Annotated in this window: 52 protein-coding genes and 1 pseudogene; 29 read left to right on the plus strand and 24 right to left on the minus strand. The window is 75.3% G+C overall.

The window, feature by feature from the left end:
* The 5 genes and pseudogenes from DQ238_RS23395 to DQ238_RS19585 form a co-directional block, all read left to right on the plus strand.
* Positions 1–105 (plus strand): annotated as a pseudogene (locus tag DQ238_RS23395) (IS5/IS1182 family transposase); the annotation flags it as partial.
* A gap of 35 nt (positions 106–140) precedes the next feature.
* Positions 141–668, plus strand: a complete 528-nt coding sequence (locus tag DQ238_RS19570) for an IclR family transcriptional regulator (RefSeq protein ID WP_199506472.1) — start codon at positions 141–143, stop codon at positions 666–668.
* Between the two features lie 86 nt (positions 669–754).
* Entirely contained in the window at positions 755–1,201 is a 447-nt protein-coding gene (locus DQ238_RS23400; protein ID WP_199506466.1) for an alpha/beta hydrolase fold domain-containing protein, read from the plus strand.
* Positions 1,198–2,394, plus strand: coding sequence for a glycoside hydrolase family 1 protein (locus tag DQ238_RS23945; protein WP_113782924.1), 1,197 nt, complete (start codon positions 1,198–1,200; stop codon positions 2,392–2,394). The genes DQ238_RS23400 and DQ238_RS23945 overlap by 4 nt, the downstream gene beginning before the upstream one ends.
* 52 nt (positions 2,395–2,446) lie before the next feature.
* On the plus strand, positions 2,447–4,165 hold the full coding sequence (locus tag DQ238_RS19585; RefSeq protein ID WP_199506467.1) for an IlvD/Edd family dehydratase: 1,719 nt from the start codon (positions 2,447–2,449) through the stop codon (positions 4,163–4,165).
* 11 nt (positions 4,166–4,176) lie between these two features.
* Here the strand turns inward: DQ238_RS19585 and DQ238_RS19590 are convergent, their stop codons facing one another.
* The gene (locus DQ238_RS19590) at positions 4,177–4,938 is read right to left on the minus strand and encodes a dihydrodipicolinate synthase family protein (RefSeq protein WP_158550851.1); all 762 of its coding nucleotides are present in this window, start codon (positions 4,936–4,938) and stop codon (positions 4,177–4,179) included.
* A 114-nt stretch (positions 4,939–5,052) separates the two neighbouring features.
* Here DQ238_RS19590 and DQ238_RS19595 point away from each other — a divergent pair, with 114 nt between their 5' ends.
* From DQ238_RS19595 to DQ238_RS19615, 5 genes are all read left to right on the plus strand, one after another.
* Positions 5,053–5,607 (plus strand): quercetin 2,3-dioxygenase, encoded by a 555-nt coding sequence (locus DQ238_RS19595; protein WP_113782959.1) that lies wholly within the window; start codon positions 5,053–5,055, stop codon positions 5,605–5,607.
* Between the two features lie 149 nt (positions 5,608–5,756).
* The gene (locus DQ238_RS19600; RefSeq protein WP_113782926.1) at positions 5,757–6,674 is read left to right on the plus strand and encodes an alpha/beta hydrolase; all 918 of its coding nucleotides are present in this window, start codon (positions 5,757–5,759) and stop codon (positions 6,672–6,674) included.
* Positions 6,671–7,525 carry a fumarylacetoacetate hydrolase family protein gene (locus DQ238_RS19605; protein WP_113782927.1) on the plus strand — a complete coding sequence of 285 codons (855 nt, stop codon included), beginning with the start codon at positions 6,671–6,673 and terminating at the stop codon, positions 7,523–7,525. Before DQ238_RS19600 ends, DQ238_RS19605 begins: the two co-directional genes overlap by 4 nt.
* A gap of 4 nt (positions 7,526–7,529) precedes the next feature.
* Positions 7,530–8,780, plus strand: coding sequence for a DUF3500 domain-containing protein (locus DQ238_RS19610; RefSeq protein ID WP_113782928.1), 1,251 nt, complete (start codon positions 7,530–7,532; stop codon positions 8,778–8,780).
* A 149-nt stretch (positions 8,781–8,929) separates the two neighbouring features.
* A complete protein-coding gene (locus tag DQ238_RS19615; RefSeq protein WP_113782929.1) occupies positions 8,930–10,564 on the plus strand; it encodes an FAD-dependent monooxygenase in 1,635 nt (544 codons plus the stop codon).
* Between the two features lie 69 nt (positions 10,565–10,633).
* Here DQ238_RS19615 and DQ238_RS19620 read toward each other — a convergent pair whose 3' ends face one another.
* Positions 10,634–11,305, minus strand: coding sequence for an HAD-IA family hydrolase (locus DQ238_RS19620; RefSeq protein ID WP_199506468.1), 672 nt, complete (start codon positions 11,303–11,305; stop codon positions 10,634–10,636).
* A gap of 174 nt (positions 11,306–11,479) precedes the next feature.
* Between DQ238_RS19620 and DQ238_RS22920 the strand changes: the two genes are divergently transcribed.
* Positions 11,480–11,758 carry a hypothetical protein gene (locus tag DQ238_RS22920; RefSeq protein WP_158550853.1) on the plus strand — a complete coding sequence of 93 codons (279 nt, stop codon included), beginning with the start codon at positions 11,480–11,482 and terminating at the stop codon, positions 11,756–11,758.
* A gap of 408 nt (positions 11,759–12,166) precedes the next feature.
* On the plus strand, positions 12,167–12,736 hold the full coding sequence (locus DQ238_RS19630; protein WP_113782961.1) for a hypothetical protein: 570 nt from the start codon (positions 12,167–12,169) through the stop codon (positions 12,734–12,736).
* On the opposite strand, the gene DQ238_RS19635 is transcribed toward DQ238_RS19630, so the two are convergent.
* The 3 genes from DQ238_RS19635 to rhaI all read right to left on the minus strand — a co-directional run bounded on the left by DQ238_RS19635 (position 12,733) and on the right by rhaI (position 17,489).
* Entirely contained in the window at positions 12,733–14,208 is a 1,476-nt protein-coding gene (locus DQ238_RS19635) for a rhamnulokinase family protein (protein WP_233496119.1), read from the minus strand. The genes DQ238_RS19630 and DQ238_RS19635 overlap by 4 nt on opposite strands.
* 11 nt (positions 14,209–14,219) lie before the next feature.
* Positions 14,220–16,256, minus strand: coding sequence for a bifunctional aldolase/short-chain dehydrogenase (locus DQ238_RS19640; protein ID WP_113782932.1), 2,037 nt, complete (start codon positions 16,254–16,256; stop codon positions 14,220–14,222).
* A gap of 69 nt (positions 16,257–16,325) precedes the next feature.
* Positions 16,326–17,489 (minus strand): L-rhamnose isomerase, encoded by a 1,164-nt coding sequence (gene rhaI / locus DQ238_RS19645; RefSeq protein WP_113782933.1) that lies wholly within the window; start codon positions 17,487–17,489, stop codon positions 16,326–16,328.
* Positions 17,490–17,835: 346 nt separating this feature from the next.
* Here rhaI and DQ238_RS19650 point away from each other — a divergent pair, with 346 nt between their 5' ends.
* The 7 genes from DQ238_RS19650 to DQ238_RS19680 all read left to right on the plus strand — a co-directional run bounded on the left by DQ238_RS19650 (position 17,836) and on the right by DQ238_RS19680 (position 25,107).
* Positions 17,836–18,156, plus strand: coding sequence for an L-rhamnose mutarotase (locus DQ238_RS19650; RefSeq protein ID WP_233496120.1), 321 nt, complete (start codon positions 17,836–17,838; stop codon positions 18,154–18,156).
* A 110-nt stretch (positions 18,157–18,266) separates the two neighbouring features.
* Positions 18,267–19,583 carry an MFS transporter gene (locus tag DQ238_RS19655; RefSeq protein ID WP_113782935.1) on the plus strand — a complete coding sequence of 439 codons (1,317 nt, stop codon included), beginning with the start codon at positions 18,267–18,269 and terminating at the stop codon, positions 19,581–19,583.
* A 124-nt stretch (positions 19,584–19,707) separates the two neighbouring features.
* Entirely contained in the window at positions 19,708–20,751 is a 1,044-nt protein-coding gene (locus DQ238_RS19660) for a LacI family DNA-binding transcriptional regulator (RefSeq protein ID WP_199506469.1), read from the plus strand.
* Positions 20,748–21,548, plus strand: coding sequence for a (Fe-S)-binding protein (locus DQ238_RS19665; protein ID WP_113782936.1), 801 nt, complete (start codon positions 20,748–20,750; stop codon positions 21,546–21,548). Before DQ238_RS19660 ends, DQ238_RS19665 begins: the two co-directional genes overlap by 4 nt.
* On the plus strand, positions 21,545–23,062 hold the full coding sequence (locus DQ238_RS19670; protein WP_199506470.1) for a LutB/LldF family L-lactate oxidation iron-sulfur protein: 1,518 nt from the start codon (positions 21,545–21,547) through the stop codon (positions 23,060–23,062). Before DQ238_RS19665 ends, DQ238_RS19670 begins: the two co-directional genes overlap by 4 nt.
* Positions 23,059–23,685 carry an LUD domain-containing protein gene (locus DQ238_RS19675; RefSeq protein ID WP_113782964.1) on the plus strand — a complete coding sequence of 209 codons (627 nt, stop codon included), beginning with the start codon at positions 23,059–23,061 and terminating at the stop codon, positions 23,683–23,685. The genes DQ238_RS19670 and DQ238_RS19675 overlap by 4 nt, the downstream gene beginning before the upstream one ends.
* A gap of 126 nt (positions 23,686–23,811) precedes the next feature.
* A complete protein-coding gene (locus tag DQ238_RS19680) occupies positions 23,812–25,107 on the plus strand; it encodes a multidrug effflux MFS transporter (protein WP_113782937.1) in 1,296 nt (431 codons plus the stop codon).
* 157 nt (positions 25,108–25,264) lie between these two features.
* Here DQ238_RS19680 and DQ238_RS19685 read toward each other — a convergent pair whose 3' ends face one another.
* Both DQ238_RS19685 and DQ238_RS19690 read right to left on the minus strand, forming a co-directional pair.
* On the minus strand, positions 25,265–25,951 hold the full coding sequence (locus tag DQ238_RS19685; RefSeq protein WP_113782938.1) for a response regulator: 687 nt from the start codon (positions 25,949–25,951) through the stop codon (positions 25,265–25,267).
* Positions 25,948–27,576 (minus strand): sensor histidine kinase, encoded by a 1,629-nt coding sequence (locus DQ238_RS19690; protein WP_113782939.1) that lies wholly within the window; start codon positions 27,574–27,576, stop codon positions 25,948–25,950. Before DQ238_RS19690 ends, DQ238_RS19685 begins: the two co-directional genes overlap by 4 nt.
* A 171-nt stretch (positions 27,577–27,747) precedes the next feature.
* On the opposite strand from DQ238_RS19690, the gene DQ238_RS19695 reads away from it, so the two are divergent.
* A complete protein-coding gene (locus DQ238_RS19695) occupies positions 27,748–29,166 on the plus strand; it encodes a cation:dicarboxylate symporter family transporter (protein ID WP_113782965.1) in 1,419 nt (472 codons plus the stop codon).
* A 311-nt stretch (positions 29,167–29,477) separates the two neighbouring features.
* A complete protein-coding gene (gene malQ / locus DQ238_RS19700; protein WP_113782940.1) occupies positions 29,478–31,331 on the plus strand; it encodes a 4-alpha-glucanotransferase in 1,854 nt (617 codons plus the stop codon).
* 5 nt (positions 31,332–31,336) lie between these two features.
* Here malQ and DQ238_RS19705 read toward each other — a convergent pair whose 3' ends face one another.
* Positions 31,337–33,145, minus strand: coding sequence for an ExeM/NucH family extracellular endonuclease (locus tag DQ238_RS19705; protein ID WP_113782941.1), 1,809 nt, complete (start codon positions 33,143–33,145; stop codon positions 31,337–31,339).
* A 307-nt stretch (positions 33,146–33,452) separates the two neighbouring features.
* Between DQ238_RS19705 and DQ238_RS23950 the strand changes: the two genes are divergently transcribed.
* From DQ238_RS23950 to DQ238_RS19725, 4 genes are all read left to right on the plus strand, one after another.
* Positions 33,453–33,617 carry a hypothetical protein gene (locus DQ238_RS23950; protein ID WP_233496121.1) on the plus strand — a complete coding sequence of 55 codons (165 nt, stop codon included), beginning with the start codon at positions 33,453–33,455 and terminating at the stop codon, positions 33,615–33,617.
* A 72-nt stretch (positions 33,618–33,689) separates the two neighbouring features.
* Positions 33,690–33,890, plus strand: a complete 201-nt coding sequence (locus DQ238_RS19715) for a hypothetical protein (RefSeq protein ID WP_113782942.1) — start codon at positions 33,690–33,692, stop codon at positions 33,888–33,890.
* A gap of 186 nt (positions 33,891–34,076) precedes the next feature.
* A complete protein-coding gene (locus DQ238_RS22925; RefSeq protein WP_158550855.1) occupies positions 34,077–34,535 on the plus strand; it encodes a hypothetical protein in 459 nt (152 codons plus the stop codon).
* Positions 34,523–35,323, plus strand: coding sequence for a DUF998 domain-containing protein (locus DQ238_RS19725; RefSeq protein ID WP_113782944.1), 801 nt, complete (start codon positions 34,523–34,525; stop codon positions 35,321–35,323). The genes DQ238_RS22925 and DQ238_RS19725 overlap by 13 nt, the downstream gene beginning before the upstream one ends.
* Positions 35,324–35,473: 150 nt before the next feature.
* Here DQ238_RS19725 and DQ238_RS19730 read toward each other — a convergent pair whose 3' ends face one another.
* Positions 35,474–36,484, minus strand: coding sequence for a nitroreductase (locus DQ238_RS19730; RefSeq protein ID WP_147263144.1), 1,011 nt, complete (start codon positions 36,482–36,484; stop codon positions 35,474–35,476).
* A gap of 130 nt (positions 36,485–36,614) precedes the next feature.
* Between DQ238_RS19730 and DQ238_RS19735 the strand changes: the two genes are divergently transcribed.
* Both DQ238_RS19735 and DQ238_RS19740 read left to right on the plus strand, forming a co-directional pair.
* Positions 36,615–37,085: a pyridoxamine 5'-phosphate oxidase family protein gene (locus tag DQ238_RS19735; RefSeq protein ID WP_158550857.1), complete on the plus strand. Its 471-nt coding sequence runs from the start codon at positions 36,615–36,617 to the stop codon at positions 37,083–37,085.
* A gap of 47 nt (positions 37,086–37,132) precedes the next feature.
* Positions 37,133–38,017 carry a universal stress protein gene (locus DQ238_RS19740; RefSeq protein WP_113782947.1) on the plus strand — a complete coding sequence of 295 codons (885 nt, stop codon included), beginning with the start codon at positions 37,133–37,135 and terminating at the stop codon, positions 38,015–38,017.
* 51 nt (positions 38,018–38,068) lie between these two features.
* Here DQ238_RS19740 and DQ238_RS19745 read toward each other — a convergent pair whose 3' ends face one another.
* The 3 genes from DQ238_RS19745 to DQ238_RS19755 all read right to left on the minus strand — a co-directional run bounded on the left by DQ238_RS19745 (position 38,069) and on the right by DQ238_RS19755 (position 41,096).
* Positions 38,069–39,286 carry an amidohydrolase family protein gene (locus DQ238_RS19745; protein WP_233496122.1) on the minus strand — a complete coding sequence of 406 codons (1,218 nt, stop codon included), beginning with the start codon at positions 39,284–39,286 and terminating at the stop codon, positions 38,069–38,071.
* Entirely contained in the window at positions 39,283–40,203 is a 921-nt protein-coding gene (locus DQ238_RS19750; protein WP_113782948.1) for a DMT family transporter, read from the minus strand. The genes DQ238_RS19745 and DQ238_RS19750 overlap by 4 nt, the downstream gene beginning before the upstream one ends.
* A gap of 146 nt (positions 40,204–40,349) precedes the next feature.
* On the minus strand, positions 40,350–41,096 hold the full coding sequence (locus DQ238_RS19755; protein ID WP_113782949.1) for an SDR family oxidoreductase: 747 nt from the start codon (positions 41,094–41,096) through the stop codon (positions 40,350–40,352).
* 95 nt (positions 41,097–41,191) lie between these two features.
* Between DQ238_RS19755 and DQ238_RS19760 the strand changes: the two genes are divergently transcribed.
* Positions 41,192–42,901, plus strand: coding sequence for a UDP-N-acetylglucosamine 1-carboxyvinyltransferase (locus DQ238_RS19760; protein WP_233496123.1), 1,710 nt, complete (start codon positions 41,192–41,194; stop codon positions 42,899–42,901).
* A gap of 86 nt (positions 42,902–42,987) precedes the next feature.
* Here the strand turns inward: DQ238_RS19760 and DQ238_RS19765 are convergent, their stop codons facing one another.
* From DQ238_RS19765 to DQ238_RS19780, 5 genes are all read right to left on the minus strand, one after another.
* Complete coding sequence (locus DQ238_RS19765) at positions 42,988–43,746, minus strand: SDR family NAD(P)-dependent oxidoreductase (RefSeq protein WP_113782950.1); 759 nt, start codon at positions 43,744–43,746, stop codon at positions 42,988–42,990.
* Positions 43,747–43,831: 85 nt separating this feature from the next.
* Positions 43,832–44,020: a hypothetical protein gene (locus DQ238_RS19770; protein ID WP_113782951.1), complete on the minus strand. Its 189-nt coding sequence runs from the start codon at positions 44,018–44,020 to the stop codon at positions 43,832–43,834.
* Between the two features lie 213 nt (positions 44,021–44,233).
* Entirely contained in the window at positions 44,234–44,992 is a 759-nt protein-coding gene (locus DQ238_RS19775) for a DUF5995 family protein (RefSeq protein WP_113782969.1), read from the minus strand.
* A 48-nt stretch (positions 44,993–45,040) separates the two neighbouring features.
* Positions 45,041–45,166, minus strand: a complete 126-nt coding sequence (locus DQ238_RS24170) for a hypothetical protein (RefSeq protein ID WP_255418077.1) — start codon at positions 45,164–45,166, stop codon at positions 45,041–45,043.
* A gap of 323 nt (positions 45,167–45,489) precedes the next feature.
* Positions 45,490–47,343, minus strand: coding sequence for a PucR family transcriptional regulator (locus DQ238_RS19780; protein ID WP_233496124.1), 1,854 nt, complete (start codon positions 47,341–47,343; stop codon positions 45,490–45,492).
* Between the two features lie 328 nt (positions 47,344–47,671).
* Between DQ238_RS19780 and DQ238_RS19785 the strand changes: the two genes are divergently transcribed.
* Positions 47,672–48,718 (plus strand): DUF2877 domain-containing protein, encoded by a 1,047-nt coding sequence (locus tag DQ238_RS19785; RefSeq protein WP_233496125.1) that lies wholly within the window; start codon positions 47,672–47,674, stop codon positions 48,716–48,718.
* Positions 48,719–48,867: 149 nt separating this feature from the next.
* Here the strand turns inward: DQ238_RS19785 and hisG are convergent, their stop codons facing one another.
* The 7 genes from hisG to rpe form a co-directional block, all read right to left on the minus strand.
* Positions 48,868–49,734, minus strand: coding sequence for an ATP phosphoribosyltransferase (gene hisG / locus DQ238_RS19790; RefSeq protein ID WP_113782952.1), 867 nt, complete (start codon positions 49,732–49,734; stop codon positions 48,868–48,870).
* A gap of 81 nt (positions 49,735–49,815) precedes the next feature.
* Positions 49,816–50,079, minus strand: coding sequence for a phosphoribosyl-ATP diphosphatase (locus DQ238_RS19795; RefSeq protein ID WP_113782953.1), 264 nt, complete (start codon positions 50,077–50,079; stop codon positions 49,816–49,818).
* Entirely contained in the window at positions 50,076–50,600 is a 525-nt protein-coding gene (ribH, locus tag DQ238_RS19800; protein ID WP_113782954.1) for a 6,7-dimethyl-8-ribityllumazine synthase, read from the minus strand. The genes DQ238_RS19795 and ribH overlap by 4 nt, the downstream gene beginning before the upstream one ends.
* 58 nt (positions 50,601–50,658) lie before the next feature.
* Positions 50,659–51,960, minus strand: a complete 1,302-nt coding sequence (locus DQ238_RS19805; RefSeq protein ID WP_113782955.1) for a bifunctional 3,4-dihydroxy-2-butanone-4-phosphate synthase/GTP cyclohydrolase II — start codon at positions 51,958–51,960, stop codon at positions 50,659–50,661.
* The gene (locus tag DQ238_RS19810) at positions 51,957–52,583 is read right to left on the minus strand and encodes a riboflavin synthase (RefSeq protein ID WP_113782956.1); all 627 of its coding nucleotides are present in this window, start codon (positions 52,581–52,583) and stop codon (positions 51,957–51,959) included. Before DQ238_RS19810 ends, DQ238_RS19805 begins: the two co-directional genes overlap by 4 nt.
* Before the next feature lie 2 nt (positions 52,584–52,585).
* A complete protein-coding gene (gene ribD / locus DQ238_RS19815; RefSeq protein WP_233496126.1) occupies positions 52,586–53,716 on the minus strand; it encodes a bifunctional diaminohydroxyphosphoribosylaminopyrimidine deaminase/5-amino-6-(5-phosphoribosylamino)uracil reductase RibD in 1,131 nt (376 codons plus the stop codon).
* Positions 53,713–54,387 (minus strand): ribulose-phosphate 3-epimerase, encoded by a 675-nt coding sequence (gene rpe / locus DQ238_RS19820; protein WP_113782957.1) that lies wholly within the window; start codon positions 54,385–54,387, stop codon positions 53,713–53,715. The genes ribD and rpe overlap by 4 nt, the downstream gene beginning before the upstream one ends.
* Between the last annotated feature and the right edge of the window lie 136 nt (positions 54,388–54,523).

The raw sequence follows: 54,523 nt of genomic DNA on the forward strand, positions 1-54,523 counted from the left end.
AAGTACCGCCGCTGCGTACGCGACTACGAGCGGCGCACCGACACCAGCGAGGCCATGATCCACACCGCGATGATCATGACCATGTCCCGCCGGCTGGCCCGCTAATCAAAGTTCCCGGACACGCTCTCAAGCAGGTGGCGATGCCGTTCATGGGCGACCTGGAGGAGGTCACCCGTCAGCACGTGCTGCTCGCCGTCCGGGACGGCTACGACGGCCTGCTCGTGGAACGGCTCTCCTCCCGCCAGGCGATGCCGGTGCTCTACCGGGTCGGCGGCCGGCTGCCGCTGCACTCCACCGGTGTCGGGCTGGTGCTGCTGGCCTTCGCCGAGCCGGGGTTCCAGGAGGAGGTGCTGGCGCGGCCGCTGGTGCACGAGCCGGAGAAGGTCGCCGTCTCCCCCGCCGCCCTGCGCCGCACGCTGGCCGAGATCCGCCGGGACGGTGTGGCCACCTTCCGCCGCCGGACGCCGCAGCCGCTGGTCAGCGTGGCCGCGCCCGTCTTCGGCGCCGACGACGAGGTGGCGGCCGCCCTCTCCGTCGTCGTGCCGCAGGAGCACGCCGAGCCGCGGCTGCTCGGCCCGGCCGTGCGGACGGCGGCGCGCTCGATCTCCCGGGGCCTCGGCGCCCGCCGCTCGATCGGCCACACGGGAGGGCCGTTCTCGCCGTCCTGACCGGGTGCCGCTCAATGGCAGGGCTCTGGGATCAGGCTTCCGGGGCGGACGATCCTCGCGGCACCGCCCGTGTCCGGAGGTCACCCGTGCCGATCCACCCCGCCATCGCCTCGAAGCCGCACCTGCTGGAGGGCGTTCCATCGTCCGGGGCGGCCATGGCTGCACGGCGGCGCGTTCGTCGGGGTGACCTGGAGATGCCCGAGGCCGACCGGACCGCCCGGCAGGTGTGCCCGCGCGCGGGCGCCGTCGTCGTCAGCGTCGACCACCGGCTCTGCCTGGACGGCGTGCACCACCCGGTGCCGCACGACGACGTCGTCGCCACCTCCCGGTGGGTGCGCGACAGCCACCGCGGTCAGGACGTCGTCCTCACCGAGCTGGACGGCCGGTACTGGACCTTCGAGGTGCCCACGACCTCCACCGGCCGCGTCGTCGGCCTCCACGCCACCTCCGGCACCGCCGCCTCCGCCGACCTCCACTACCGCGGCGGCGACGCAGCGCCCACCGCCCCGCAGTCCGAGGAGATCTCTTCATGACCACGTCCCCGCCGTCGTCCCCGGTCCGCTTCCCGGGCGGCTTCCTCTGGGGCGCCGCCACCGCCTCGCACCAGGTCGAGGGCGGCAACGTCAACAACCACTACTGGCGGTGGGAGCACGAGGAGCACTCCCCGTTCGCAGAGAAGAGCGGCGACGCCGTCGACCACTACCACCGCTGGCGCGAGGACCTCGACCTGCTGGCCGGGGCCGGGTTCACCGCCTACCGGTTCAGCCTCGAGTGGAGCCGCATCGAGCCCGAGGAGGGCGAGCCCTCCCGCGCCGCGCTCGACCACTACCGGCGCATGGTCGACGGCTGCCGGGACCGCGGGCTGGCACCGGTCGTGACGCTGTGCCACTTCTCCACGCCGCGCTGGTTCCACGACGACGGCTCGTGGCTCGGGCCGAAAGCCGGGGACCGGTTCGCCCGCTTCACCGAACTGGCGGTGCCGATCCTCGCCGACGTCGAGTCGGTGATCACCCTCAACGAGCCGAACCTCGCCGCCGCGCTGCCCGTCCTCGGCGCCATGGCCGCGCGGGGTGAGCAGGTGGCGGGCCTGCCCCAGCCGGACCAGGAGCTGACCGACGCCTTCCTCGCCGCCCACCGGCGCAGCCTGGAGGTGCTGCGCGGCGCCGGGTCACCGCCGGTGGGCCTCGCCCTGGTCGGCCAGGAGTGGATCGCCGTGGACGGCGGCGAGGAGCGGATGGTCGAGCACCGCGCCGCCTTCGAGGACCAGTTCCTGCACGCCGCGGCCGACTGCGACTACGTCGGCATGCAGGTCTACAGCTGCGCCCGCATCGGCCCCGACGGCCCGGTCGCGCCGGCACCCGAGCTCCTGACGCAGGCGCACGTGGAGTACCGGCCGCAGGCGCTCGGCGCCTCGGTGCGCCGCGTGCGCCAGGTCCTCCCCGACACCCCCGTCGTGGTCACCGAGAACGGTGTGGCCACCGCGGACGACGAGCAGCGCATCGCCTACACCGAGGGCTCGCTGCGCGGCCTGGCCGAGGCGATCGCCGACGGCGCCGACGTGCGCGGCTACTTCCACTGGAGCCTGCTGGACAACTTCGAGTGGTTCGCGGGCTACGCGCCCAGGTTCGGCCTGATCGCCGTCGACCGCACCACGTTCGTCCGGACGCCGAAGCCGAGCCTGGCCTGGCTGGGCGGCATCGCCCGCCGCAACGGGTTCGCGGAGTGATCCGCGACCCCCGCACCGCTCGTCTGGACCGCCGTCTCGACGCGGGACGAGGATGGCGGCCGTGTCCCTCCGCAGCGCGCAGTGGTACGCGGGCGACGTCCGCAATGCCTACATCCACCGGGCGTGGATGCGCCGCGGCATCCCGGCCGACGCGTTCGACCGGCCGCAGATCGCCATCGCCAACACCGCCTCGGACCTGACGCCGTGCAACCGGCACCTGACCGAGGTGGCCGCCGCGGTGCGCGACGGCGTCCACGCGGCCGGCGGCACCCCGCTGGAGCTGCCGGTGGTCTCCCTCGGCGAGACGCAGGTGCGCCCCACCGCGATGCTGTGGCGCAACATGGCCGCGATGGCCACCGAGGAGATGCTGAGGGCCAACCCGGTCGACGGCGTGGTCCTGCTCGGCGGGTGCGACAAGACGATCCCGTCGCTGCTGATGGCCGCCGCCTCGGTCGACCTGCCCGCCGTCGTCGTCCCCGGCGGCCCGATGCTGACCGGCACCTTCCGCGGGGTGCCGCTGGGCTGCGGCACCGACGTGTTCCGGCTGTCGGAGGAGGTGCGCGCCGGCACGCTCTCGCCGGAGGAGTTCGCCCGGTCGGAGTCGGCGATGATCCGCAGCCGCGGGCACTGCAACACGATGGGCACCGCCTCCACCATGGCGCTGGTCGCCGAGGCGCTGGGCACCGTCGTCCCCGGCGTCGCCGGCACCCCTGCGCCGGACAGCCGGCTGCTGGAGGCCGCCCACGGCACCGGCCGGCTGGTCGTGGAGATGGTCGCCGCCGACCGGCGGCCGAGCACCTTCCTGACCAAGGCCTCCTTCGCCAACGCGATCGTGGCGCTGGCCGCCATCGGCGGGTCCACCAACGCCGTGGTGCACCTGCTGGCCATCGCCGGGCGGCTGGGCGTCGACCTGACCCTCGACGACTTCGACCGCATCGGGTCGGGGGTGCCGGTGCTGGTCGACCTGCTGCCGGCCGGCCGGTTCCTGATGGAGGACCTCCACCGCGCCGGCGGCCTGCTGGCGGTGCTCTCCGAGGTGCGCGACCTGCTCGACCCGACGGCGCTCACCGTCACCGGCAAGCCGCTCACCGAGTACCTGGATGGCGCGCCGATCTGGGACCCGCAGGTCATCCGGTCCCGCCGCGAGCCGCTGGTCGAGCACGGCGGCATCGCCGTGCTGCGCGGCAACCTGGCTCCCGACGGCGCGGTCATCAAGCCGGCCGCGGCCTCACCGCACCTGATGCGCCACCGCGGCCGGGCGGTGGTGTTCGACTCCATCGAGGACTTCTCCGCCCGCATCGACGACCCCGCCCTCGACGTGGACGCCGACTCGGTGCTGGTGCTGCGCGGCTGCGGGCCCAGGGGCTACCCCGGCATGCCCGAGGTGTCGAACATGCCGCTGCCCAAGAAGCTGCTCGAGGCCGGCGTGCGCGACATGGTCCGGGTCTGCGACGGGCGGATGAGCGGCACCGCCTACGGCACCGTCGTCCTGCACGTGGCACCGGAGGCCGCCGCCGGCGGCCCGCTGGCCGTGGTGCGCACCGGCGACGTCGTCAGCCTCGACGTCGACGCCCGGCGGATCGACGTCGAGGTCCCCGACGACGAGCTGGCCCGCCGCACGCCGTCAGAGGCGACCCTCGCCGGCTTCGCCGACCCGGAGCGCGGTTGGGAGCGGCTCTACGTCGACTCCGTGCTGCAGGCCGACACCGGCGCCGACCTGGACTTCCTCGTCGGCTCCAGCGGATCGGCCGTCAGCCGCGAGTCGCACTGAGCGCTGGTCCGTCAGCCGCCCACCCGGGTGACGACGGACGTGCCGAAGCGCTCGGCCGCCGCGCGCTTGTACCCGGCCGGGAAGTCCACCGACGCCACGCGCTCCACGGCGGCCAGCCGCACCTGGGCCGCGCCGTCCCCGGCGAAGGCCGCGACGCACTCCTCGGGCGCGACGTTGGCCACGGCCACCAGCGCTCCCGCGGCGCCGACCGCGCCGCACAGCCCGACCAGGCTCGCCGCGCCGGTCCACAGGTCGCCGGCGAACACGTCGCGCTCGTGCAGCAGCCGGCCGGCGTCGCCGGAGGAGTCCTTGAGCCCCGAGACGGGCAGCTCGGGCAGCAGGTCCACCGGGATGCCCGGCGCGGAGGCTCCCGGGAAGTGGTACGCCAGCAGCGGGCCGGTCGCCTTCGCGACCCGGTCGTAGTAGGGGCGCGGGTCGGCGACGCCCGGCGGGGAGAGCGCGAGCACGGCGTCCGCCCCGGCGCCGAAGGCCCGCTCGGTCAGCGCGGCCGCCTGGGTCCCGGTGGGCGCGCCGGTGCCGGCGATCACCGGGACGTCGGCCGGCAGCGCCGTCCGGACGGCACCGACCAGCTCGGCGCGTTCCTCGGGGGTGAGGCTGGCAGCCTCGCCCGTCGTCCCGGCCACGAGCACCGCCCGCACGCCGAGGTCGACCAACCGCGCGGCGAGGTCCGCGGTGGCCGGTGCGTCGAGCGCGCCGTCGTCGCGGAAGAGGGTGACCAGCGCGACGCCGACGCCGGTGAACAGAGCAGCCATGCTGCGCATCCTGCTCCGCAGGATCGTTGCCGCTCAATGGCAGCCCCGTGGGTGCCGGTGACGCCGGTCACCGATCCTCGATCGGTCACCGTCGACCCGCACCCGGGAGCGCGCATGAGCTTCGAGTACCTGATCGACCCGGCGAAGGGTCCGCGGTGGAAGGGCCTGCTGCCCGGCAAGCCGGTGCCCTACGTACTGCGCCGAGGCGAGGGCGAGCACGCCATGCTGTTCGGCGACCTGTTCACCGTGCTGCTCTCCGGCGACGAGACGGAGAACCAGTTCGGGATCATCGTCAGCGAGTCCCCGGCCGGCGACGTCATCCCGACCCACTCGCACAACGAGACCCACGAGACCTTCTACGTCATCGAGGGCAGGGTGCGGCTGTTCTTCGAGGACGCCGAGGGCGCCAAGCAGTCGCAGCTGCTGACGCCCGGCGACTTCGGCTACGTGCCGGCCGGCTTCGCGCACGCCTACCAGATCGTCGAGGACGCCCGGATGATGGGCACCCTCTCCGGCGGGTTCGAGCGGTTCTTCCAGCACATGGGTACCGAGACCGACTCCGCCACCAAGGACCAGCCACCGTTCGTCCCGGACTTCCCGCGCATGCAGGCCGCGGCGCAGCAGCACAACATGCGGTTCATGCCGGACTTCCGGTGGCCCGACGCCTGACGTCACCTCGGGCATGGGAAGCGATACCTGCGTCTTCGGGCGCGAGACGCAGGTATCGCTTCCCATGCCCGGCTTCCCATGCCCGGCTTCCCAGACCCGGCTTTCCGCGCCTGGGGCCCGATGCCTGCGTCCGGCCCGTGAGGAGTCCCGTGCCCACCCCAGCCCTCCCCCTGCCCCCACCCGCCCACGAGGCGCCCCTGCCGACGCCGCGCCCCGGTCCCGGAGGCACCCACGTGCTCTCCGGCGTCCCGTACGCCGCGCTGCCCGGCAGCCGACCGCTCGAGCTCGACCTGTACCTGCCGGCCGACGCCCCCGCTCCGGTGGCCGTCTTCCTGCACGGCGGGGGCTGGCGGCTGGGCAGCCGGCACGCCGCCGGCCCGGCGTATGCGGGCCCGTCCCCGTTCTCCGAGGTCGCGCAGGCCGGCATCGCCGTGGCCAGCGTCGACTACCGCCTCTCCGGCGAGGCCACCTGGCCGGCCCAGCTGCACGACGCCAAGGCCGCCGTCCGCTGGCTGCGCGCCCGCGCCGGCGAGCTGGGCATCGACGGGGACCGGGTCGCCGCCTGGGGCGAGTCGGCCGGCGGCCACCTCGCCGAGCTGCTCGGCCTCACCGGTGACGACGCGGCGCTCGAGGGGGACGTCGGCGTGACCGGACCGTCGTCCGCGGTGGCCGCCGTCGCCGCCTGGTACGCGCCCAGCGACGTCGCCGCCGTGGCCGCCGACACCGGCGCCGACCCCACGGACCCGGCCACCCGCGAGGCCCAGCTGCTCGGTGCCCCCCCACCCACTGTGCCGGACGCCGCCGCGCAGGCCAGCCCGGTCACCCACGTCTCCCCCGGCGCCCCGCCGTTCCTCCTGGTGCACGGGCGGGTCGACCGGTTCGTCCCGTGCGTGCAGAGCGAGCGGCTGCGCGACGCGCTGCAGGAGGCCGGCGTCGACGTCGAGCTGCACACCCACCCCGACGCCGACCACATGTGGCTCGGCGCCCCCGACGCCGCGGCCGACGCACTGGAGCGCACCGTGGCCTTCCTGCGCCGCCACCTGACCGCCGAGGAGGACCGGGCGTGAGGGTCGTGGGCATCCGCCGGGACGGCGGGCCGGTCGAGGTGGCGGCGCTGGCCGACGACGGCGCCCGGGTCACGGTGCTGGCCGGTCTGGAGCAGTTCTGGGCCGACGCGGCCGGGCACCTCGCCCGCCCGCCGGCCGGGGAGACGCTGCCGGCCGCGGACGTGGAGGTCGTGCCGCCGGTGCTGCCCGGCGCCCGGGTGGTCTGCATCGGGCTGAACTACCTCGAGCACGTCGCCGAGGGCTCCTACGCCGGGGAGGACGTGCCGCCGTACCCGACGCTGTTCGCCCGCTGGACCGCCTCGCTGACCGTCGACGGCGCCGAGGTGCCGGTCCCGAGCGGGGAGGACGGGCTGGACTGGGAGGGCGAGGTGGTCGCCTACGTCGGCAGGACCCTCGTGGACGCCGACCCCGACCAGGCGCTGGCCGCCGTCGTCGGCTACTCGACCTTCAACGACCTCACCGCGCGGCGGGCGCAGAAGCTGACCAGCCAGTGGATCCTCGGCAAGAACGCCGACCGCTCCGGCCCGCTCGGGCCACTGGTGCCGGCCGCCGAGGTCGGTGACCTGCGCGAGGGCTTGAGGGTGCGCACCCGGGTCAACGGCGAGACGGTGCAGGACGGGCGCACCGACGAGATGGTCTATCCCGTCGGCGAGACGCTGTCCCTGATCTCGCACACCCTCACCCTGCGGCCCGGTGACCTGCTGGCCACCGGCACGCCGTCGGGGGTCGGCTACGCCCGGACGCCGCCGTGGCTGCTGCAGCCCCGCGACGTCGTCGAGGTCGAGGTCGAGCGCCTCGGCGTGCTGACCAACCACATCGTCGGCAACGACGCCCGGCTGAGAGGGGTCTGAAGGAGTGTCCGGTGAGTTCCGCCAGTACCTGTTCCCGCACGACCACCCGCGGCTGGCCGAGGTCCGCGGCATGGACCCCTACACCTACGGCGAGTTGGCCAAGAAGCCCAGCACGTTCACCGGCGGCCTGGTCGAGGGCTGGACGCCGCTGTACGAGAACCCGTTCCGCGGGGTCACCGAGGACGGCGTCCTGCGCGAGGGCCTCTATCCGCTGGAGCCGGCCCGCTCCGGTGAGGAGGCGCCGGTCGAGGCCATGGTCGCCGCCGCGACCGACCTGCTCGCCGCCCTGTCCGACGACGACCGGGCGCGGGTGGCCTTCCCCGTCGACGCCGTGGAGTGGCAGACCTGGGCCAACCCGGAGTTCCTGCAGTTCGACACCGGGCTGCGCCTGGAGCTCCAGCCGCCGCAGGTCCGGGACAAGGCGCTGGCCCTGGTGCGCGCCTCGATCTCCCCGGAGGGCTACCAGCTGGCGCACGCGATGATGCTGGTCAACGGCTTCCTCGGCGAGGTCGTCGACCTCCAGAGCGTGCTCAACGAGTGGAGCTACAACCTCGCCCTCTACGGCACCCCCGACCCGACCGCGCCGTGGGGCTGGCAGCTCTACGGGCACCACTGCGCGCTCAACTGCCTGGTCGTCGAGGGCCGGATGGCCCTCTCCCCGGTGTTCCTCGGCGCCGAACCCGACGAGATCGACGCCGGCCCGCACGCCGGCCTGCGCGACCTGTTCGCCGACCGGGTCGACCTGGGCCTGCGGCTGATGGCCGCCCTGCCCGAGCAGCAGCGGGCGGCCGCCACCGTCTACGCGCAGATGGTCGACCCGGCCATGCCCGCCGGCCGGGTGCACCCCGGTGACGAGCGGCACCTGGCCGGCGCGTTCCAGGACAACCGGGTCATCCCGGTCGAGGGTGTGCGCGTCGCCGAGATGCCGGCCCAGGCCCAGCATGCAGCGGTGGGGATCGCCGAGGCGTTCGTCCGGCTCCTGCCCGAGGGCCCGCGGAAGGCCAGAATGCGCGAGATCGAGGCCCACCTGGAGCAGACCTGGTTCTGCTGGATCGGCGGCTCGGCTCCCGGCGACGTCTTCTACTACCGGCTGCAGTCCCCGGTGATCGTCGCCGAGCTCGACCACCACTGCGGCGTCTTCCTCGACTACGACGTCCCCCAGCCCTTCCACGTGCACACCGTGCTGCGCACCCCGCACGGCAACGACTACGGCCGGGCCTGGGTCCGCCAGTGGCAGCAGCGCACCGGGACCTGACCGCCCTGCCGGTCAATGGCAACGGGCTACGGGGAGGTGACCCCGGCCACGGATGCTGAGGGAGGCGCCGGGTGGGGCCGGACGGCCCACGGCGCGGCTCCCTCGCGCGTCCGCTCGTCGAGCGGACGCCCTCGTCGACAGGAGATCCGATGACCGCCGTGCCCGCCCGCGTCCCGGTGCTGATCGCCGGCGGCGGCCCCAGCGGCCTGGCCGCCGCGATCGAGCTGGGCCGCCGGGGGTTCGAGGTGCTCGTCGTCGAGCCGCGCACGCGGCTCGACCCGCTGCGGCCCCGCGCGAAGACGACCAGCGTGCGGACCATGGAGCACCTGCGCCGCTGGGGCCTGGCCGACCGGCTGCGCGCCACCGCGCCCCTGCCGGTGGCGCACGCGCAGGACGTCGTCTTCTGCACCGGACTGTCGGGGCACGAGATCGCCCGGTTCCGGGAGGCGTTCGGGCTGTGGACGGCGCCCCGCGAGATCGCCGCCGAGGCCGGCCAGCAGGCGCCGCAGTCGGTGGTCGAGCAGGTGCTGAGGGACGCCGCCGCGGAACTGCCGTCGGTGACCCTGCTGGTCGGCTCCCGGGTGGTCGCGGTGACCGACGGGCCGGACGAGGTCCGCGCCGTGGTCGAGGGCCCGGACGGCGAGCGGTCCGAGGTCGTCGCCGACCACCTGCTCGGTGCGGACGGCGCGGCCAGCGTCTGCCGGCCGGCGATCGGGGCCCGCTACGAGGGCTCCTCCGGCGCGCTGCCCAACCTGTCGATCACCTTCCGGTCCCGGGCGCTGGACGAGCGGCGGCTGTGCGCCCGCGGCGTGCACTACTGGGTGATCGGCGCCGAGCGCGGCGGCCTCATGGGTCGGCTCGACCTCGACGGGACCTGGTGGCTGATCGTCCAGGGCATCGGCCCGCAGGACGCCGACGTCGACCCCGCCGCCCTGGTGCGTTCGTTCGTCGGCGACGCGGTGGACGTCGAGGTGCTGGCGACCGACCCGTGGTCGGCGCGGATGCTGCTGGTCGACCGCTACCGCGGGCAGCGGGTGTTCCTCGTCGGCGACGCCGCGCACCTCAACCCGCCCTGGGGCGGGCACGGCTTCAACACCTGCGTCGGCGACGCGGTCAACATCGCGTGGAAGCTCGCCGCCGTCCTGGCCGGCTGGGCGCCGCCGTCCCTGCTGGACAGCTACGAGGCCGAGCGGCGGCCGGTCGCCGAGCGCACCATCGCCGCCGCGGGGAGCCAGGAGGCGTTCCTCGCGCCGTCCTTCGCCGCCGCCGACCTGGACGACGACGGCCCCACCGGTGCCGCGCTGCGGGCCCGGTTGGCCGAGGCGCTGCAGGTCAAGGACCTGGAGTTCCACAGCCTCGGCCTGGTGCTCGGCTACGACTACGCCGACTCCCCCGTCGTCGTCCCCGACGGCTCGCCGGTGCCGCGGCACGATGTCGTGACCTACACCCCGTCGGCGCACCCGGGCGCCCGGCTGCCGCACGCCTGGCTGCCCGACGGCAGCTCGCTCTACGACCGGCTGGGCGACGGCTTCACGCTGCTGGTGCTCGACCCGCTGGCGCGCAGCGCGGCGCTGACCGCGGCGGCCGCGGGGGCCGGCGTCCCCCTGCGGGTGCTCGACCTCTGCGGCCTGCCCCGGCTGCGCGATCGCTGCGGCGCCGGGCTGGTGCTGGTCCGGCCCGACCAGCACGTCGCCTGGCGCGGCAGCGCCGTGACCGACCCCACCGCGCTGCTCGACCGGGTCACCGGCCGGGTCCCCACCCTCACGGAGGCGTCCCGCCGATGACGCCGGTGCACGGGGGGTGCCGGCCGAAGGCGGTGCGCGCCGCGGTCCGCCGGGTGCACGGGCCCGGCTTCAGGATCGCAGCAGTGCGCCGCTGTCGACCCCCAGGCCGCTGCCGGTCCAGGTCAGGCCGCGCAGGTCCCGGACGACGAGCCGGGCACCGCTGGCGAGCGCCCGCTCGCTGACGCCGACCACCGTCGCGCCGGCGGCCGTGCCCGCCGCGACGCCGGGCGGGCTGTCCTCGAGGACGACGCAGTCGCCGGGCGGCAGGCCGAGCTCCGCGGCCGCCCGCCGGTAGCCGGCCGGGTCGGGCTTGCCGGCCGGTACGTCCTCCCCGCAGACGGACACGGCCGGGACGGGCAGGCCCGCGACCGCGAGCCGGGCGGTGGCCAGCTCCCGCCGTCCGGAGGTGACCACGGCCCAGGCCCCGGCGGGCAGCTGACCGAGCAGCTCGGCTGCGCCGGGGAGGGCGGTGGTCGACCCGACGTCCTCCAGCTCGTACCGGTCGACGGCGGCCAGGGCCCGCGCCCGCTCGTCCGGGCCGACCAGCAGCGCGACGGTGTCGGCGGTGCGCCGGCCGTGCACCGTGCCGAGGACCTCGGCGGGGTCCAGGTCGCGCTCCCGCGCCCAGCGCGACCAGGAGAGCGCCACGCTGGCGTCGGAGTCCACGAGGACCCCGTCGACGTCGACGAGCAGCGCGCGGCAGGGCAGCTCGACCAGCTCGGTCCGTCCGGGGTGGCCCACGCCGCCATCATCGCGGGTCGCGACTCCCAGCTGGCCGCCCACCACCGCCGACGGGGATCGCGGGTCACCGGGCACCGTGGGGCATGGACGCCGGCCGCGGCGCCGTTCCCGAGGGCGCCCGGCTGCAGGCGGCGTCCGCGCCCGGCTGACCGTGCGAGCCCTGGCATCGGGTCCGTGGTGGTGCCGACGCTGCAGGCCGGCGGCTCCCTGCGGACGCCGATGCGCAACGCGGACCACCTGGCGCTGGGCGAGACCCAGCACTCCGTGTACCACGAGGGGCTGGTGGTGGCGAACCCTCCCTCACGGCGGAACCCGGATGCCGGCACGCTGACCGTGCTGCGCGACGAAGGCGGCACGTTCGTGGACGTGTCGACCTCCGACGCCCCCGGCCCGGTGGAGCTGTGCGAGCCGTTCCCCCAGTGCCTCGACCTGCCAGCGCTGTTGGCGGCCTGACGACGGGGCTCCGCTCGTCGTCCAGGAGCCGCAGCAGCCACGCCTCGCGGTCCCCGGACCGGACCCGCACCGTCGTCAGTACGGCGGAGGCAGCCACTGCCCGCGCCTTCACCGCGGTCTGCCGGGCGATGTCCCGAGCGGCCGCCTGCACCGCCCCCAACGGACCCGACGCCCAACCGACGACGGGCGCGCCGGCACCGAGCGTGCTGGTCATCGCCCCATCGTCCATGCTCTCGATCATGCGTTCGAAGATGCGTCGGCGCAAGACGAAGATCCAGCTCAGGGGGCCGTAGACGGGCACGACGGGCGCACGCTGCGAGCGGCGGAGCAGCCGCGGCGCCGCGGGCCGACGCCACCCGGGTGGCCGCCGGCGGGTGGACCGACTCCACCATGGGTAGGCCCGCCGCCATGAGCGGCAAGTCGGCGGACGACTACGCGGAGGACTACACGGACCCGGAGCTGCGCGCGCGGCTCAAGGAGGAGATCAAGGCGGGCGACCGCGGCGGGAAGCCGGGCCAGTGGAGCGCACGCAAGAGCCAGCTGCTCACTCACGAGTACGAGGCCCACGGCGGCGCCTACCGGCACGAGGGCGAGCGCACCGCGTCACAGCGGCACCTGCAGGAGTGGACCGCGCAGGAGTGGCACACCGCCGACGGCGGCGACCGGGCCCGCAGCTCCGACGGCACGTCGCGCTACCTCCCCGACGCCGCGTGGCAGCTGCTCAGCGACGAGGAGAAGCGGGCCACCGACCGCCGGAAGAAGGGCAGCGACGAGCAGCACGTGGCCGACACCGAGGCGGCGAAGGAGGCCCGCCGGGCCGCCGAGCTGATCGACGTCGACGCGGCCGAGGCCCGCCGGCGGGTCGGCGGGATGTCCGGCGACTCGCAGCTCGACCGCGCCGAGCGGGCCGAGCGCGAGCTCGGCAAGGCGCGCAAGACGGTGCTCGACGCGATCGAGCGCCGCCGCGGGCGCTCCTAGCGCAGGCGCGCCTCTGCGGCGTCCCAGGAGGCTGCCGAGCCGGGGGTCGGCAGGTAGAGCTGGGCGTCCTGCGTGGTCCGCAGCAGGGCCCGCAGCTCGGGCAGGCCGCCGGAGAGGACGCCGAGCCCGCGGGCCTGGATCAGCACGTTGCCCAGCGCCGCCGCCTCCACCGGACCGGCGAGCACCGGCAGCCCGCCGGCGTCGGCGGTGAGCTGGCACAGCAGGGTGTTGCGCGCACCCCCGCCGACCAGGTGCACGATCTCGACGTCCCGGTCGGACAGTTCCACCGCCCGCCGGACGGTGCGGCGGTAGGCCAGCGCGAGGCTGTCGAGGATGCAGCGGACCGTCTCGGCCGGGCTCTGCGGCTCCGGCTGCCCGGTCTCGGCGCAGACCGCGGCGATGCGGGCCGGCATGTCGCCGGGTGGCAGGAACCGCGGGTCGTCGGCGTCCACGACCGCCCGGAACGCCGGCACCCGCGCCGCGCCCGCCAGCAGCTCCGCCAGGTCGGCCGACAGCCCGGAAGAAGCCCAGGTCCGCTGCGACTCCTGCAGCAGCCACAGCCCCATGACGTTGTGCAGGTACCGGACGGTGCCGTCGACACCGAGCTCGTTGGTGAACCCGGCGGCCCGGCCGGCCTCGGTGAGCACCGGCTTCTCCAGCTCCACGCCGACCAGCGACCAGGTGCCGCAGGAGACGTAGGCGAACCGGTCGGTGGCCGCCGGGACGCCGACGACGGCCGACGCGGTGTCGTGCGACCCGACCGCGACCAGCGGCACCGGGCCGGTCAGCCCGGTCTCGGCCAGGACGTCGTCGCGCAGCTCCCCCAGCCGCTCCCCGGGCTGGCGCAGCGGCGGGAACAGGCCGCGGTCGAACCCGAGCCGGTCCACCAGCTCCCAGGCCCACTCCCGGGTGGTGGCGTCGAGCAGCCCGGTGGTCGAGGCGTTGGTGACCTCGGCCCCGACCGCGCCGGTGAGCCAGTACGCCAGCAGGTCCGGGATCAGCAGCGCCGTCCGGGCCGCGGCGAACTGCGCCGTCCCCCGTGCGGCCGCGAGCTGGAAGACGGTGTTGAACGGCAGGTGCTGCAGCCCGTCGACCCGGTACAGCTCCGCCGGGCCGACGGCGGCGTGCACCGCCGGCACCCCCGTCTCGTGCCGGGAGTCCCGGTAGTGCACCGGGTTGCCCAGCAGCGCCCCGTCGGCGTCGAGCAAGCCGTAGTCGACCGCCCAGCTGTCGATGCCCACCCCGTCGACCCGACCGGCCGCCCGACCCGCGGCCCGCAGCCCGTCGAGGGCGCCGGCGTACAGGCCGAGGACGTCCCAGTGCAGCGTGCCGCCGGCGCGCACCGGCCGGTTGGGGAACCGGTGCACCTCGGTCAGCTCCAGCTCCCGCGGGCCGACCCGCGCGGCCATCACCCGGCCGCTGGAGGCACCCAGGTCGACGGCCGCGACGGTGAGTGGGGCCTTTGTGGCCACAATGGCCCTCCTCATCGGAGGAAGGCCGCGGCCACGCCCGAGTCGACCGGGACGTGCAGCCCCGTCGTCCGGGTGAGGTCGCCGCCGGTCAGCGCGAAGACGGCGTCGGCCACGTGGTCGGGCAGCACCTCGCGCTTGAGCAGGGTCCGCTGCGCGTAGAACTCGCCCAGCTGCTCCTCGGGTACCCCGTAGACCGCGGCCCGCGACGCGCCCCAGCCACCGGCGAAGATCCCCGAGCCGCGGACGACGCCATCGGGGTTGATCCCGTTGACCCGGATCTGGTGCTCCCCCAGCTCGGCGGCCAGCAGGCGTACCTGGTGGGCCTGGTCGGCCTTGGTGGCGCCGTAGGCGATGTTGTTGGGACCGGCGAACAGCGAGTTCTTCGACGAGATGTAGACGATGTCGCCGCCCATCCCCTGCTCGATCATGATCCGGGCGGCCTCGCGGGAGACGAGGAAGCTGCCCTTGGCCATGACGTCGTGCTGCAGGTCCCAGTCGCGCTCGGTGGTCTCCAGCAGCGGCTTGGAGATCGACAGCCCGGCGTTGTTCACCACCAGGTCGACCCCGCCGAAGGCCAGCACCGCCGCGCGGAACGCCTCGGCCACCGCCTCGGCGTCGCTGACGTCGGCGGCCACCCCCACGGCGACGTCGGTGTTGCCGATCTCCTCGGCCGCGGCCTGCGCCTTGGCGAGGTCGAGATCGGCGACGACGACGCACGCGCCCTCGGCCGCCAGCCGGTGGGTGATCGCCTTGCCGATACCGCTGGCCGCACCCGTCACCAGCGCGACCCGGGTGGCCAGCGGCTTGGGCTTCGGCATCCGGGCGAGCTTGGCCTCCTCCAGCGCCCAGTACTCGATGCGGAACTTCTCGCCCTCGTCGATCGGCGCGTAGGTGGAGACCGCCTCGGCGCCACGCATCACGTTGATGGCGTTGACGTAGAACTCGCCGGCCACGCGGGCGGTCTGCTCGTTCGCCCCGACACTGAACATGCCCACGCCGGGCACCAGCACGATCGCCGGGTCCGCACCCCGCATCGGCGGGCTGTCCGGGGTGGCGTGCCGCTCGTAGTAGGCCCGGTACTCATCGCGGTACCGCTCGTGCAGCTCCCGCAGCCGCGCGACGACGTCCTCCAGCGGCGCGGTGGCCGGCAGGTCGACCACCAGCGGGCGGACCTTGGTGCGCAGGAAGTGGTCGGGACAGGAGGTGCCCAGGGCGGCCAGGGGCTGCAGCTTCTCGCGGGAGAGGAACTCCAGGACGACGTCGGAGTCGGTGAAGTGCCCGACCTGCGGCTTGTCGGTCGAGGCCAGCCCGCGGACCACCGGCGCGAGGTCGGCCGCCCGGCGCCGACGCTCGGCCTCCGGCAGCGGCTCGAAGCCGGGCACCACCGCGCCGAACGGCTCGGCCGCGCCCCGCTCGGCGAGGAACCGCTCCGCCGTCCGGATGATCTCCAGCGAGTTGGCCTCGCACTGCTCGCTGGTGGCGCCCCAGGCGGTGATCCCGTGTCCGCCGAGGACGCAGCCGATGGCCTGCGGGTTCTTCGCGGCGATCTCGGCGATGTCCAGCCCGAGCTGGAAGCCGGGACGACGCCACGGCACCCACGCCACGCGGTCGCCGAAGCACTCGCGGGTCAGCGCCTCGCCGTCGGCGGCGGTGGCCAGCGCGATGCCCGAGTCGGGGTGCAGGTGGTCGACGTGCGCGGTCTCGACCAGCCCGTGCATCGCGGTGTCGATGGACGGCGCCGCGCCGTCCTTGCCGAACAGGCAGTGGTCGAAGGCGGCGACCATCTCGTCCTCGCGGTCGACGCCCGGGTAGACGTCGGCCAGCGAGCGCAGCCGGTCCAGCCGCAGGACGGCGAGGCCGCTCTCCGTCAGGGTGCCCAGGTCGCCGCCGGAGCCCTTGACCCAGACCAGCTCGACCGGTTGCCCGGTCACCGGGTCGGTCTCGGTGCCCTTCGCGGAGGTGTTGCCGCCGGCGTAGTTGGTGTTGCGCGGGTCGGCGCCGAGGCGGTTGCTGCGCTCGATCAGCTCACGGACGACGGGGTTGGTCATGGCGGTGGGAGTCCTTCCGAGGTGAAGGGAGGGGCCAAAGTGGCCACTTTGGCCCCTCGGGGGAGGGCTTCAGGCGCCCCAGCTGGCCTGCTGGCCGCCGACGCGCTCGCGGGCGATGCGCTCCTGGTGGCCGGAGCGGGCGTAGGCGGCGTACGGGTCGGGGTCGAGGCCCTTCGACTCGCGCAGCTCGGCCAGCAGGGGCCGGACGTCGGTCGAGTAGGCGTCCATCAGCACGCCGTGGGCGCCGAGCACGTCGCCGGCGGTCTGGGCCTCGGCCAGCGCGTCGCGGTCCACGAGGAGCGCCTTCGCCGTGGCCTCCTGCACGTTCACCACCGAGCGGATCTGGCCCGGGATCTTCGGCTCGATGTTGTGGCACTGGTCGAGCATGAAGTTGACGCCGGAGTCCGGGCGCAGCGCGTCGGCGGCGACGATCTCGTTCATGATCCGGAACAGCTGGAACGGGTCGGCCGAGCCGACGATGAGGTCGTCGTCGGCGTAGTTGCGCGAGTTGAAGTCGAAGGCGCCCAGCCGGCCCACCCGCAGCAGCTGCACGACGATGAACTCGATGTTGGTGCCCGGCGCGTGGTGGCCGGTGTCGAGCACCACCTGCGCCTGCTCCCCGAGCGCCAGGCAGTGCACCAGCGAGGTGCCCCAGTCGGGGATGTCCATCGCGTAGAAGTACGGCTCGAAGAACTTGTACTCGAGCAGGATCCGCATGTCCGGGTCGAGCATCGCGTAGACCTGCTGGAGCGAGTCGGCCAGTCGGTCCTGGCGGGCGCGCAGGTCGTCCTGACCCGGGTAGTTGGTGCCGTCGGGCAGCCAGATCTTCAGGTCGGTCGAGCCGGTCTGGCGCATCACCTCGATGCACTGCGCGTGGTGCTCGACCGCCCTGCGCCGGACGGCGGGGTCGGCGTGGGTGAGCGAGCCGAGCCGGTACTCGTCGTCCTGGAAGAGGTTGGAGTTGATCGTGCCGATCCGGACGCCTGAGTCGGCGGCGTGCGCGGCGAGCTTGCCGTAGTCGTCGACGAGGTCCCACGGGATGTGCAGCGAGACCGCGGGGGTGACGCCGGTGTAGCGGTGCACCATCGCTGCGTCTTCGAGCTTCTCGAACGGGTCGCGGGCGACCCCGGGCTGGCCGAACACCTTGAACCGGGTGCCGGAGTTGCCGAACGCCCAGGAGGGCAGCTCGATGGTCTGGTCGGCCAGCGCGACGAGTGCGGCGGCTGGGGTCATCGTCGATCTCCTCGGTCCGGGAGGGGACGGTCCTGCTCGGCTCACCGATCGACCCTCTGAAACGAATCAATTGCGGCTATGGACGGTAGAGCGTGTCCTCGGTCACGTCAACGGTCTTCCGGAGCAGCCGCGGAACAGGCAGGTCACAGCCGTGGCGCTCGGCAGTCTTCTCTCCCGGAGCTGCGCGATCCTCATGCGCTCACTCCCTGTGCGCACGTGGTCGCCCCGCTCCGCCGGATCCGGGGTCTTGCGCGCCCGACGTGCGGCATGCCACAGTGGCGGTCGTCACGAGATGAAACGGTTCATAATCAGGCTGAGCCGACCGGGACACCGACGGAGGTGGCACGTGGCCGACCGGGTCTGTTTCCTCATGCACCTGCGGCCGGAGCTCGTCGACGAGTACCTCGAGGCACACCGCGACGTGTGGCCGGAGATGCTCGAGGCGCTGTCCCGGCACGGCTGGCGGGACTACTCGCTCTTCCTCCGTCCCGAGGACGGCCTGGTGGTCGGGTTCGTCGAGACCGACGACTTCGCCGCCGCGGTGGCCGGCATGGACGCCGAGGACGTCAACTCCCGCTGGCAGGCCCGCATGAGCCGCTTCTTCGTCGCCGGGGCCCGCCCCGACCAGCAGATGGAGCGGCTGACCCGGTACTTCCACCTGGCCTGACTGCCACCGACCGCCCGGCGGGGAGGTGTCGGCGCCGGCGTCCGCCCGGCCCCTCCCCCGCCCCGAACGCCCAGGAACACCCAGGAACGCCCAGAAAGGCAGCGACCACCATGCGCATCGGAGCCAAGGAGACGAGGGGTTGGAAGGCGACGATCTCCGTCGCCATGTCCAACTACATCGAGGCGGGATCGATCATCGCGATCGCCACCAGCCTCAGCCTGTGGCAGGACTACCTCAACATCAGCAACCTCGCCGTCGGGTTGCTGGCCGCCTTCTCGGCCAACGCCTTCGGCGCCGCCATCGGTGCGGCGATCGGCGGGCCGATGTGCGACCGGTACGGCCGCAAGTTCATCTACACCTACGACCTGGTCGTCTACATGGTCGGCGTGCTGCTGGCCGCGTTCGCCGCCTCCTTCTGGATGCTGCTGGTGGCGTTCGTGCTCACCGGCATCGCCGTGGGCGCCGGCGTGCCGGCCTCGTGGACCTACATCGCCGAGGAGGCACCGCCCGGTCAGCGCGCCAAGCACGTGGGCACCGCCCAGCTGGCCTGGTCGCTGGGGCCGGTGATCGGGTTCCTGTTGGCCGTTCTCCTCGGCCCGCTGGGCCTGCTGGGCAGCCGGATCATCTTCCTGCACCTGTTCGTCGTCGCCTTCGTCGTCTGGTACATCCGGCAGGGGCTGTCGGAGTCGGCGCTGTGGAAGCAGGAGCGCGACGCGGACTTCTCCGGCGGCGGCACCCCCACGCCGCGCCGCGGCCTGCGGGAGCTGCTGTCCCGCCCGGTGAACGTCAAGGCCCTGCTGGTGCTCTTCGGCGTCTACGGCTTCTGGAACCTCGTCGCCGGGCAGGCCGGCATCTTCATGCCGCGCGTCTACGAGACCGCCGGCGTGGAGAGCGCCACGGAGCAGAACCTGCTGCAGGTGCTGGTCTGGACGTGCACCGTGCTGGCCACCTACTTCGGCTTCATGCGCTACGCCGACCGCGTGAACCAGCGGGTCTTCTACTTCCTCGGTGCGGCGCTGGGCATCGTCGGCTGGCTGTTCCTCGTCTACGGCGGCGGCTCCCTGCCGGCGCTGCTGGGCTACGCCGTCTGCTGGGGCGTCTCGGCCGGCATCGGCGCCCAGGCGTTCTACGCCCTGTGGACCAGCGAGCTGTTCGCCACCCCCTACCGGGCCAGCGCGCAGGGCGTGCTGTTCTTCGCCGCCCGCATCGCGGTCGGGGGCCTGTCCTACTGGTTCCCCACGCTGCTGGCCCAGCAGGGTGTGCCCTTCGTCGGCACCCTGTGCATCGGGCTGCTGCTGGTGGCGCTGCTGGTGGGGACCATCTGGACCCCGCAGACCCGCGGCAAGTCGCTGCACCAGATCGAGGTGGAGCGCTACGGCGAGCCGGTCTCCGCGCAGGTCGCGGTCGGCGCCGGCCGGCGGGTCTGACCACCCGCCGACCCGGGTGCCCGCCGGCCGCGGCCGGCGGGCACCCGGGTCGGCGACACTGGAGGGCGTCCCCGGCGGCCGCGCGGGGCAGGGCCCAGACGCCGGTGGGGGGAGAGCGCAGAGGGTGGCCAGCATCAAGGACGTCGCCCGGCACGCCGGGGTGTCGGTCGGCACGGTGAGCAACGTGCTCAACCGGCCCGACCTGGTCGGTGCGGCCACCCGCAGCAGGGTCCGCGCGGTGATCGCCGAGCTGGGGTTCGTGCGCAACGAGTCCGCCCGCCAGCTGCGCGCCGGGTCCAGCCGCACCGTGGGCCTGGTGGTGCTCGACATCGCCAACCCGTTCTTCACCGACGTCGCCCGCGGGGTGGAGGACGTCGTCAACGCCGCCGGCCTGGCGCTCATCCTGTGCAACACCGACGACCGGCCGGACAAGGAGGCCGCGCACCTGGCCGTGCTGGCCGAGCAACGGGTCCAGGGCGTGCTCATCACCCCGACCGCGCACCCGTCACCGGACCTGGCGGCGCTGCGGGCCCGCGGCATCCCGGTCGTGCTGCTCGACCGGCGCGCGCCCGGTCCCGACCAGTGCGCCGTCGCCGTCGACGACGTCCTCGGGGGCCGGCTGGCCGCCGAGCACCTGCTGGAGCGCGGGCACCGCCGGATCGCCTTCGTCGGCGGACACTCCGACCTGCCGCAGGTGCAGGAGCGCTCCGCCGGGGTGACCGGCGCGGTGCGGGAGTGCCCGGACGCCGAGCTGACCGTGCTCTCGCCGGAGGAGCTCACCGTGGCCGGCGGGCGCGACGCGGCCGGGCGGGTCATCGGCATCCCGGCGGCCCGCCGCCCCACGGCGGCGGTCTGCGCCAACGACCTGCTCGCCCTGGGTGTGCTGCAGGAGATGGTGCGCCAGCGGGTGCGGGTACCGGAGGAGTTCGCGATCGTCGGCTACGACGACATCGACTTCGCCGCCGCGGCCGCCGTTCCGCTGAGCTCGGTGCGCAAACCCCGGCAGGAGCTCGGACGGCGCGCGGCGGAGCTGTTGCTGGCAGAGTCCGGGGAGGGACACCGCCACGAGCAGCTGGTCTTCGCACCCGAGCTCGTGGTGCGCGAGTCGAGCATGGTCCGCCGCGACACCGCCGATGGCGTCGCGGCGGACCGGGAGGGGATGCGGTGAGGGTCGCGCTCTTCGCCACCTGCCTGGTGGACACGGTGGCGCCGCAGGTCGCGATGGCGACGGCGAGGTTGCTGGAGCGGCTGGGGCACGAGGTCGTCGTCCCGCAGGGGCAGGCCTGCTGCGGGCAGATGCACGTCAACACCGGCTACCGGCGCGAGGCGGTGCCGATCGTCGCCAACCACGTCCGCGCCTTCGCCGGTGCGGAGGTCGTGGTGTCGCCGTCCGGGTCGTGCGTGGCCTCGATCCACCACCAGCAGGCGACGGTGGCCCGCCGGGCCGGGGAGACCGCGCTGGCCGACGAGGCCGAGGCGCTCGCTGAGCGCACCTACGAGCTGTCCCAGTTCCTGGTCGACGTCCTCGGGGTCACCGACGTCGGCGCCTACTACCCGCACCGGGTCACCTACCACCCGACCTGCCACTCCCTGCGGCTGCTGCGGGTCGGCGACCGGCCGCTCACGCTGCTGCGCGCCGTCCGCGGGCTGGAGCTGGTCGAGCTGCCCGGCGCCGAGTCCTGCTGCGGCTTCGGCGGCACGTTCTCGGTGAAGAACGCCGACACCTCGACGGCGATGCTGACCGACAAGATGGCCAACGTGCTCTCCACGCACGCCGAGGTGTGCACCGCCGGCGACGCCTCCTGCCTCATGCACATCGGCGGTGGGCTCTCCCGGCTGCGCTCGGGGACGCGGACGGTGCACCTGGCCGAGATCCTCGCCTCGACGGAGCAGTCCGCCCACCCCACCACCCCGACGGACGCCGTGAGCCCCCACCAGGCCACCCGACCGGCGGTGCCGGCATGACCACCGCACCCGAGCGCACCGACCCCACCCCCCTGGCCCCGGGCGCACCCCGGTCCGGGACGACCTTCCTCGGCCTGCCCACCGCGCCCCGCGGCGTCGGCCACCTGCGCGGCGAGCGGCCCTTCCCGGACGCCGCCCGCGACGCGCTGCGCGACGGCCAGCTGCGGGCCAACCTCGGCCACGCCACCACGACCATCCGCAAGAAGCGGGCCGCGGTCGTCGGCGAGGTGCCCGACTGGGAGGCCCTGCGCCAGGCCGGCAAGGCGCTGAAGACCGCCACCATGGCCCGGCTCGACGAGCACCTGGTCGAGCTCGAGCGCCGGGTCGGCGAGCGCGGCGGCACGGTGCACTGGGCCCGCGACGCGGCCGAGGCCAACGAGATCGTCACCCGGCTGGTGCAGGCCACCGGCAGCGACGAGGTGGTCAAGGTCAAGTCGATGGCCACCCAGGAGATCGGCCTGAACGAGGCGCTCGAGGCCGCCGGCATCACCGCGCACGAGACCGACCTCGCCGAGCTGATCGTCCAGCTGGGTGACGACGCGCCCAGCCACATCCTGGTGCCGGCGATCCACAAGAACCGGGCCGAGATCCGCGAGATCTTCCTGCGCACCATGCCGCAGGTCGACCCCGACCTCACCGACGAGCCGCGCCGGCTGGCGATGGCGGCCCGCGCGCACCTGCGCGAGCGGTTCCTGCGGGCGAAGGTGGCGATCAGCGGCGCCAACTTCGCCGTCGCCGAGACCGGCACCCTCGCCGTCGTCGAGTCCGAGGGCAACGGCCGGATGTGCCTGACCCTGCCGCAGACGCTGATCACCGTCATGGGCATCGAGAAGCTGGTGCCCACCTGGCGCGACCTCGAGGTGTTCCTGCAGCTGCTGCCGCGCTCCTCCACCGGCGAGCGGATGAACCCCTACACCTCGATGTGGACCGGCGTCACCCCCGGCGACGGCCCGCAGGAGTTCCACCTGGTGCTGCTGGACAACGGGCGGACGGCGGTGCTCGCCGACGAGGTGGGCCGCGAGGCGCTGCACTGCATCCGCTGCTCGGCCTGCCTCAACGTCTGCCCGGTCTACGAGCGCGCCGGCGGGCACGCCTACGGCTCGGTCTACCCCGGGCCGATCGGCGCCGTCCTCTCCCCGCAGCTGACCGGCGTGGAGGACAACGCCTCGCTGCCGTACGCCTCGTCGCTGTGCGGGGCCTGCTACGACGCCTGTCCGGTGGCCATCGACATCCCCTCGATCCTGGTGCACCTGCGCGCCGAGCACGTCGAGGCCCAGGAGAAGACCACCCCCGAGGGAGCGGCCTTCACGGCCCTCGCGACGGCGATGTCGCACCCGCGGCTGTGGCACCTCGCGCAACGCGCCGCGACCCTCGGCCGGTTCCTCGCCCGGGGGAAGCCGACGCTGCCCGCCGTCCTGCCGCCGCCGGCGTCGAAGTGGACGCGCAGCCGCGACCTTCCCGCCCCGCCGCGGGAGACCTTCACCCAGCAGTGGGCGCGGGAGCACCGGCGATGAGCGGCGCCCGCGAGGAGGTGCTGGAGCGCATCCGCACCGCCCTGGGGTCCGAGCGTCGGGCACCCGAGGTGCCCCGGGACTACCGGGTCACCGACGACCGGCCGACGGAGTCGCTGCTCGACGTCCTCACCGACCGGCTGGAGGACTACAAGGCGCAGGTCCTGCGCTGCGGTCCGGACGACGTCGCCGCGACGGTGGCCGCCGCGCTGGACGCCGGGCTCGGCTCCGGCTGGACCCCGGCCTCCGTCGTCGTCACCCCGGGCGTGCCGGAGGGCTGGCGCCCGGACGGGGTGAGCGAGGACGACGCACGGCCGGCCGTGCGACTCGCCGACTTCGCCGCCACCGTCACCGGGGTCGCGGTGGCGATCGCCGAGACCGGCACGCTGGTGCTCGACGGGTCCCCGCGCACCGGGCGGCGGGCGGTGTCGCTGCTGCCCGACTGCCTGGTGTGCGTCGTCGAGGCGGGGGAGGTCGTCGGCGGCGTCCCCGAGGCGCTGGCCCGGCTGGACCCGACCGCACCGCTGACCATGATCAGCGGTCCCTCGGCGACCAGCGACATCGAGCTCGACCGCGTCGAGGGCGTGCACGGCCCGCGCACCCTGGTGGTCGTCCTCGTCGCCTGAAGAGAGCACCCCTCTGCCCCCCACGGCCCCGTCCCGAGGCTCCGGCCCCCTGCAGGGTCCCACCGCGAGCGTGCGAGTGGTGGGGGGCAGGGGTCCCTTTCCCGCCGTCGAGCCGTGAGGACACCCGTGACCACCGCGCAGGACCGTGCCGCACCCCAGGTGCCCGCCCCGGCGCCTCCGCCCCCGGAGGAACGCCCCGCTGCCCCGAACCGGACAGCCCCGAACCGGACATCGCTCGTCCTCGTCCTCGGCGCCTTCGTGGCCGTCGGGGCGTTCACCATCGACATGTACCTGCCGGCGCTGCCGACCATCACCGAGGAGCTGGGCACGACCTCGGCCGCCGTGCAGCTGACCCTCACCGGCACGCTGGTCGGCCTGGGACTCGGCCAGCTGGTGCTCGGGCCGCTGTCCGACGCCCTGGGTCGGCGTCGGCCCCTGCTGGCCGGGACCGCGCTGTACGTGCTGGCCTCCCTGCTGGTCCTCGTCGCGCCGGACGTCGGCGTCCTGGGGGTGCTCCGCGTCCTGCAGGGGATGGGCAGTGCCGCCGGTGCGGTCATCGCGATGGCCGTCGTCCGCGACCTGTACAGCGGCCGGGCGGCGGCCACCGTGCTCTCCCGGCTGTTCCTCGTCCTCGGCGCCGCACCGGTGCTGGCGCCGACGATCGGCGGGGAACTCCTGCGGGTCACGTCGTGGCGCGGCATCTTCGTCGCGCTCGCGGTCTACGGCCTGGTGCTGCTCGCCGTCGGCGCGGTCGCGCTGCGCGAGACGTTGCCGCCGGAACGCCGGGAGCACAGCGGCGTGGCCGGGACGCTGCGGACCTACCGGGAGTTGCTGCGGGACCGGACCTACGTCGGGCTCGTCCTGGTCGCCGGGCTGACGATGGCCGGCCTGTTCAGCTACGTCTCGGGGTCCTCCTTCGTCTACCAGCAGCAGTTCGGCCTGGACGAGCAGCAGTTCGGGCTGCTGTTCGGCGCCGGGGCCTTCTGGCTGATCGCCGCCACCCAGCTCAACCCGGTGGTCCTGCGCCGCTGGTCGCCGGCGCAGGTCCTGGTCGCCGCGACGGGAGCCGGTGCGCTCGCGGGCGCGGTCCTGGTCGGGCTCGCCGCCACCGGCACCGGCGGGGTGTTCGCCGTCGCCGTCCCGCTGTGGGCGGTCCTCTCCTGCTGCGGGCTGGCACTGCCGAACGCGCCCGCCCTGGCCCTCTCCCGGCACGGGGAGGCGGCGGGCGCGGCGGCGGCGCTGCTGGGCGCCGTCCAGTTCGGGGTCGGCGCGGCCGTGGCCCCGCTGGTCGGGCTGCTCGGCAACGACGCCGTGGCCATGGGCACCGTCGTCGTGGGGGCGCTGGTCCTGGCGATCGCCGTGCTGGTCGGCGTGGTGCGTCCCTGGCGGCTGGCCGAGCCGCAGGAGTCCACCGCCATCTGAGCCGCCGGGCCGGCGCGGACGGCGGCCCTGCCCACGAGGACCGACCATCCGGGACCGACGACCCGGGACGGGGCCGACCGTGGGCGGTGATGGGCAGGGCTGCCGCGAGGTCCTGCCGATCCGTGCCCACGGTCGGCCACGACGAGCTGCGCGCCGGTCAGCGCCAGCGGTACTCCAGCTCGGGGCGGCCGGTGCCGCCGTAGCGGGGCGCCCGGGCGACCAGGCCGGTGTCGGCGAGGTACTCCAGGTAGCGGCGGGCGGTGATCCGGGAGGCGCCGATCAACTCGGCGGTCTCGGCGGCCGACAACCCACCGCCGGCGGCCCGCAGGGCCGCGACGACGGCGTCCAGGGTCTCCCGGCCCATGCCCTTGGGCAGCGGCGCCGGCCGGCTCGGCCGCACCCCGCCGAGCACCCGGTCGACGTCGTCCTGACCGGCGGCGTCCCCGCCGGCGCGCAGCCGCGCGCGGTACTCGGCGTAGCCGGCCAGCCGGTCGCGCAGGGCCGGGTAGGTGAACGGCTTGAGCAGGTAGCCGACGACGCCGAGAGCGGCCGCGGCCCGCACGGTGGCCAGCTCCCGCGCCGAGGTCACGGCGAGGACGTCGACCTGCGCGCCCGCGGCGCGGATGCGCCGGCACAGCTCGAGGCCGGAGGTGTCGGGCAGGTTCACGTCGAGCAGCACGAGGTCGACCGGCAGCCGGGCCAGCGCGTCGAGGGCCTGGGCGCCGGTGGCGGCGACGGCGGCGGTGGCGAAGCCCGGCGTCCGGTCGACGTAGGCGCGGTGGGCCTCGGCGGCGACCGGCTCGTCCTCGACGACGAGGACCTGGACCACCGGGGCGGAGGTCACCGCGCCGCTCCCGCGTGGACCGGCAGCGGCAGGGAGACGACGAACCGCGCGCCCGGGCCGGGGCGGACGGTGATCGTGCCGCCGTGCCGGCGCACCGCCTGGGCGGCGAGGGCGAGGCCGAGACCGCGGCCGAGCCCGGCGGGCGCGCCGGTCTCCTTGGTGCTCCAGCCGCGCTCGAACAGCCGCGGCAGGTCCTCCTCCCGCACGCCCGGCCCGGTGTCCTCCACCCGGATGTGCAGCCACCCGTCGGCGACCTCCGCGGCGAACTGCACCTCCCGCGGCGGGTCGCCGGCCAGAGCGGCGTCGATGGCGTTGTCCAGCAGGTTGCCCACGACGGTCACCAGGTCCCCGCCGGGCAGGCCGGTCTCCCCGACCGCGGTGGCCGGGTCGATCTCGAGCAGCACCCCGCGCTCGTGCGCGGTCGCCGCCTTGCCGAGCAGCAGCGCGGACAGCACCGGGTCACCGACCGCGTCGACCACCCGGTCGGTGAGCCGCTGGGCCGAGGCGAGCTGGGCGGTGGCGAACTCGATCGCCTCCTGGGTGCGGCCGAGCTCGACGAGGGAGACGGTGGTGTGCAGCCGGTTGGCCGCCTCGTGCGCCTGCGCCCGCAGCGACTCGGCGAAGGACCGCACGCTGGCCAGCTCGCCGGTGAGCACCCGCAGCTCGGTGGAGTCGCGCAGGGTGACCACGGTGCCGGCGGAGCGGCCGCCCGGCCGGGGTGGTGCCTGGCTGACCACGAGCACGCGGCTGCCGGTCACGTGCACCTCGTCGACGGCGGTGCGCTGCTGGGCGAGAACCGCGGTGAGCTCCGGGGGCAGGCCGAGCTCGGCGACGTGCCGGCCGGTGGGGTCGCCGTCGAGCCCCAGCAGCCGCCGGGCCTCGTCGTTGACCAGCTGCACCCGCTGCTCGCCGTCCACCAGCAGCAGGCCCTCGCGGACGGCGTGCAGGACGGCGTGGTGGTAGTCGACCATCCGCGCGAGCTGACCCGGGGACAGGCCGTGGGTCTGCCGGCGCAACCGCCGGGACAGCGCCCAGCTGCCCAGGGTGCCGACGGCGAGGGTGACCAGCGCCGTACCCACGATGCCGGGGACGGCGGCGGCGAGGTCCTGCCCGATCGCGGCCACGGTGACGCCCGCGGACACCAGGGCGACGACGCGCCCGCCGGCGTCGACCACCGGGCCGGTCGCCCGCACCGAGGGGCCGAGGGTGCCGGTGTAGGTCTCGGTGAAGGTCCGCCCGGCGAGGGCGGGCGCGATGGTGCCGCGGAACGGCCGGCCGATCTGGGCGGGGTCGGGGTGGGTGTAGCGGGTCCGGTCGGGGGCGAGGACGGTGATGAACGACGTCCCGGTGTCGGCGCGGACCTGCTCGACGTAGGGCTGCAGGACGGCGGTGGGGTCGGGGCCGGTGACCGCGTCGAGGACCAGCGGCGAGTCGGCCAGGCTCTCCACGATGGCGGTGGCCTCCTCCGCGGCCTTGTCCCGGACGGCCTGGCGGGCGTCGAGGTAGGCCACGACCGTCGAGGTCAGCACGACGACGGTCACCACCAGCGCCTGCAGGAGCAGCAGGCGCCGGGCCAGGCTCACGTCGCCGCGGCGGCGGGGCGTGCGCCAAGCGGCTCCGGTCACGACCGCGAGTGTGCCGCGCGCGCCGTCGGTCGCCGTGCCCCGTGAACGCAATGAACACATGCGTGACCTCGGTCACGCCACGCCGCACCGTGGTCCTCGCCGCCCGTGCCGGCGACGACCCAACCCACCCCGGAGGCGCCCGCGCCACCGGCCGACCTCCAGGAGCTCCGCATGGCGTCAGGCACCGCCGTCGAGCCGACCGCCACCAAGCGGCGGGACCGCACCCACTGGCTGTACCTCGCCGTCATCGGCGCGGTGCTCGCCGGCATCGCGGTGGGCTTCGCCTTCCCCGAGTTCGCCGTCGAGCTCAAGTGGCTCGGCACGGCGTTCGTGGCGCTGATCAAGATGCTGATCGCGCCGGTCATCTTCTGCACGATCGTGCTGGGCATCGGCGCCATCCGGCAGGCGGCCAAGGTCGGCCGGATCGGTGGGCTCGCGCTCGGCTACTTCCTGCTCATGTCGACCGTCGCCCTGGCGATCGGCCTGGTCGTGGGCAACGTCCTGCACCCCGGCGACGGGCTGGCGCTGTCCGACGAGCTGCGCGGCGCGGGTGCCGACCTGGCCGGCGAGGCAGAGCAGGGCGGCGGGACGACCGACTTCGTCCTCGGCCTGATCCCGACCACGCTGGTGTCGGCGCTGACCGACGGCTCGGTGCTGCAGGCACTGGTGGTCGCCCTGCTCACCGGCTTCGCCATCCAGGCCATGGGCCGCGCCGGCGAACCGATCCTGCGCGGCATCGGGCACTTCCAGAAGCTGGTGTTCCGCATCCTCGCGATGATCATGTGGGCAGCGCCGATCGGCGCGTTCGGCGCGATCGCCGCAGTGGTCGGCGAGACCGGGGTCGACGCCCTGAAGAGCCTCGCGGTGATCATGCTGGGCTTCTACGCCACCTGCCTGCTGTTCGTGGTCGTCGTCCTGGGGCTGCTGCTGCGGCTGATCGCCGGCGTGAACGTCTTCGCGCTGCTCAAGTACCTGGGCCGCGAGTTCCTGCTGATCGTCTCCACCTCGTCGTCGGAGACCGCGCTGCCCCGGCTGATCGCCAAGATGGAGCACGCCGGCGTCAGCCAGCCGGTCGCCGGGATCGTCGTCCCGACCGGGTACTCGTTCAACCTCGACGGCACCGCCATCTACCTGACGATGGCCTCGTTGTTCATCGCCGAGGCGCTGGGCGACCCGCTGTCGGTCGGCGAGCAGATCGGCCTGCTGCTGTTCATGATCATCGCCTCGAAGGGCGCCGCCGGTGTCACCGGCGCGGGCCTGGCCACGCTGGCCGGCGGGCTCTCGGCGCACCGGCCGGAGCTGCTGGACGGCGTCGGGCTGATCGTCGGCATCGACCGGTTCATGTCCGAGGCGCGGGCGGTGACCAACTTCGCGGGCAACGCGGTCGCCACCGTGCTGATCGCCACCTGGACCAGGGAGATCGACCGCGACCAGATGTCCGCGGCGCTGTCGGGTCGCAGCCCCTTCGACGAGTCCCGGATGATCGACGACCACGGCGACGACCTCCCGGCCTCCGGGAGCAACGCCGGGCCGGGGCAGCGGGACGCCGAGGCCGCGACGCGCAGGCTGGCGGAGTCGTCGCTGCGCTGACCGCGTCGTCCGCGACCCGGGGTGCCCGGCCCGATCGAGGGCCGGACACCCCTCCGTCGTTGATCATGGGGTTGTTGCCGGCGACACGGCACGACACGCCACGACCGCCCGCGACAACCCCATGATCGACAGCCGGCGAGCTGCCCGATGGTGAGCACCCCGTCCTCGCTCATGCCGACGACGGTGCACCCTCCAGCCGCTGGAGGGTCAGACGACGGTGCACCCTCCAGCCGCTGGAGGGTCACGAGCGAGAGCGGCACCACGCGCAGCCTGCCGTGTGGGCCGGGGACGGGCTGGGGAGTATCGGAGGCGTGACGCGCACCCCCACCACCGACGACTGGGGCATCGACGCCACCTGGCTCGACGCCTTCGACGAGGAACACCAGGTCGCCCGGGCGACGATCGACCGCCTCCGCGAGGTGATCGGCACACCTCCGGCCGACCTCGAGGACCGTGCCCCGATCGTGGCCCGGCCCGGCGACGTGCTGGAGGTGGACGAGGCGGAGGTGACCCTCGAGGACGGCTCCACCCGGCACGTCGACGGCGAGCTGGCCGAGGACTTCCCGCTGGGCTACCACTGGCTGCAGGTGCCCGGGGGCCCGCGCCGGCGGCTGATCGTCTCCCCCGGCCGGTGCTGGCTGCCCGACGAGCGCACCTGGGGCTGGACGGTGCAGCTGTACGCCACCCGCAGCCGCGGCAGCTGGGGCATCGGCGACCTCGCCGACCTGCGCGCCGTCCGGGAGATGGCGGCCGGCCAGGGCGCCGGGTTCGTGCTGATCAACCCGCTGCACGCGGTCGCGCCGACGCCGCAGCAGGAGGCCAGCCCCTACCTGCCGGCGACCCGACGCTTCCGCAATCCGCTCTACCTGCGCGTGCCCGAGGTGCCCGGCGCCGGCGCCGTTGACCTCGAGGAGGACGCCGGCCGCGGGCTGTCGGAGGGCGAGCTCGTCGACCGCGACGCGATCTGGGCGCGCAAGCGGGAGGTGCTGCGCCGCGTCTTCGACGCCACCGGCCGGGACGACCCCGCCTTCCCCGACTGGTGGTGGCACCAGGGCCAGCCGCTGCAGGACTGGGCGACCTGGTGCGCCCTGGCCGACGTGCACGGCCCCGACTGGCACACCTGGCCCGAGGAGCTGCGCGACCCGCGCAGCGGCGCGGTCGGGGACTTCGTCGCCGGGCACGAGCGCGACGTCGCCTTCCACGCCTGGCTGCAGTGGGCCCTGTACCTGCAGCTGGAGCGGGCCACCGAGGGCATGACCGTCATCCAGGACCTGCCGATCGGCGTGGCCGGCGGCGGCGCCGACGCGTGGACCTGGCAGGGCGTGCTGGCCGACGGCGCCACGGTGGGCGCACCGCCGGACGCGTTCAACTCCCAGGGGCAGGACTGGGGCTCGCCCCCGCTGGTCCCGTGGCGGCTGCGCGAGGCCGGCTACGAGCCGTTCATCGAGTCCATCCGGGCCACGATGGCCGGCGCCGGGGGCCTGCGCATCGACCACGTCATGGGCCTGTTCCGGCTGTGGTGGGTGCCGGCCGGCAGCAGCGCGGCCGACGGCGCCTACGTGCGCTACCCGGCCGAGGACCTGCTCGACATCGTCGCGCTGGAGAGCTCCCGGGCGCAGGCCGTCGTCGTCGGCGAGGACCTCGGCACCGTCGAGGAAGGCGTCCGCGAGGCGATGGCCGAGCACGGCATCCTCGGCTACCGGCTGCTGTGGTTCGAGGAGGACGAGCCCGCGCGGTGGCCGGTCGAGGCGATGGCCGCGATCACCACCCACGACCTGCCCACCGTGGCCGGGCTGTGGAGCGGCGCGGACCTCGAGGAGCAGCGCGAGCACGGCACCGGCACCGACGAGGAGCTCGAGCGCGGCCGGAGGTCGCTGCTGGCCCGCCTGCCGGGCCTGCGCCGCAACGCCAGGCCGGAGACGGCGGTGCGGCGGGCCCACGAGCTGCTGGCCCGGGCGCCGTCGCTGCTGCTGTCGGCCACCCTGGAGGACGCCGTCGGCGAGCGCCGCCGGCCCAACGTGCCCGGCACCACCGACCGGCCCAACTGGTCGCTGCCGCTGCCGGTCCCGGTCGAGGACCTCCCCGGTCACCCGCTGCTGCAGGCGGTCGCCGGCACCCTCGCCGCGGGGGTGCGCGGCGACGCGCAGGAGGCCACCGGCTCCTGACGACGTCAGCGCTGGTCCAGGTCGACCCCGACCACCAGCGGGTCGTGGTCGCTGGAGCGGTACGGGTCCGGCGCGTACAGGGCCGGGTCGCCGGTGTACTGGTAGGCCACCGACTCGACCGAGTTGACGTTCCAGTGCGCGACGCCGGTGACCTCCGCGGTCAGCTCGGCGGTGGCCAGGGCGTGGTCGAGCGAGCCGGACAGCCCGTCGAAGACGTAGCTGGAGCGCCCCGGGTCGAACTGCGCGCCGAGGTCGGTCAGGCCGGCCTCGCGCAGGGCCGCGACCGGGTCCTCCTGGCTGTAGGCGTTGAGGTCGCCCATCGCGATCACGTCGGGGTCGCCGGTGTCGGCACGCAGCCGGTCGACGAACGCGGCCAGCGACCGCGCCTGGCGGACCCGGTCGCCGTTCCACGCGCCCTGCCCGTCCCCGGCGTCGGCGTTGTCGCCGGTGGCGCCGTCGGCGGAGCCCTTGGACTTGAAGTGGTTGGCCACCACGGTGAGGGTGTCGCCGTCCTCGGCGAAGGTCTGCGCGATTGGCTCGCGGGCGTTGGCCCAGACCGTCTCGTCCACCACCCCGACCGGCTCGCCGACCGGTGCGACGACGTCGGCGCGGTAGACGATCGCGTTGCGGATGACGTCCCGCTCGACGCCGTAGAGCTCGGCCGGCAGCGAGACGTAGCGCCACACCTCGGCGTCCGCCGCCCCGTTCAACCGCCGCACCAGGTCGGCCAGGGCCCGGTCGGCGTCGCCGGGCGAGAAGCCGGTCGTGTCGGTGTCCTCGACCTCCAGCAGGGTGACCACGTCGGCGTCCAGGGCCGTGACCGCCGCGACGACCTTGGCCGCCTGCTCCTCGAACTCGGCCTCGGTGCGGGCACCGCGGGCGTCGGGGCCGGTGCGGGTGAGGAAGTAGTTGAGCACGTTGAAGGTGCCCAGCCGCAGGTCCCCGCCGACGTCCTCCGGGGCGGACGGGCGGGTGTCCTGCGGCGCGAAGACGCCCGCGGCCGTGCCGTCGGCCGGCTGCAGCCGCCACGCGCCGAAGCCGTACCCGAGGACCAGGGGCTCGGTGAAGCGCAGCCGGTCCCCGACCCGCACCGGGGTGTCAGGGGTGAGGTAGGGCCGGTCCGTGGTGCTGGTCCGGGCGCTGACGCCGTCGTCGAGGACGACGCCGCGCAGTGCGTTGTCCGCGGCGACGGCCTGCGCGTCCGGCCCCGGGCGGGCCGCGTCGGTCGGCTGCAGGAGAACCCCGCCCGCGGCGAGGGTCAGCTCGCCGTAGCTGGTGAGGTCGTGCACGTCGCTGACGGTGAGGGGGGCGGCCGGGGTGACCAGCACGCCCTCGAGCCGCTCGCGGGCGGCGTCGTCGGCCGGCAGGTCGAGGACGGCGGGCGCCGGGAGGTCGGCGGCCGAGCCGTCGGCGCAGACCGCGACGCCGGTGCCGGAGTCGACCTGGGTCTGGCCGCCGAACTCCTGCACCTGGCCGCTGACCGCGACCACGTCGCCGAGGTCGACCGCGACCGGGCTGTGCACGAAGACCCCGTCGGAGGTGGCCGGGTCGCCGTCACCGTCGGCGTCCTGCAGGTAGAAGCCGGAGAGACCGGGGAGGTCGCCGACCACGACGCCGCGGACCGTGACCTGCTGACCGATCAGCGGCGTCGTGGCACCGGCGCCCTGCACCTGGCCGATCTCCCGCGTCGGCACCGTCGCGCAGGCGTCGGGTTCTGCCGAGGCGGGCGCGGGGAGGCCGACCACGGCCAGGACGGCGGCGGTGAGGCCGAGGGTGGCGCGACGGCCGGTGCCGTCGCCGCGGCGGAGCAGCACGGGGACCTCCCCGGGGGCCGGTGGTACAGCCCGCACGCTAGTCGCCCTCGGTGACCAGTGCATCGACGAACCGTGGCCATCCGGTGACCCGCCGGCGCCCGCAGCGAGGTCGAACAGGCGTTCGACCTCGTGCGACACTTCCCCGGTGGCTGGCGGCATGCACCCGGGGCGGTCGGGTCGGTCTCTCGGCGAGCGGGCGGCGGTGTCGGGCGCGGGCACACCGAGCGGGCCGGACCCGGCGCCGCGGGCACCCCTGCCGCCCACGACCCCGGAGCGCCACGTCGAGGGTCGGGGACGGCACTGCTGGGTGCACGACCCGCCCGGCGCACCCGGCGTGTGGCCGGGGCTGCTCGTCGAGTGGCGGCAGAGCGAGGGCGGCTGGCACGGCCGGGTGACCTACGCCGTCGCCGGTCCGCACGGGACGGTGCTCGTGGAGGCATGGGTGCCCGCCGCCCTCCTCGAGCAGCGCTGAGCACGGGTTACCGACGTCCCCGGATGGCTATGGCTGCCGGCGACGGACACCCCGACCGAGCGGAGACCTGCGATGAGCGAACCCGACCGCCCCACCCTCGACGACGTCATGACGCCCACCGAGAACGCGCCGCGCGACCGGCAGGAGCACGGCAAGACCGACCCGCGACCCGACGACGACTGGCTGCAGCACCGCACCGAGCAGGAGCGGCAGGTGGTCGGCTCCGACGACGCCGACCCCGCCGGCGCCGACCTCCACTCGGCCACCGACTGAGCGGTGACATCGTCGGCCTCCCGGCCGACACCGCGGCCACGTGCCGTCCCCCAGCGACGTAGAGCCCCAGACCCCCGTTCCTGCTCAGGGGAGCCTCCAGCCCCCCGCTCCCAGGAACCAACACCGCGGCCACGTGCCGTCCCGGGCACCGCCGAACCGCTGACCGTCCTCGGTGGGGAGGAGCCGATGACCCGTCTCTCACCGGGGGACGTCGCCTGCTGGGTGCTCAAGTCGACCCGCCCCCCGTCCCGGATCGAGGCCGGCTGGGCGGCCGGGGAGCCGCGCGTGATGACCCGCTGCGTGCGCCGCTCCTACCGGCTGGGGCTGATGCGCCCGGGCCAGCCCTGCCTGCTCTGGGTCAGCGGCCGCACCGCACCGGGCGTGCACGCCCTCGGCGAGCTCGCCGACGACGTCGAGGAACGCCGGGACGGCCCGGTCGTCGCCGTCCGGCTCACCCCGCTGCCCTCCCCCGTCCCGCGCGCCGACCTGCTGGCCGACCCCGCCGCCCGGGACGCCGAGGTGCTGCGGATGCCCGCCGGCAGCAACCCGTCCTGGCTGTCGGCGGGCCAGTTCGCCGCCGTCCTGGCCCACCTGCCCGCCGCGGAGCCGACTCCGGTCGCCGCGCTGGGACCATGGCCTGCGTGACTCCCTCCCGGTACCGCTGGGGTGCGCTCGCCTGGCTGCTGACCCTGCAGTTCTTCGTCGTGGAGACGATCGCCCAGCTGCAGACAGACGGCGCCTACTCCCGCACCGCCGAGGTGATCAGCGCGCTGGGCACCACCGCCTCCCCGGCGCACGCGCTGATGAACGCCTCGTTCGTGGCGCAGGGGCTGCTCATCGGCGCCGGCGTGCTCCTGCTGCGCCCGGCGCTGACCGGCCTCGGCGGCCGGCTGGCGCCGGCCTTCCTCGCCGCGGCCGCCGTCGGGGTGGTGCTCGTCGGGCTGTTCCCGTCGGACGGGTCGGCGGCCCTGCACGAGGCCGGCGCCGGGCTGCACCTGCTCGGCGGCGGGTTCGGGCTGATGGCCCTGGCCTACGCCGTCCGGCCGCGGTCGGAGGCGCTGGGGACGACGCTGGCCCTGCTCGGGGTCGTCGGCACGGCGATGACGGTCTTCTTCGTCGCCGGGATCACCGGCTTCCTCGGCACGGGCGGCACCGAGCGCGCCGCGGCCTACCCCATCCCCGTCGGGCTGGCGCTCGCCGGCGCCGCCCTGTGGTGGTTGGCCCGGAGCCCGGCGTCGTCCGCCGGCCGGCCGTCGCGGCGGGAGCTGCGGGCACAGGAGCGGGCCGCCCGGGCCGAGCGCGCCCGGGAGCGGGACGCGGCGCTGGAGGCGGCCGCGGGCCGGGCCGAGGCGGCCCGCGGCCGGCCCGCGGAGGCGGCCGAGCCGGACGACGACTTCGACCCCGAGGACCCCTGGGCGCCGCGCCGCGACTGAGGAAGGACCCCCTTGCCCCCCACCACTCGCAGGCTCGCGGCGGGACCCTGCAAGGGGGCCGCCCGTCCTCCCCACCCCTCGCAGGCTCGCGGCGGGACCCGGGACGGGGCCACCCCTGCCCCCCACCACTCGGAGAAGGGTGGTCCTTCCTCAGCCGGCCGCCGGCTCGAAGTGCAGCACGTCGCTCACCGGGCGCCGCCCGGAGTGGGAGCCGCCCTGCGTCGACGGGTAGCCCATCCGCAGCAGCATCTGCGGGTAGCCGACCAGCGACAGCCGGGTGCGCATCCGGGTGCGGGTGGCCGGCCAGTCCAGCGCCTGGGTGAGCGGCGAGGCCACCAGCCCCTCGATCGTGGCCTCCAGCAGCAGCCGGCCCAGCGCGCGGCCGCCCAGCAGCCACGCCGTCCGGTCGTCGCTCTCGGTGCCGAGCATGACGACCGTGGGCCGCTCCACCGCCGGCGGCGGCGCGTCCGGGTCGCCCGCCGGTAAAAAGGCGTGCGGCTCCCGGCTGCCGGCGACGAAGTCGCGGATCAGCCAGTTGGAGGGCCGGGTGGCCGGGTCCTCGTCCGGGACGGCCACCACGGGGACGCCGTCCACCGCGGCCGGGTCGGTGCGCAGCCAGCTCTGCAGCTCGGCGAGGTACTCCGGGTCGCTGCGCTCCATCTCCTCGGCGCGGGAGATGAGGAAGGCGGTGGCGACCTGCTCCTCGGACTCGGTGATCGGCTTGAGCCAGACGCCGAGCCGGTCCGCGGTGGTCTGCAGCCGGTCGACCACCTCGTCGGGGACCGCGCGGGGCAGGAACGGTGCCCGGTCGGTGTGCCGCCGGCCGATGGCCTCGGCCGAGGCGGCGTCCTCGGCGGACACCTCGCGCGCGGCCCCGGCGCGCACCGTGGCCAGGTGGTCGGCGTCGGCCGGACTGGGCAGCAGCTCCACCTCCGCCTCGAACCCGGCCGCGCACAGCGCGACGACGGCGAACTCGACGGCGACGCCGCAGCTGATCACCTGCTGGCGGCCGGTGCGGTCGAGCACCGGCAGCGCGCGCCCGCGGTCGTAGTGCACCTCCAGCCGGTCGCCCGACGCGGTGAACCGCCAGGGCTGCGTGTTGTGGATCGACGGCGCCCGGATGGCGGCCGCGACCACCTCGGTCCAGCGCTGCTCGTCCATCTGGCGCACCTCCGCACCTCCCGGGGCCGCCCCCGTGCGGGGAGCCGACTCCTGCCTACCCCATGGGACGCCGTGGGCGCACGGGGCGTGCGGCCTGCCGACCCGGGATCCGCGCGGTGAAGATGGGGGCATGACCGACGCCGCCCGGGATCCCAGCGCCGACGCGTCGCTGGAGGAGATCCCGCCCGAGGAGTGCTACCGGCTGCTGGCCACGCAGGAGATCGGGCGGCTCGGGGTGAACGCCGAGCACCACCCGCTCATCTTCCCGGTCAACTTCGGCCTGGACGGCAGCACGATCGTCATCCGCACCCGGCCGGGTACCAAGCTGACGGCCGCGGTGCACGCCAACGTCAGCTTCGAGGTCGACGAGATCGACCGGCGCACCCGCAGCGGGTGGAGCGTCCTGGTGCGCGGCCAGGCCGAGGAGGTCGGCGAGGAGCACCGGGCGGAGCTGGTCGCGCGCACCCACGCCACCGGCGTCGAGCCGTGGGCCCCGGGCGACACCGGCCACTGGCTGCGGCTGATCCCCCACGAGATCTCCGGACGGCGGATCGTGACCGGCGAGCTGCCGCCCGCGGTCGACCCCCGCGCCTACCTCTGACGGGACGCCCCGCACCCGGCCTTGATCACGGCGGGGAGAATGCGGGCATGAGCGCCCCTGACACCGCCGTCCGGACCCTGCGCGTGCTGGTCGGCTACGACGGCTCCCCGAGCGCCGTCAACGCGATCGAGGCGGCCGCCCTGCTGGTGCCGTCGGCGCGCGCGTCGGTCCTGCACCTGTGGGAGCCGCCGTTCACCTCCCCGGAGCTGCGGCAGCGGCTGGCCGGTCGGGCCGCCGGTCTGGAGGCGCTGGGCGAGCTGCTGGAGACCGAGGGCCGCGCGGAGGCCGAGCGGCTGACCGGCAACGGCGTGAAGCTGGCCCGTGCCGCCGGCTGGGAGGCCGAGCCGCTGGTCGAGCGGACCTTCGGCGGCGACGGCTACCAGTTCGCGCGGACCGCGCAGGAGCAGGGCGCCGACCTGGTGGTCGTGGGCTCGCGCGGGCTGGGCGGGGTGCGGGCCACGCTGGGCAGCGTCTCGGAGCTGGTGGTGCAGGTCAGCCCGGTGCCGGTGCTCGTGGTGCCGCACCCGCTCACCACGGCCGAGTGGTCGGCGGCCGCCTCGGGGCCGGTCGTGGTCGGCACCGACGGCTCGGCCGGCGCCGACCGGGCGGTCGCCGCGGCCGCCGCGCTGTTCCCCGGCCGCGAGCGGCTGCTGGTCGCCGTCGCCGAGCCGGACGACGGCCCCGGGCCGACGGCTCCCGACGGCGCCGAGCTGATCACCGTGCCCTGCTCCGGCCGCCCCGGCAGCGCGCGGGCCACCGCGGCGACCCTGGCCGAGATCGCCGCCCAGCGCGGCGCGGGGGTGGTCGCCGTGGGCAACCGCGGGCGGTCGGCCAGCCGGGAGCTGCTGGTCGGGCACGTCTCCCGGGCGCTGCTGCACTGCGCCCACCGGCCGGTGCTCGTCGTGCCCGGGAGCCGGCCTGGCGCCGCCTGAGCCGGACCGGGCTGCGCGCCCCGGGCAGGGCGCCGCTCAGCCGCCCACCGCTCAGCCGCCCGCCAGCACCCGGCCGGCCCGGACGACGGCGCGCGGCGGCGCGTGGCGGGCGAGCAGGTCCACCGTCCGGGCGGCCTCGTGCACCAGCAGGTCGGCCGGGCCCCCCACCCGCAGGCCGTACCCGGGAAGCCCCAGCACGCGGGCCGCCGAGGTGGTGACCAGGTCGACGAGCAGCTCCTGCTGCGGCCGGGACCGCAGGTCGAGCAGGTGGGCGGCGAGGAAGGCCACCTCGAGCAGGTTGTGCCGGCCGAAGGGGTAGTACGCGTCCTCGATGTCGTCCTGGCCCAGCGCCACCGCACACCCGGCGGCGACCGCCCGCTCGACGGGCAGCGCCACCGACCCGGTGTGCGGGTCGCTCACCAGCCCCAGCCGCGCCCGCGCGGCCAGGGCGAGCACCGCGTCCAGCCGGTCGTCGTCGTAGTGCCCGAGGGCGCGGGCGTGGCAGGCGACGCCGCGGCCGGTCAGCCCGGAGCGCAGCATCGCCTCGGCGAGCAGCTGCGTCGTCCGGTGACGGGGGTCCGGGGCGTCGTCGGTCAGCATCGCCACCCGCCGTCCCTGCCGGGCGGCCAGTGCACAGGCCCACTCCACGTGCGCGGCCTGGTCGGCGTGCGACTCCTCGATCCACGGGATTCCGCCGACGACGTCGGCCCCCGCCGCGAGCGCCTCCTCGACCAGGTCCGCCGCGCCGGGGTCGCGCAGCACGCCGTCCTGCGGGAAGGCGACCACCGACACGTCGACACGGCCGCGGAACTCCTCCCGAGCGGCGAGCACCGCCTGCACCCCGATCAGCCCGGCCGCGGTGTCGACGTCGGCGAAGGCCTGCACGTGCAGGACGCCGTGGGTGAGCCCGTCGGCCAGCGCCTGACGCACCGGGGGCAGCAGCCGCTCGACCGTGTAGTGCCGCTTGACCTCCCGGGCCAGGTCGATGCCGGCAGCCGAGGCGGCCATGCCGTCGGCGGTGTAGGCCAGCAGGGCGGCGTCCCCGACCAGCGGCAGGGTGCGGACCTTGTCCAGGTGCAGGTGCGCGTCGACGAACGGCTCGGTGACCAGTCCGCCGTCGGCGGCCAGCACGGTCGCGCCCGGCGGCACGGCGACCTCCCCCGCGGGCGGCAGCGCGCGCACCCGGCCGCCCGCGCAGTGCACGTCCACGACCCGCCCGTCGCGCAGGCGGGCTCCCGTGACCACGAGGTCGGCGGCCGGCCCGGTCACGTCGTCGCACCCGCTTCCTGCGGCACCGGCGCCGGGCGACGGGCCCGGCCGCGCCGGCGGGACAGCGCCACCCCGGCCAGGCAGACCGCCCCGCCGACGACGGCCAGGGCGGGCGGCACCTCGTCGAGCAGCAGCCAGCCGAGCAGGACGACCAGCGGCGGCACCAGGTAGGTGGCGACCCCGAGCCGCCCGGCGTCGGTGCGGGCCAGCGCGTACGCCCACGTGCTGAACGCCAGCGCCGTCGGCACCGCGCCGAGGTACACCGTGGCGGCGATCGAGCCCGCCGACGCCTGCCCCAGCTCGCCGGCCAGCACGCCGGCCCAGGGCAGGCAGCACAGCGTCCCGACGGCGCAGGCGGTGGCCGTGACCTGCAGCGGCGGCAGCCGGCGCAGCACCGGCTTCTGCGCCACGACCCCGGCGGCGTAGGCGACCGCGGCGACGACGCAGAACACGACACCCAGCACGTCGGCGTCCGCGCCGCGGCCGGCCACCCCGATCAGCAGCACGCCGGCGAAGGCGACCGCGATGCCGGCGACCAGCCACCGCGGGAACCCCTCACCCAGCCACAGGCCGGCGAACAGCGCGATGAGGATCGGCCCGGTGTTGACCAGCATCGCCGTCGTCCCGGCGTCGAGGTGGCGCTCGGCGGCGTTGAGGGCCAGGTTGTACACGCCGAACCAGCCGACGCCGCACACCGCGAGCAGGCCCCACTCCCGGCGGGTCGGCGGCACCCACCCGCGGCCGGCGGCCACCCACAGGACGGCCAGCACCACCGTGCCCACGGCCAGCCGGCCCAACGCCAGCGCGCCCGGCGAGAGCTCCTCGCTCACCGCGCGGATGCCGACGAACGCCGAGGCCCAGGCCAGCACGGTGACTCCGACGGCGGCGAGCACGGGGACGGCGGATCGGGTGCGCACGCTGCGGACCCTAGGTCCTCCCACCGACGGCGCACCGGCGGTCTCCGGACGTCGCAGCGGCCCCGCCCCGAGCCCGCGAGGGGTGAGAGGACGGCGGCCACCCTGCAGGGCCCCGCGCCGAGCGTGCGAGGACGGGGGGTCCTCGCTCAGCCGGACAGGTGCTCGCCGTAGGTGCGCCGGCCTCGCGCACCCCCGGTCGGCAGCGCGGCGCCGTCCCGGAAGGCCGCCGACAGCCGCCCGGGCAGCGGGGTGGCGACCACGTGGGTTCCCGGCTCGCGGGCGGCGGCCCACGCGCGGGCCAGCTCCGCGGCGGTGAGCTCCTCGGGGCCGCCGAACTCGACGACGTCCCCCGTGGGCGCGCCGACGGCGACCCCGGCGGTGTACGCCGCGGCCTCCCCCACGTCGACCGGCCGGGCCCGCCAGCCCATCGGCACCGGCAGCACCGGCCCCCGGCGAGCGGTGGCCAGCAGCTCGTCGACGAGGTCGTGGAACTGGGTGATCCGCAGCAGGGTCACCGGCAGCCCCGAGGCCAGCAGCACCTGCTCCGCGGCGAACTTGGCGTGGTAGTAGCCGTAGGGGATGCGGTCCACGCCGACGATCGAGACGTACACCAGGTGCCGCAACCGCTCCCGGTCGACCGCCTGCACCAGCCGGCGGGTGCCGGCGACGTCGACCTGCCAGTAGTCGCCGCGCCCGGCGCTGGCCGCGTGCACGACGACCTCCGCGCCGGCCGACGCCATGCGCAGGTCGCGGCCGGTGGCCAGGTCAGCCCGCACCCCGCCCGGGCCGGTGCCGCGCCGCGACACCTGCCGCACCCGGTGGCCGTCCGCCTGCAGCCGCTCGACCACCCGCCGGCCCAGCCGCCCCGTCCCTCCGGTCACGAGAACGTCCATGTCCGGCAGTCTGGTCGGACCGGCCCGCCGTCCGCACCACGCCCCGGCGCGCCGACCGGCCGCGACATCTCACGTGCGAGATACCGTGACTCCCCGTGACGGCCACCGACCCGACCCCGACCGACACCGCCGACAGCTGGGCGCACCAGGCGAGCGCCACTCCCCACGCGCACGAGTCCAGCGCCACTCCCCACGCGCACGAGTCCAGCGCCACTCCCCACGCGCACGAGTCCAGCGCCACTCCCCACGCGCACGAGTCCAGCGCCACTCCCCACGCGCACGAGTCCAGCGCCATGCACCGCATCGGACTGCTCGTCCGCGACGCCCGACGCCACCACGGCCTCACCCAGGCCCAGCTCGCCGAACGCCTGGGTACCAGCCAGAGCGCCATCGCCCGCATCGAGCAGGGCGGCCAGAACCTCACCCTGGACCTGCTCGGCCGGCTGTCCGAGGCGCTCGAGCACGAGCTGTTCAGCGTCGGCTCGGCCGGGCCGACACACCTGCGGGTCACCGGCGGCACGCCGCTGCGCGGCAGCGTGGTGGTCAAGTCGTCGAAGAACGCCGCCGTGGCCCTGCTGTGCGCCGCGCTGCTCAACCGCGGCCGGACGACGCTGCGCAACGTGGCCCGCATCGTCGAGGTCGACCGCATCCTCGACGTGCTGCGCTCCATCGGTGTGAGCGCGACCTGGGACGCCACCGGCCGCGACCTCACCCTCGTCGTCCCCGACGAGCTGGACCTGGCCGGCATCGACGCCGACGCCGCCCGCCGCACCCGCAGCATCATCATGTTCCTCGGCCCGCTGCTGCACCGGGCCCCGCACTTCGACCTCCCCTACGCCGGCGGCTGCGACCTGGGCACCCGCACGGTGGAGCCGCACATGATCGCGCTGCGCCCCTTCGGCCTGGAGGTGGAGGCGCGCGCCGGGCGGTACTCCGCCGTGATCACCCCGGCGGGGACGGCCGACCGCACCATCGTGCTGACCGAGCGGGGCGACACGGTCACCGAGAACGCACTGCTGGCCGCGGCCCGCACCGACGGGACGACGACCATCCGCAACGCCAGCTCCAACTACATGGTCCAGGACCTCTGCCTGTACCTGCAGCTGCTCGGCGTCGGCATCGACGGCCTGGGCACCACCACCCTCGTCGTCCGCGGGCGGCCGGTGCTCGACGCCGACGTCGACTACACGATCAGCGAGGACCCGGTCGAGGCGATGAGCCTGCTCACCGCCGGCATCGTGACCGGCTCGGAGCTGACCGTGTGCCGGGCGCCGGTCGAGTTCCTCGAGGTCGAGCTGGCCGTCCTCGCCGAGATGGGCCTGCGCTACGCCCTCTCCCCGGAGTACCTCGCCGACAACGGGCACACCCGGCTGGCCGACGTCACCATCTCCCCGTCGCAGCTGCGGGCCCCGATCGACAAGATCCACCCGATGCCGTTCCCGGGGCTCAACATCGACAACCTGCCGTTCTTCGCCGTCATCGCCGCGGCGGCCACCGGGTCCACGCTGATCCACGACTGGGTCTACGACAACCGGGCGATCCACCTCTCCGACCTCACCCGGCTCGGCGCCGACGTCCGGCTGCTCGACCCGCACCGGGTACTGGTGACCGGCCCGACCCACTGGTCGAGCGCGGAGGTGGTCTGCCCGCCGGCGCTGCGCCCGGCGGTGTGCATCCTGCTGGCGATGCTCGCGGCCAAGGGGACGTCGGTGCTGCGCAACGTCGACATCATCGCCCGCGGCTACGAGCAGCTCTACGAACGGCTGGTGGAGATGGGCGCCTGCATCGAGGTCTTCCGCGACTGAGGAGGACTCGGGCACGGGAAGCGATACCGGCGTCTGCGCGCCGAGAACACACGTATCGCTTCCCACACCTGGTTGCGGGCAGCCGCTCAGCGCTCCTGGTCGGTGGGGCGCACCAGCACCTCGTTGACCGCCACGTGCGGCGGCTGGGTCACCACGTAGACGATCGCCCGGGCGACGTCCTCGGCCCGCAGCTGGCGGATTCCCTCGGCATAGCGCTGCGAGTCCTCCCGGGCCTCGGGCTGCGTGATGTGGCTGCGCAGCTCGGTGTCGACCGCGCCGGGCTCGACCAGCGAGATCCGCACGCCGCGCGTCGTCACCTCCTGGCGCAGCGACTCGCTGAAGGCGTTGACCGCCCACTTGCTGGCGTTGTAGACGCCGGAGCCCCGGCGGGCGACGCGGCCGGCGGTGCTGGAGACGTTCACGACGTCGCCGGAGCCCTGCTCGACCATCCCGTCGATCGCCGCGGAGGTCATGTACATCAGCCCGAGCACGTTGGTGGACAGCATCCGCCGCCAGTCCTCGGGGTCGGCGCCGACGATGGTGCCGAGCAGCATCACGCCGGCGTTGTTGACCAGGACGTCGAGGCCGCCGAGGCCCTCGCGGGTCCGGCGGACGGCGTCGCGGCAGGCCGCCTCGTCGGAGACGTCGAGGTCGAGGGGGAGCACCCGCGCGCCGGCATCCCGCAGCCGCGCCGCCAGGGCGTCGAGCCGGTCGCGGCGGCGGGCGCCGACCGCGACGGCGGCGCCGGCCTCGGCCAGGGCGGCGGCGGTGGCCGCCCCGATCCCCGACGACGCGCCGGTGACCAGCGCGACCTTGCCCGACAGCGGGCGGGCGACCTCGGTCACTGCGTTCCCCTCCTCGGCCGGCCGGCGGGTGCGGCCCCGTCCCCTCAGCCTCGCCGACGCCGCCCGCACCGGCACGCCGGGGGACTCACCCCCAGCTGCCGGCGGCCCGGGCGGCCTCGTTCGGGTCGACCCACCTGCGGCGGCGGGCGGTCGGCGCGCCGGCCGTCGCCGCGTCGACGCGCGGGTCCCGGAGCAGCACGTGGGCCGTCGCGGCGCTGACCGCCACACCGACCAGGCTGAGCCCGATCGCGAGGAGCACGGGGAGCAGCAGCACGGAGGGTCCTCTCGTCGACGTCGTCCGGTCACGGTGCGGGCACCGGCCCGGGCCCCGCGCGGGCCACGGCTGCGGGCCGAGGTGCTCCGACGCGCCCGCTCGGGGCAGGTCCGGCGTTCACCGGGGCGCCTCTGGCAACACCGCGGCATCAGCTACTCACCCAGAGTACTCGATCGAACGCGGCGTCGGTGACGAGGCCGGTCGGGACGGACCTCACCCCATGGACGTCCCCAGGGGAGCCAGCGTGACGCCGAAGCCGTGCACGGCCAGCCGCAGCAGCACCGGCCCGGGCCGCAGCAGGTCGTCGACCCGCGCCGCGGCCGCGGCCTCCAGGTCGGCCAGCCGGCGGGCGTACTGCTCCGGGCCGCGGCGCCGCGCCCGGTCCAGCTCCGCGGTGTTGGTCCACACCTTCCGCCGCGACTCGCGGAGGAACACCAGGCTGGCCATCCGGTTGACCGGCGCCAGCAGCCGGTCGAGCGGGGACCGTCGTCCCCCCGCCCGGTGCAGCTCGGCGTCCTCCGCGGCGATCCGGCCGGCGAGCACCCGGTCGATGCGGTGGTGGTCGCGCCGGCGCTGCTCACGCACCTGCGGGTCGTCGAAGTCGGCCGGCGGCACCATCGCCACCAGCGACTGCGGCAGGTCGTAGTTGATGTGCGCGTTCAACCCGAGCAGCACGTGCACCTCCGGCGCGAGGTCGGGCGGCGCCCCGAACGCCAGCCGCCACGGCCGCGGCGGCGCGGCCGGGTCCCGCCGGTGCGCGGTCAGCGCGTCGAGGTAGTGCCCGGCGAAGTCGACGTCCCACGCCGCGACCCAGGCGGGGTCCTCGAACTGGCCGGCGTCGATCGCCGCGCCGACCGCCTGCGTGGTCCGCCGGTAGGTGCCGAGGAAGAAGCGCGCGGGGTCGCGGTCGGCCTCCAGCGGTGCCAGCAGCTGGGTCATGCGCGCCACCAACGCGTCCACGGCTCTCGTCACGTCGGCGATCCTGCCCACTCGCAGGGCCGGATGTGGGCCGAGCCGCCGTCAGCTCGCCACGGAGCCGAGCAGCCCGGGGAGGCGGGCGAAGGCCTCGTCCAGCAGGGCCGGCAGGTCGGCGTCCGCCGACCCCAGCCAGCGCTGCCGGGCCACCTCGAAGCACCCGACGGCCACGGTGGCCAGCCGGACCGCGCCGGGCTGTCGGTCACCGCCTTCGACCCCGGCCTCATGCCGGCCACCGGGCTGGCCCGCTCCTCCCCGGCACCGGCGCGGTCCGTCTACGCCGCCCTGTCGCCGCTGGTGACCCGGCTGCCCTTCGCCCAGACCCCCGCCCGGACCGCATCCCAGCTGGCCTGGTCACCGCGCCCCGCGGCACCGGCCGCCACGTCGAGCGCGGGCGGGAGGCGCCGTCCTCGCCGGAGAGCCACGATGCCGACCGCGCCCGCGCGCTGTGGGAGGCCAGCAGCGAGCTGGTGGCCTGAGCGTCCGGTGCGGGCTCAGACCAGCGCGTCCAGCCCCTCGTCCGGGTGCAGCCCGGCCCCGGCGTCCACCGGGGGCCGGTGCGGCTGGTCCAGGCCGCGCATCCGGGCGGCGTGCAGGGCCAGCAGCAGGTTCAGCCGCAGCGTCGGGTCGGTGGTGAAGGGCCCGAGCAGCCGCTCCAGCTTGCCGATGCGGTAGCGCATCGTGTTGTAGTGGAAGTGCAGCCGGCGCGCGGACTCGGCGACGTTGAGGTTGGTCTCCAGCAGCACCCGCAGGGTCTCGCGCAGGTCGGCGGAGTCGGGGTCGGCGGCGTCGGCCAGGCTCCTGAGCACCTCGTCGACGTAGGTGCGCAGCTCCGTGCTGTCCGGGATCAGCGACAGCAGCCGGAACACGCCGAGCTGGTCGAAGTGGGTGACCGCCTGCAGGCCGTGGATCTCCTGGCCCACCGACAGCGCCCGGGAGGCCTGCTGGTGCACCTCGCCCAGCCCCGACAGCGACTGGGCCGGCCGCCCGATGCCGGTGCCGAGCACCCGGCCGACGCGACGCACCCGCGCGTTGACCCGCGAGGTCACCGCCGACACCAGCGAGGTGATCTCCTCCGGCGTCCGCCCGTCCAGCGGCAGCACGGTGACGATCTCGGTGGACAGCCCGGCCACCGCCGCGCCGGAGACCTCGGTCTCCAGGGCCGCGCGCCACCCGTCGGCCAGCCGGTCGAGGACGTCGAGGGCGCGTGCGGGGTCGGCCTGCGGGTCGGCCGCGGTCTCGGTCGCGGTCACCAGGACGACGACCGGGCCGTCGAGCCGCCAGCCGAAGGACCGGGTCTGCGCCAGCGCCCGCTCGGTGTGCCGCAGCGACCCGCCGACCAGGCGCCGCACCAGGTCGCCCTGGAAGCGCAGCTCGACCGAGTGCACCGCCTGGTGGCGGATCACCGACAGCGCGGCGACGACGGCGGCGCGCTCGAGCACGCCACCGGCGCCGAGCATCATCGGCCCGGTCCGGTGGACGGCGACCAGCCAGCCGTGCCGCTGGTCCCCGGCCATGATCGGCGCGACCGCGTACTCCCCCACCCCACCGGGCAGCTCGTGGTGCCCCGGGACGAGCAGGATGCCGTCGGCCGGCGACAGGTCGGCGTCGGCCAGGACGTCGGCCGGGGTGACCACGGTCTGGTCGGCCCGGACGCCGGAGAGCCGCCGCGAGGGCGCCATCAGGGCCAGCTCGTCCTCGGCCTCGGCGTCCAGCAGCCACAGCCAGTCGCTGATCTCGGCGACGTCCTCGGCCGGCCCGGCGGTCGTGACGATCTCCCGGTCGGGCCCGAGGCCCAGCACCGCCGCCCCCCGCAGGAAGACCGCCAGCTGCTCGGTCACCTCCGCCAGCCCGCCGCCGCTGAGCGCGACGTCGATGAACTGGTCGTGCATGCGGGAGGACAGGGCCAGCGCCTCGCCCTGCTTGCCGACGACCGCGCCGAGGACCCCGGAGACGACCTCGTCCATCCGGACGGCGGCCGGCAGCGCCAGCACGGGCAGGGCCCGGCGGTCGGCCTCGGCGAGCACCTCGGCCGGGACCGGCGCGGGCCCCTCGGTGCGGCGGAACGCCAGCGCCGTGGTGCCCATCGAGTCCAGCCGCTCGACCAGCGCCCGGCAGTTGGTCGCGTCGGCCGAGGGCAGCCGGGCGCCCAGGACGACGAGGACGTCGGGGCCGGCGACGGCGAGGGGGTCGGCGGGGTCGTCGACCACCATGTGCCGCACCGCGCGGTCCAGCCCGTCCGCACCGGCGACCACCTCGGTCCCGGCCAGGACCGGCAGCTGGAGGGCCTCGTCCAGGGTCAACCCCATGCGCTCCTGCCAGCCCGCCCGCTCGACGCGCTCGCTCACTGGCGCCTCCGCTGCTGACAAGTGACGACGGATCGGAATCGTGCCACTACGGTGCGTTTGAACAGTGAGCGAGGCTTCACCCTGGGTCACGGCTTCCACCTTCCCAGCCGCTGATGCACACGGCTATACCACAGCACCCTGTCAGGAGTCCCTGGACCGACGACCCCATTCTTGGCGACTTCCGCCATACGAGGGCGTGCGACGCGCCGCTTACGTTCGAGACCCGGTTCCACTCCGCCCGGTGGATGGTAGGCCGGTCCCCGAGCGCGGGTACCGCCGACTCCTTCCGGCGGGCGGAACGGGTCGGGCGGGGGGTCTCGAGCCGACGGTGCCTCCCGTTGTTCTCGAGGTGAAGAAGGCCGCCATGCGCACCATCGACGAGACCGCAGGCCCCGAAGGCGACCGCCGCGGGGCTCCCACCTCCCCGGGCAGCCGCGCCGCAGAGGCCGGGGTGCCGACCATCCCCCTGCCGCGCGAGTCGGCCCAGGCCGCCGCGCGCACCGCTCGCCCTGCCCGCGCCGCCACCGCCGTGCCCGCCTCCGCCAGCACCGGCGTCGCCGACCTGCTGCGTGGCCCGGTCCGCCCGGCGCGCGTGCTCATGAGCATCCCCGCCGCGGTCTACCTGCACGTGTCCAACGAACGCGGGAGCGACGTCGTCGGGGTGCTCACCAGCGACGCCGCCCGGCTGCCCCTGGGCTGTGTGCTGTTCCGCCGGAGCAACGGCCGCCCGCTGGTGGCCCTGCCCGACGGCGCCCCGGCCGAGGTCGGCGGTGGGCGGATCGTCGTCGGTGACCTCGCCGTCAGCGCCGCCGCGTGGTGGGACCCCCACCCCCGGCTGCCCACCCCCCGCCCGGCGCTGCTGCCCGAGGGCGTGCGCCAGCTGCGCAACGCGCTCTACGGCGAGGGCGTGCCGCACAGCGCGTTCACGCTCCCCGGTCTGCCCGCCGGCCCCGGTGGACCGCTGGCCGCCCTGCGCGGCGCCGTCCGCCGGGCCGACCTCGACGCCGCGCTGCGCACCGCGGCCCGGCTCGTCGGCCTCGGCCCCGGCCTGACCCCCGCCGGGGACGACGTGATGGCCGGCACCATGGCCGGCCTGGTGCTGCTGGGCCACCCGGCCGCCGAGCGGTTCGCCGCCGGCGTGTACGCCCTCGCCGCCGGGCGCACCACCGAGCTGTCGCGGGCGCTGCTGCGGCACGCCGCCGCCGGGCGGGTCAGCGGCGAGTACGCCGCCGTCCTGCACGGCCTGGTCGGCGAGCGGCCGCTGGGGCCGGCGATCGGCGGCCTGTTGGCCACCGGCTGCACCAGCGGCCGCGCCCTGGCGCTGGGGCTGTGCACCGCGATCGACCTCGTCGACCGGACCACCCGCAACCGCTGAAGGACCCCGTCCCGGCCCCGTCCCGAGGCTCGCCCCAAGCCTCTGGACGGGGCCACCCGACGGCGCGTGATCATCGGCGGGTGGCTGCCCGGCACGCCGGCACGGACGGCCATCTGCCGATGGTCAACGCTCGACGAGCCGCCTCGACCTCAGATCCTGCAGGCGTGGATGCTGGTGACCAGGATGGCGCGGGCGCCGAGCTCCCACAGCTCGTCCATCACCCGGTTGGTGTCGGTCTGCGCGACCATGGCGCGCACCGCCGACCACCCCTCGGTCTGCAGCGGGCTGACCGTCGGGCCCTCCAGTCCGGGGGTGAGCGCGGTGGCCTTCTCCAGCAGGTCGTTCGGGCAGTCGTAGTCGAGCATCACGTACTGCCGGGCGACGAGCACCCCGCGCAGCCGGCGACGCAGCTGGGCCACCGCCGGGATCTCCTCGGCCCCGGCCCGCCGGACCAGGACGGCCTCGCTGGTGAGCACCGGCTCGCCGATGGTGCGCAGGCCCGCGGCGCGCAGCGTCGTCCCGGTCTCCACCACGTCGCAGACGGCGTCGGCCACCCCGAGCCGGCAGGCGGTCTCCACCGCGCCGTCGAGCTTGACGACCGCGGCCGGGATGTCCCTCTCGTCGAGGTGGCGCTGCAGCAGCACCGGGTAGGCGGTGGCGATCCGCGTGCCGGCCAGCTGTTCGACGGCCTCGATGCCCGACTCCACCGGGGTGGCGAAGCGGATCGACGAGCGGCCGAAGCCCAGCGGCATGACCTCCACCGCGGCGACGCCCTCGCCGTCGGCCGGGGCGGTCTCCAGCAGCATGTCCCGCCCGGTGATGCCGACGTCCAGGGTGCCGGCGGCGACGTAGACGGCGATGTCGCGCGGGCGCAGGTAGAAGAACTCGGTGTCGCTGTCGGGGTCGTAGACGGCGAGGTCCTTGGTGCTGCGCCGCTGCCGGTAGCCGCTCTCGGCGAGCATCTCGGCCGCGGGCTCGCTCAGGACGCCCTTGTTCGGCACGGCGATGCGCAGCACTGGTCGGTCTCCTTCGGGTGTACGGGCGGCCCTCCTGCAGGGTCCCACCGCGAGCGGTGGGGGCAGGAGGGTCCTTCTCTCCTACAGGTGGGCGTAGACGTCGTCGAGGGTCAGCCCGCGGGCCAGCATGAGGACCTGCACCCGGTAGAGGAGCTGGCTGATCTCCTCCGCCGTCCGCTCCTCGCCCTCGTGCTCGGCGGCCATCCAGGACTCGGCGGCCTCCTCGACGACCTTCTTGCCCGCGGCGTGCACGCCGTCGCGGACCGCCGTGACCGTGCCGGAGGTCGGGTCGCCGGTGGCGACCTTGGCCGACAGCTCGGCGAACAGCGCGTCGAAGGTCTTCACGCACGGCTCCTGTCCGCGGCCGGGATGACGGTACCGGTCGGCCGGGAGGGGCCGCGCAGGCCGCGCAGGGTCAGGGCGGTGGCCAGGGCGGCGATCGTCGCCTCCCAGCCCTTGTCCTCCGCGGAGCCGGGCAGGCCGGCGCGGTCGCGTGCCTGCTGCTCGGTGTCGCAGGTGAGGACGCCGTTGGCCACCGGCGTGCCCGCGTCGAGGGCGACCCGGGTCAACCCGGCGGTCACCGCGTCGCAGACGTACTCGAAGTGCGGCGTCCCGCCGCGGATGACCACGCCGAGCGCGACGACGGCGTCGTGCCGCTCGGTGAGCGCCTGGGCCACGACCGGCAGCTCCACCGCCCCCGGGACCCGGACCACGGTCGGCTCGGGGACGGCGCTGGCGCGGGCCGCGGCGACGGCGCGCTCGAGCAGCGCGTCGGTGATGTCGGCGTGCCAGGTGGTGGCCACGACGCCGAGGGTCAGCCCGGCGGCGTCCACCGGCTGGGTCTCGGGCGCTCCCCCGCCGCTCATGCGGTCTCCTCGTCGGCGCTGCGGACTGCTCGGCTCGTGGGTGGGCCCGTGGGCTCGGTCACAGCTGCTGCTCGGTCCGCCGCAGCGGGACGTCGGTCCCCGGCACGGTCGCGGCGTCGGCGGGACCGGACTCGGTCTCGGGCTCGATGATGTCGAGCAGGTGGCCCATCCGGTCGCGCTTGGTGCGCAGGTAGGCCAGGTTCTCGGCGGTCACGTGGCTGGGCAGCGGCACCCGGCCGGTGACCTTGAGGCCGTAGCCCTCCAGCCCGGCGCGCTTGGCCGGGTTGTTGGTGAGCAGCCGCATGGTGTGCACGCCGAGGTCGACGAGGATCTGCGCGCCGGTGCCGTAGTCGCGGGCGTCGGCGGGCAGGCCGAGGTCGAGGTTGGCGTCGACGGTGTCGATGCCGGCGTCCTGCAGCTGGTAGGCCTGCAGCTTGTGCAGCAGGCCGATGCCGCGGCCCTCGTGCCCGCGGATGTAGAGGACGACGCCGCGGCCCTCCTGCGCGACCGCGGCCAGGGCCGCCTGCAGCTGGGGGCCGCAGTCGCAGCGCAGGGACCCGAAGACGTCCCCGGTGAGGCACTCGGAGTGGACGCGGACCAGTACGTCCTCGCCGTCGCCGATCTCGCCGTAGACGAACGCGACGTGCTCGCGCTCGTCGTAGGAGCTGCGGTAGCCGACGGCGGTGAAGGTACCGGGCGCCAGGGGCACGGTGGCCTCGGCGACCCGCTCGACCAGCTTGTCGAAGCGCTTGCGGTAGGCGATGAGGTCGGCGATGGAGATCAGGCACAGGTCGTGGTCGTCGGCGAACACCCGCAGCTCGTCGCCGCGGGCCATGCCGATCGGGTCCTTCTCGCTCACGACCTCGCACAGGGTGCCCGAGGGGCGCAGCCCGGCCAGCACGGCTAGGTCGACGGCGGCCTCGGTGTGGCCGGGCCGGCGCAGCACCCCGCCGTCCCTGGCCCGCAGCGGCACGATGTGGCCCGGGCGCACCAGGTCGGCCGAGGTGGTGGCGGCGTCGGCGAGCAGCCGGATGGTGTGCGCCCGGTCGGCGGCGGAGATGCCGGTGGTCACGCCCTCCCGGGCGTCGACGGTGACGGTGTACGCCGTCCCTCGGCGGTCCTGGTTGACCCGGAACATCGGCGGCAGGTCCAGCCGGTCGGCGTCGGCCTCGGTGACGGCCACGCAGATGTAGCCCGAGGTGTAGCGGACCATGAAGGCCACCAGCTCGGGCGTGGCCAGCTCGGAGGCGAAGATGAGGTCGCCCTCGTTCTCGCGGTCCTCGTCGTCCATCACGACGACCGGGCGGCCGTCCTTGATGGCGGCGATGGCGTCCTCGACCGTGTCCAGGCGGATGGTCACGAGCGTGCTCCCACCAGGCGTTCCACGTACTTGGCGACCACGTCGACCTCCAGGTTGACCGGGCTGCCCGGAGCTGATGCGCCCAGCGTGGTCTCCCGCAGGGTGGTGGGGATGAGGCTGACCTCGAACCACGGCTCGGGGTCGTCGACCCGGCTGACCGCGCTCACGGTCAGCGAGACGCCGTCCACCGCGACCGAGCCCTTCTCGACCACGTAGCGCGCCAGCTCGCGGGGCAGCGCGATCCGCAGCACCTCCCAGTGCTCGCCGGGGGTGCGCGAGCGCACGGTGCCCAGGCCGTCGACGTGGCCCTGCACGAGGTGGCCGCCCAGCCGCCCGTGCGGGGGAACGGCGCGCTCGAGGTTGACCGGGTCGCCGTCGGCGAGGGCGCCGAGGCTGCTGCGGCGGAGGGTCTCGGCCATCACGTCGCTGCTCCAGACCCCGTCGTCCACGCCGGTGACGGTGAGGCAGACGCCGTTGACGGCGATCGAGTCGCCCGGCGCCACGTCCTCGAGCGTCTTCCGTGCCCGGATCCGCAGCCGGGCGGCGCTCGCCTCCCCACCCGCCTCCCCGAGCCCCTCGCGGACGAGCAGGGTGCCGATCTCCTCGACGATGCCGGTGAACACGCTCAGCTCCCTCCGGTCGCGCCGTGGTCCTGCGTGGGGCGACCGTCCCCAGTGTGCCGGTTCGGCCGCAGCCGGATCCCCACGTCCCCGCCCAGGCGGGTGACGTCGGCGACCGAGAAGGTCAGCGCGTCCCCGATCGAGCCGATTCCCAGGTCGCCGACGAGCGACGCCCCGGCGCCGAGCAGCTTCGGCGCGAGGTGCACCACCGCCTCGTCGACCAGGTCGTCGCGCAGGAACGCGGCGGCCAGCGTGGGCCCGCCCTCCAGCAGCAGCCGGCGCACGTCGCGGTCGAACAGCTCGACCAGCAGCTGCCGCGGGGTGGCCGCGGCGCTGACCAGGCCGGGCGCGGCGCCGTCGAGCGCCCGGGCGGTGCCCGGCAGCCGACCGCGGCGGTCGAGGACGACGCGCAGTGGCTGCCGCTCGGCGGCCCGGCCGTCGGCGTCGCGCACGGTGAGCTGCGGGTCGTCGGCCAGCGCGGTGCCCGACCCGACGAGGACGGCGTCGCAGGTGGCGCGCAACCGGTGGACGGCGGCGCGGGCCTCGGGGCCGGTGACCCAGCGACTGCTGCCGTCGGCGGCGGCGACCCGGCCGTCGAGGGTGGCGGCGACCTTCCACACCACGTGCGGGCGGTGCTCGCGCACGCCGGTGAGCCACGCGGCCAGCGCGCCGTCCTCGGCCTCGGCCCGCTCGACGCCGAGCTCGACGTCGACCCCGGCCGCGCGCAGCCGCGCGGCGCCGCCGCCGGCCAGCTCGGTGGGCTCCGGGACGGCGACGACGACCCGCGCGACGCCGGCGGCCAGCAGCGCGTCGGCGCACGGGCCGGTGCGGCCGGTGTGCGCGCACGGCTCGAGCGTGACGACGACGGTGCCGCCGCGGGCCCGCTCGCCGGCCTGGGCCAGCGCGCGGACCTCGGCGTGCGGGCCGCCGGGCGGCGCGGTGGCGCCCTCGCCCACCGGCGTCCCGTCGGCGGCCAGGACCACCGCGCCCACCGGCGGGTTGGGGCTGGTCGTGCCGAGCACCGCGAGGCCGAGCTCGCGCGCCCGGGCCATGGCGCTGGACTCGCGCGCCCGGGTCACGGCGCCGGACCCACGCGCCCGGGTCACGGCGGCGGACTCGGCCGGGTCGACGCTCACCCCCGCATCGCCGCGCCGGCCTGCGCGCGCAGGGCGGCGATGGCGCGGGTCGGGTCGTCGGCGCCGTAGACCGCCGAGCCGGCCACGAACACGTCGGCCCCGGCCTCGGCGGCCTGCTCGATGGTGTCGGCGTTGATCCCGCCGTCGACCTCGATGAACAGGGTGAGGTGCCCGCTGTCGACCAGCTCGCGGGCCCGGCGCACCTTGGGCAGCGCCTCGGCGATGAAGTCCTGGCCGCCGAAACCCGGCTCGACGGTCATGATCAACAGCGTGTCGAACTCCTGGAGGACGTCGAGGTAGTGGTCCAGCGACGTCTCGGGTTTGAGGGCCAGCCCGGCCAGGGCGCCGGCGGCCCGCAGGTCGCGGGCGACGGCCCTCGGGTCGCCGGTGCAGGCCTCGGCGTGCACGGTGACGTTGCGGGCTCCGGCCTCGGCGTAGCCCGGCGCCCACCGCTCGGGCTCCTCGATCATCAGGTGGCAGTCCAACGGCACCGGGGTGACCTCCTGCAGGGCCTGCATGACCGGCAGGCCGAAGGTCAGGTTCGGCACGAAGTGCGCGTCCATGACGTCGAAGTGCAGCCAGTCGGCGCCGGCGACCCGGTGCGCCTCCTCGGCCAGCCGGGCGAAGTCGGCCGACAGCAGACTGGGGGCGATGAGCGGGCCGCGGTGCACGTCTGCCGAGTCTAGTACTACAGGGCTACAGCCTTGGCGTGGCAACGCGGTGATCGTGCTCCGGCGTGCTGCTGTTCAGGATGCGGTGCTGCCGAGACAATGATGCTGTGTCGTGCACAGACCTGCAGGATTGGTC

This window comes from Geodermatophilus sp. TF02-6, assembly GCF_003319115.1.
Taxonomy (GTDB): Bacteria; Actinomycetota; Actinomycetes; order Mycobacteriales; family Geodermatophilaceae; genus Geodermatophilus.

Coding starts and splice junctions, on each gene's coding strand:
- DQ238_RS19570 (WP_199506472.1), top strand. CDS start 141: ATGCCGTTCATGGGCGACCTGGAGGAGGTCACCCGTCAGCACGTGCTG.
- DQ238_RS23945 (WP_113782924.1), top strand. CDS start 1,198: ATGACCACGTCCCCGCCGTCGTCCCCGGTCCGCTTCCCGGGCGGCTTC.
- DQ238_RS19585 (WP_199506467.1), top strand. CDS start 2,447: ATGGCGGCCGTGTCCCTCCGCAGCGCGCAGTGGTACGCGGGCGACGTC.
- DQ238_RS19590 (WP_158550851.1), bottom strand. CDS start 4,938: ATGGCTGCTCTGTTCACCGGCGTCGGCGTCGCGCTGGTCACCCTCTTC.
- DQ238_RS19595 (WP_113782959.1), top strand. CDS start 5,053: ATGAGCTTCGAGTACCTGATCGACCCGGCGAAGGGTCCGCGGTGGAAG.
- DQ238_RS19615 (WP_113782929.1), top strand. CDS start 8,930: ATGACCGCCGTGCCCGCCCGCGTCCCGGTGCTGATCGCCGGCGGCGGC.
- DQ238_RS19630 (WP_113782961.1), top strand. CDS start 12,167: ATGAGCGGCAAGTCGGCGGACGACTACGCGGAGGACTACACGGACCCG.
- DQ238_RS19640 (WP_113782932.1), bottom strand. CDS start 16,256: ATGACCAACCCCGTCGTCCGTGAGCTGATCGAGCGCAGCAACCGCCTC.
- rhaI (WP_113782933.1), bottom strand. CDS start 17,489: ATGACCCCAGCCGCCGCACTCGTCGCGCTGGCCGACCAGACCATCGAG.
- DQ238_RS19655 (WP_113782935.1), top strand. CDS start 18,267: ATGCGCATCGGAGCCAAGGAGACGAGGGGTTGGAAGGCGACGATCTCC.
- DQ238_RS19670 (WP_199506470.1), top strand. CDS start 21,545: ATGACCACCGCACCCGAGCGCACCGACCCCACCCCCCTGGCCCCGGGC.
- DQ238_RS19675 (WP_113782964.1), top strand. CDS start 23,059: ATGAGCGGCGCCCGCGAGGAGGTGCTGGAGCGCATCCGCACCGCCCTG.
- DQ238_RS19695 (WP_113782965.1), top strand. CDS start 27,748: ATGGCGTCAGGCACCGCCGTCGAGCCGACCGCCACCAAGCGGCGGGAC.
- DQ238_RS19715 (WP_113782942.1), top strand. CDS start 33,690: ATGAGCGAACCCGACCGCCCCACCCTCGACGACGTCATGACGCCCACC.
- DQ238_RS22925 (WP_158550855.1), top strand. CDS start 34,077: ATGACCCGTCTCTCACCGGGGGACGTCGCCTGCTGGGTGCTCAAGTCG.
- DQ238_RS19725 (WP_113782944.1), top strand. CDS start 34,523: ATGGCCTGCGTGACTCCCTCCCGGTACCGCTGGGGTGCGCTCGCCTGG.
- DQ238_RS19730 (WP_147263144.1), bottom strand. CDS start 36,484: ATGGACGAGCAGCGCTGGACCGAGGTGGTCGCGGCCGCCATCCGGGCG.
- DQ238_RS19735 (WP_158550857.1), top strand. CDS start 36,615: ATGACCGACGCCGCCCGGGATCCCAGCGCCGACGCGTCGCTGGAGGAG.
- DQ238_RS19740 (WP_113782947.1), top strand. CDS start 37,133: ATGAGCGCCCCTGACACCGCCGTCCGGACCCTGCGCGTGCTGGTCGGC.
- DQ238_RS19755 (WP_113782949.1), bottom strand. CDS start 41,096: ATGGACGTTCTCGTGACCGGAGGGACGGGGCGGCTGGGCCGGCGGGTG.
- ribH (WP_113782954.1), bottom strand. CDS start 50,600: ATGAGCGGCGGGGGAGCGCCCGAGACCCAGCCGGTGGACGCCGCCGGG.